Origin of the sequence: Xanthomonas hortorum (assembly GCF_011305375.1) — a bacterium.
In the GTDB taxonomy this organism is placed as follows: Bacteria; Pseudomonadota; Gammaproteobacteria; order Xanthomonadales; family Xanthomonadaceae; genus Xanthomonas; species Xanthomonas hortorum_E.
The window spans coordinates 139285-193903 of the sequence record NZ_VCME01000011.1 but is presented as its reverse complement, the minus strand read 5'-3'; the positions used below and the strand labels follow the sequence as shown (position 1 = coordinate 193903).

Annotated in this window: 59 protein-coding genes (1 of these 59 cut by a window edge); 33 read left to right on the top strand and 26 right to left on the bottom strand. The window is 65.0% G+C overall.

Annotated elements, in window-relative coordinates:
- From FFY45_RS12315 to recO, 8 genes are all read left to right on the top strand, one after another.
- On the top strand, positions 1-262 hold the 3' end of the coding sequence (locus tag FFY45_RS12315) for a sigma-E factor negative regulatory protein (RefSeq protein WP_176340644.1). Its footprint begins 620 nt before the window's first position; the window shows 262 of its 882 coding nt (coding positions 621-882); the start codon falls outside the window, past its left edge; its stop codon occupies positions 260-262.
- A gap of 109 nt (positions 263-371) precedes the next feature.
- Complete coding sequence (locus tag FFY45_RS12310) at positions 372-1958, top strand: DegQ family serine endoprotease (RefSeq protein WP_176340643.1); 1587 nt, start codon at positions 372-374, stop codon at positions 1956-1958.
- 187 nt (positions 1959-2145) lie between these two features.
- The gene (gene lepA / locus FFY45_RS12305; protein ID WP_176340702.1) at positions 2146-3936 is read left to right on the top strand and encodes a translation elongation factor 4; all 1791 of its coding nucleotides are present in this window, start codon (positions 2146-2148) and stop codon (positions 3934-3936) included.
- 104 nt (positions 3937-4040) lie between these two features.
- A complete protein-coding gene (gene lepB, locus FFY45_RS12300; protein WP_016903795.1) occupies positions 4041-4841 on the top strand; it encodes a signal peptidase I in 801 nt (266 codons plus the stop codon).
- Positions 4842-5249, top strand: a complete 408-nt coding sequence (locus FFY45_RS12295; protein WP_176340642.1) for a DUF4845 domain-containing protein — start codon at positions 4842-4844, stop codon at positions 5247-5249.
- Positions 5239-5919, top strand: coding sequence for a ribonuclease III (gene rnc, locus FFY45_RS12290; protein WP_023903249.1), 681 nt, complete (start codon positions 5239-5241; stop codon positions 5917-5919). Before FFY45_RS12295 ends, rnc begins: the two co-directional genes overlap by 11 nt.
- Positions 5916-6815 (top strand): GTPase Era, encoded by a 900-nt coding sequence (era, locus tag FFY45_RS12285; protein WP_023903250.1) that lies wholly within the window; start codon positions 5916-5918, stop codon positions 6813-6815. The genes rnc and era overlap by 4 nt, the downstream gene beginning before the upstream one ends.
- A gap of 27 nt (positions 6816-6842) precedes the next feature.
- Positions 6843-7565, top strand: coding sequence for a DNA repair protein RecO (recO, locus tag FFY45_RS12280; protein ID WP_006449887.1), 723 nt, complete (start codon positions 6843-6845; stop codon positions 7563-7565).
- A gap of 152 nt (positions 7566-7717) precedes the next feature.
- On the opposite strand, the gene FFY45_RS12275 is transcribed toward recO, so the two are convergent.
- Positions 7718-8440, bottom strand: coding sequence for a response regulator (locus FFY45_RS12275; protein WP_176340641.1), 723 nt, complete (start codon positions 8438-8440; stop codon positions 7718-7720).
- 157 nt (positions 8441-8597) lie between these two features.
- Between FFY45_RS12275 and rlmD the strand changes: the two genes are divergently transcribed.
- Positions 8598-9932 (top strand): 23S rRNA (uracil(1939)-C(5))-methyltransferase RlmD, encoded by a 1335-nt coding sequence (rlmD, locus tag FFY45_RS12270; RefSeq protein ID WP_176340640.1) that lies wholly within the window; start codon positions 8598-8600, stop codon positions 9930-9932.
- Positions 9933-10000: 68 nt separating this feature from the next.
- Here rlmD and FFY45_RS12265 read toward each other — a convergent pair whose 3' ends face one another.
- A complete protein-coding gene (locus FFY45_RS12265; RefSeq protein ID WP_255171947.1) occupies positions 10001-10504 on the bottom strand; it encodes a hypothetical protein in 504 nt (167 codons plus the stop codon).
- 239 nt (positions 10505-10743) lie between these two features.
- On the opposite strand from FFY45_RS12265, the gene FFY45_RS12260 reads away from it, so the two are divergent.
- From FFY45_RS12260 to FFY45_RS12220, 9 genes are all read left to right on the top strand, one after another.
- Positions 10744-11241, top strand: a complete 498-nt coding sequence (locus FFY45_RS12260) for a CYTH domain-containing protein (protein ID WP_176340638.1) — start codon at positions 10744-10746, stop codon at positions 11239-11241.
- A gap of 126 nt (positions 11242-11367) precedes the next feature.
- Positions 11368-12051: a DsbA family oxidoreductase gene (locus tag FFY45_RS12255; protein ID WP_176340637.1), complete on the top strand. Its 684-nt coding sequence runs from the start codon at positions 11368-11370 to the stop codon at positions 12049-12051.
- 15 nt (positions 12052-12066) lie between these two features.
- Positions 12067-13101, top strand: coding sequence for an NAD(P)/FAD-dependent oxidoreductase (locus FFY45_RS12250; protein ID WP_439333531.1), 1035 nt, complete (start codon positions 12067-12069; stop codon positions 13099-13101).
- A 4-nt stretch (positions 13102-13105) separates the two neighbouring features.
- Positions 13106-14671 carry a cryptochrome/photolyase family protein gene (locus FFY45_RS12245; protein ID WP_343204099.1) on the top strand — a complete coding sequence of 522 codons (1566 nt, stop codon included), beginning with the start codon at positions 13106-13108 and terminating at the stop codon, positions 14669-14671.
- A 152-nt stretch (positions 14672-14823) separates the two neighbouring features.
- Complete coding sequence (gene nagZ / locus FFY45_RS12240) at positions 14824-15828, top strand: beta-N-acetylhexosaminidase (RefSeq protein WP_176340634.1); 1005 nt, start codon at positions 14824-14826, stop codon at positions 15826-15828.
- Positions 15828-16382, top strand: coding sequence for a hypoxanthine-guanine phosphoribosyltransferase (locus FFY45_RS12235; RefSeq protein WP_176340633.1), 555 nt, complete (start codon positions 15828-15830; stop codon positions 16380-16382). The genes nagZ and FFY45_RS12235 overlap by 1 nt, the downstream gene beginning before the upstream one ends.
- An 86-nt stretch (positions 16383-16468) precedes the next feature.
- The gene (locus FFY45_RS12230; protein ID WP_055820018.1) at positions 16469-17221 is read left to right on the top strand and encodes an S-methyl-5'-thioinosine phosphorylase; all 753 of its coding nucleotides are present in this window, start codon (positions 16469-16471) and stop codon (positions 17219-17221) included.
- A gap of 87 nt (positions 17222-17308) precedes the next feature.
- Complete coding sequence (cspE, locus tag FFY45_RS12225; RefSeq protein ID WP_003488188.1) at positions 17309-17515, top strand: transcription antiterminator/RNA stability regulator CspE; 207 nt, start codon at positions 17309-17311, stop codon at positions 17513-17515.
- Between the two features lie 97 nt (positions 17516-17612).
- Positions 17613-18908, top strand: coding sequence for an FAD-dependent oxidoreductase (locus FFY45_RS12220; protein ID WP_255171946.1), 1296 nt, complete (start codon positions 17613-17615; stop codon positions 18906-18908).
- Positions 18909-18988: 80 nt separating this feature from the next.
- Here the strand turns inward: FFY45_RS12220 and pdeM are convergent, their stop codons facing one another.
- From pdeM to FFY45_RS12175, 9 genes are all read right to left on the bottom strand, one after another.
- Complete coding sequence (gene pdeM / locus FFY45_RS12215; RefSeq protein ID WP_176340632.1) at positions 18989-19633, bottom strand: ligase-associated DNA damage response endonuclease PdeM; 645 nt, start codon at positions 19631-19633, stop codon at positions 18989-18991.
- A complete protein-coding gene (locus FFY45_RS12210) occupies positions 19623-22118 on the bottom strand; it encodes a ligase-associated DNA damage response DEXH box helicase (protein ID WP_176340631.1) in 2496 nt (831 codons plus the stop codon). Before FFY45_RS12210 ends, pdeM begins: the two co-directional genes overlap by 11 nt.
- Positions 22115-23719 (bottom strand): ATP-dependent DNA ligase, encoded by a 1605-nt coding sequence (locus FFY45_RS12205; protein WP_176340630.1) that lies wholly within the window; start codon positions 23717-23719, stop codon positions 22115-22117. The genes FFY45_RS12210 and FFY45_RS12205 overlap by 4 nt, the downstream gene beginning before the upstream one ends.
- Positions 23716-23949 (bottom strand): hypothetical protein, encoded by a 234-nt coding sequence (locus FFY45_RS12200; RefSeq protein ID WP_176340629.1) that lies wholly within the window; start codon positions 23947-23949, stop codon positions 23716-23718. The genes FFY45_RS12205 and FFY45_RS12200 overlap by 4 nt, the downstream gene beginning before the upstream one ends.
- The gene (locus FFY45_RS12195) at positions 23946-24956 is read right to left on the bottom strand and encodes a ligase-associated DNA damage response exonuclease (RefSeq protein WP_176340628.1); all 1011 of its coding nucleotides are present in this window, start codon (positions 24954-24956) and stop codon (positions 23946-23948) included. Before FFY45_RS12195 ends, FFY45_RS12200 begins: the two co-directional genes overlap by 4 nt.
- Positions 24957-25310: 354 nt before the next feature.
- Positions 25311-25676 (bottom strand): hypothetical protein, encoded by a 366-nt coding sequence (locus FFY45_RS12190; protein ID WP_055820037.1) that lies wholly within the window; start codon positions 25674-25676, stop codon positions 25311-25313.
- Positions 25673-26248 (bottom strand): bactofilin family protein, encoded by a 576-nt coding sequence (locus FFY45_RS12185; RefSeq protein WP_176340627.1) that lies wholly within the window; start codon positions 26246-26248, stop codon positions 25673-25675. Before FFY45_RS12185 ends, FFY45_RS12190 begins: the two co-directional genes overlap by 4 nt.
- A gap of 96 nt (positions 26249-26344) precedes the next feature.
- A complete protein-coding gene (locus tag FFY45_RS12180; RefSeq protein WP_176340626.1) occupies positions 26345-28054 on the bottom strand; it encodes a diguanylate cyclase in 1710 nt (569 codons plus the stop codon).
- Positions 28055-28315: 261 nt separating this feature from the next.
- Positions 28316-28642 (bottom strand): XAC1346 family secretion chaperone, encoded by a 327-nt coding sequence (locus FFY45_RS12175; RefSeq protein WP_104549885.1) that lies wholly within the window; start codon positions 28640-28642, stop codon positions 28316-28318.
- On the opposite strand from FFY45_RS12175, the gene FFY45_RS12170 reads away from it, so the two are divergent.
- Complete coding sequence (locus FFY45_RS12170; RefSeq protein ID WP_217902559.1) at positions 28608-28838, top strand: hypothetical protein; 231 nt, start codon at positions 28608-28610, stop codon at positions 28836-28838. The genes FFY45_RS12175 and FFY45_RS12170 overlap by 35 nt on opposite strands.
- Here FFY45_RS12170 and FFY45_RS12165 read toward each other — a convergent pair whose 3' ends face one another.
- Positions 28839-29180: a hypothetical protein gene (locus tag FFY45_RS12165; protein ID WP_176340701.1), complete on the bottom strand. Its 342-nt coding sequence runs from the start codon at positions 29178-29180 to the stop codon at positions 28839-28841.
- A gap of 122 nt (positions 29181-29302) precedes the next feature.
- Entirely contained in the window at positions 29303-30478 is a 1176-nt protein-coding gene (locus FFY45_RS12160) for a thiolase family protein (protein WP_176340625.1), read from the bottom strand.
- Between the two features lie 172 nt (positions 30479-30650).
- Between FFY45_RS12160 and FFY45_RS12155 the strand changes: the two genes are divergently transcribed.
- Positions 30651-33500, top strand: coding sequence for an autotransporter serine protease (locus FFY45_RS12155; RefSeq protein ID WP_176340624.1), 2850 nt, complete (start codon positions 30651-30653; stop codon positions 33498-33500).
- Positions 33501-33543: 43 nt separating this feature from the next.
- Here FFY45_RS12155 and FFY45_RS12150 read toward each other — a convergent pair whose 3' ends face one another.
- The 3 genes from FFY45_RS12150 to FFY45_RS12140 form a co-directional block, all read right to left on the bottom strand.
- A complete protein-coding gene (locus tag FFY45_RS12150) occupies positions 33544-34644 on the bottom strand; it encodes a Glu/Leu/Phe/Val dehydrogenase dimerization domain-containing protein (protein ID WP_176340623.1) in 1101 nt (366 codons plus the stop codon).
- Positions 34645-34800: 156 nt separating this feature from the next.
- Positions 34801-36069 (bottom strand): 2OG-Fe(II) oxygenase, encoded by a 1269-nt coding sequence (locus tag FFY45_RS12145; protein ID WP_176340622.1) that lies wholly within the window; start codon positions 36067-36069, stop codon positions 34801-34803.
- Positions 36070-36104: 35 nt separating this feature from the next.
- Positions 36105-36632, bottom strand: a complete 528-nt coding sequence (locus FFY45_RS12140) for a M48 family metallopeptidase (RefSeq protein ID WP_176340621.1) — start codon at positions 36630-36632, stop codon at positions 36105-36107.
- 176 nt (positions 36633-36808) lie between these two features.
- Here FFY45_RS12140 and FFY45_RS12135 point away from each other — a divergent pair, with 176 nt between their 5' ends.
- Positions 36809-36982 (top strand): DUF1328 domain-containing protein, encoded by a 174-nt coding sequence (locus tag FFY45_RS12135; protein WP_006452844.1) that lies wholly within the window; start codon positions 36809-36811, stop codon positions 36980-36982.
- 195 nt (positions 36983-37177) lie between these two features.
- Here the strand turns inward: FFY45_RS12135 and FFY45_RS12130 are convergent, their stop codons facing one another.
- Positions 37178-37432, bottom strand: coding sequence for a DUF2789 domain-containing protein (locus FFY45_RS12130; RefSeq protein WP_006452845.1), 255 nt, complete (start codon positions 37430-37432; stop codon positions 37178-37180).
- Between the two features lie 131 nt (positions 37433-37563).
- Between FFY45_RS12130 and FFY45_RS12125 the strand changes: the two genes are divergently transcribed.
- Positions 37564-37830 carry a DksA/TraR family C4-type zinc finger protein gene (locus FFY45_RS12125; protein WP_115038393.1) on the top strand — a complete coding sequence of 89 codons (267 nt, stop codon included), beginning with the start codon at positions 37564-37566 and terminating at the stop codon, positions 37828-37830.
- Between the two features lie 16 nt (positions 37831-37846).
- Here the strand turns inward: FFY45_RS12125 and FFY45_RS12120 are convergent, their stop codons facing one another.
- Together FFY45_RS12120 and FFY45_RS12115 are read right to left on the bottom strand one after the other, a co-directional pair.
- The gene (locus FFY45_RS12120) at positions 37847-38440 is read right to left on the bottom strand and encodes a mechanosensitive ion channel family protein (protein WP_176340620.1); all 594 of its coding nucleotides are present in this window, start codon (positions 38438-38440) and stop codon (positions 37847-37849) included.
- Between the two features lie 73 nt (positions 38441-38513).
- Positions 38514-38762 (bottom strand): hypothetical protein, encoded by a 249-nt coding sequence (locus FFY45_RS12115; protein WP_255171943.1) that lies wholly within the window; start codon positions 38760-38762, stop codon positions 38514-38516.
- A gap of 187 nt (positions 38763-38949) precedes the next feature.
- Here FFY45_RS12115 and FFY45_RS12110 point away from each other — a divergent pair, with 187 nt between their 5' ends.
- From FFY45_RS12110 to FFY45_RS12100, 3 genes are read left to right on the top strand one after another with little or no spacing between them, the layout of a single operon-like run.
- Positions 38950-39537, top strand: coding sequence for an RNA polymerase sigma factor (locus FFY45_RS12110; protein ID WP_176340619.1), 588 nt, complete (start codon positions 38950-38952; stop codon positions 39535-39537).
- Entirely contained in the window at positions 39534-40070 is a 537-nt protein-coding gene (locus FFY45_RS12105; protein ID WP_176340618.1) for a hypothetical protein, read from the top strand. Before FFY45_RS12110 ends, FFY45_RS12105 begins: the two co-directional genes overlap by 4 nt.
- Positions 40071-40081: 11 nt before the next feature.
- On the top strand, positions 40082-40966 hold the full coding sequence (locus tag FFY45_RS12100) for a DUF4097 family beta strand repeat-containing protein (RefSeq protein ID WP_176340617.1): 885 nt from the start codon (positions 40082-40084) through the stop codon (positions 40964-40966).
- A gap of 74 nt (positions 40967-41040) precedes the next feature.
- Here FFY45_RS12100 and FFY45_RS12095 read toward each other — a convergent pair whose 3' ends face one another.
- The 4 genes from FFY45_RS12095 to FFY45_RS12080 form a co-directional block, all read right to left on the bottom strand.
- Complete coding sequence (locus tag FFY45_RS12095; RefSeq protein WP_010366034.1) at positions 41041-41226, bottom strand: hypothetical protein; 186 nt, start codon at positions 41224-41226, stop codon at positions 41041-41043.
- Positions 41227-41477: 251 nt separating this feature from the next.
- A complete protein-coding gene (locus tag FFY45_RS12090) occupies positions 41478-42833 on the bottom strand; it encodes an Hsp70 family protein (protein ID WP_176340616.1) in 1356 nt (451 codons plus the stop codon).
- A 124-nt stretch (positions 42834-42957) separates the two neighbouring features.
- Positions 42958-43431, bottom strand: coding sequence for an FKBP-type peptidyl-prolyl cis-trans isomerase (locus FFY45_RS12085; protein WP_176340615.1), 474 nt, complete (start codon positions 43429-43431; stop codon positions 42958-42960).
- 293 nt (positions 43432-43724) lie between these two features.
- Entirely contained in the window at positions 43725-44795 is a 1071-nt protein-coding gene (locus tag FFY45_RS12080) for a cation diffusion facilitator family transporter (protein WP_439333530.1), read from the bottom strand.
- Between the two features lie 115 nt (positions 44796-44910).
- Between FFY45_RS12080 and FFY45_RS12075 the strand changes: the two genes are divergently transcribed.
- Positions 44911-45246, top strand: coding sequence for a zinc ribbon domain-containing protein YjdM (locus FFY45_RS12075; RefSeq protein WP_176340613.1), 336 nt, complete (start codon positions 44911-44913; stop codon positions 45244-45246).
- Positions 45247-45363: 117 nt separating this feature from the next.
- Here FFY45_RS12075 and FFY45_RS12070 read toward each other — a convergent pair whose 3' ends face one another.
- From FFY45_RS12070 to FFY45_RS12060, 3 genes are all read right to left on the bottom strand, one after another.
- Positions 45364-46155, bottom strand: coding sequence for a hypothetical protein (locus FFY45_RS12070; RefSeq protein WP_255171941.1), 792 nt, complete (start codon positions 46153-46155; stop codon positions 45364-45366).
- A 229-nt stretch (positions 46156-46384) separates the two neighbouring features.
- The gene (locus FFY45_RS12065; protein WP_176340611.1) at positions 46385-47440 is read right to left on the bottom strand and encodes a L,D-transpeptidase; all 1056 of its coding nucleotides are present in this window, start codon (positions 47438-47440) and stop codon (positions 46385-46387) included.
- 271 nt (positions 47441-47711) lie between these two features.
- On the bottom strand, positions 47712-48830 hold the full coding sequence (locus FFY45_RS12060; protein ID WP_176340610.1) for an oxidoreductase: 1119 nt from the start codon (positions 48828-48830) through the stop codon (positions 47712-47714).
- A 223-nt stretch (positions 48831-49053) separates the two neighbouring features.
- Here FFY45_RS12060 and FFY45_RS12055 point away from each other — a divergent pair, with 223 nt between their 5' ends.
- The 7 genes from FFY45_RS12055 (at position 49054) to FFY45_RS12025 (ending at position 54462) form a co-directional block, all read left to right on the top strand.
- Positions 49054-50259: an MFS transporter gene (locus FFY45_RS12055; RefSeq protein ID WP_176340699.1), complete on the top strand. Its 1206-nt coding sequence runs from the start codon at positions 49054-49056 to the stop codon at positions 50257-50259.
- Between the two features lie 151 nt (positions 50260-50410).
- On the top strand, positions 50411-50581 hold the full coding sequence (locus FFY45_RS12050) for a hypothetical protein (RefSeq protein WP_176340609.1): 171 nt from the start codon (positions 50411-50413) through the stop codon (positions 50579-50581).
- Positions 50582-50808: 227 nt separating this feature from the next.
- On the top strand, positions 50809-51264 hold the full coding sequence (locus FFY45_RS12045) for a PA2169 family four-helix-bundle protein (RefSeq protein WP_176340608.1): 456 nt from the start codon (positions 50809-50811) through the stop codon (positions 51262-51264).
- 267 nt (positions 51265-51531) lie between these two features.
- Entirely contained in the window at positions 51532-52134 is a 603-nt protein-coding gene (gene thpR, locus FFY45_RS12040) for an RNA 2',3'-cyclic phosphodiesterase (protein WP_176340607.1), read from the top strand.
- A gap of 35 nt (positions 52135-52169) precedes the next feature.
- Positions 52170-52775 (top strand): HD domain-containing protein, encoded by a 606-nt coding sequence (locus tag FFY45_RS12035; RefSeq protein WP_176340606.1) that lies wholly within the window; start codon positions 52170-52172, stop codon positions 52773-52775.
- Positions 52776-52836: 61 nt separating this feature from the next.
- Positions 52837-53019: an oxidoreductase-like domain-containing protein gene (locus FFY45_RS12030; RefSeq protein ID WP_176340605.1), complete on the top strand. Its 183-nt coding sequence runs from the start codon at positions 52837-52839 to the stop codon at positions 53017-53019.
- A gap of 69 nt (positions 53020-53088) precedes the next feature.
- Positions 53089-54462, top strand: coding sequence for a virulence factor (locus FFY45_RS12025; RefSeq protein ID WP_176340604.1), 1374 nt, complete (start codon positions 53089-53091; stop codon positions 54460-54462).
- The last annotated feature ends 157 nt before the right edge of the window (positions 54463-54619 follow it).

Sequence of the window (54619 nt, the reverse complement as noted above, 5' to 3'; positions counted from 1 at the left end):
GGTGGCCGCTGCCACGCCGGCACCGGTTGCTCCAGCTGTGCGCCCGGCCGCGCCGTCGAACCCGTTCACGCATTCCGAGATGACCTTGCAGGCGCGGCCCTGGCCACGCGCGGCCTTGTCCGGCGCTGGCGACAGTCCGCTCAATGCCAGCTTCAGTCAAGGCCGCCCGGGCCCGGCGTTCTATCCGTTCGAGCCTGCGCCGCAAGCGATTGCCAGCCCATCAGCGAGCCGGCCGCTGCCGGTGCAGCCGCCGCAAGACTGATCCCGCCGCCGACCTTCATCGGTTCGGCGTCCTCCCTTCCGTTATCGTGCCGGACCCCTGCAAAGGCAGGGGCTTTGGCCCCTGTCGCCCTGCCATCGGAGGCAACCTGATGAACCATCGCATCCGCACCCAGATGTTCGGCCTGATCGCCATGACCCTGCCGTTGGCCGCCTGCGCGCAGCAGTCCGCGCCCGCCGCCAAGGACGCCGCACCGATTGCCGCCAACCGCAGCGCCACGCCGGCGCCGCAGCTGGTGGCGGGCTTGCCGGACTTCACCAATTTGGTCGAACAGGTCGGCCCGGGCGTGGTCAATATCGAAACCACCATCACCCGCAAGGACGCCATGGCGCGCCAGCGGCGCGGCGGGCCGGGTGGGCAGGACGGCGGCGCGATGCCGGGCGATGAGCAGATGCCGGAGTTCTTCCGCCGCTTCTTCGGGCCGGATTTCCAGATGCCGGGCGGGCCGCGTCAGGGGCCGGGTGGCCCAGGGCAGGGCGATGACGATGGCGGCATTGCCGGCAAGTCGATGGGCTCGGGCTTCATCATTTCGGCCGATGGCTATGTGCTGACCAATCATCATGTGGTCGATGGCGCCAGCGAGGTCACCGTCAAGCTGACCGACCGGCGCGAGTTCAAGGCCAAGGTGGTCGGCAGCGACGAGCAGTTCGATGTGGCGCTGCTGAAGATCGAGGCCAAGGGCCTGCCGACCGTGCGCCTGGGCGATTCCAACACGCTCAAGCCGGGCCAGTGGGTGGTGGCGATCGGCTCGCCGTTCGGTCTGGATCACTCGGTCACCGCCGGTATCGTCAGTGCCACCGGTCGCAGCAATCCATATGCCGACCAGCGCTACGTGCCCTTCATCCAGACCGACGTGGCGATCAATCAGGGCAACTCCGGCGGCCCGCTGCTCAACACCCGTGGCGAAGTGGTCGGCATCAATTCGCAGATCTTCTCCGCCTCGGGCGGCTACATGGGGATTAGTTTTGCGATCCCGATCGACCTGGCGTTCAGCGCCGCCGAACAGATCAAGGCCACCGGGCATGTGAGTCGCGGCATGCTGGGCGTCGCGGTCGGCCCGATCGATTCGCTCAAGGCGCAGGGCCTTGGCCTGCCGGACACGCGCGGCGCGCTGGTCAACGACATTCCCGCCGGCAGCCCGGCAGCAAAGGCCGGGATCGAAGTGGGCGATGTGATCACCGCCGTCAACGGCAAGCCGATCGAGGTAGCCAGCGATCTGCCGCCGATGATCGGCCTGATGGCGCCGGGCACCAAGGTCACGCTGGATGTCCTGCGCGACGGCAAGCCGCGCAAGGTGACGGTCACGCTGGCGACGCTGGACAACCCGGCCGGCAACGCTGCACCGCGCACCGCTGCCGACGACAGCAAGCCCAGCGCACCGGCCAGTGTGGAATTGCTCGGGCTGCAGCTCGCCGATCTGACCGCCGCCGAGCGCAGTCGCCTCGGCCTTGAAGCGGGCGAGGGCGTGCGCATCGCCTCGGTCACCGGCGCTGCGGCACGCAGCACCCAGCCGCCGTTGTCGCCGGGCCTGATCATCGCGCGTGTCGGTCGCGCCAAGGTCGGCAGCGTCGCCGATATCAATCGCGCGCTGGCCAGTGTCAAGAAGGGCGACGTGGTCATGCTGCTGGTCACCGACGGCAAGGCCACCAGCTATGTCGCTTTGAAGGCTGGCGGCTGACGGAGGGAATGGAGAATCGGGAATCGGGATTGGCAAGAGCGGCTCCGCGAGGCGATAGCTCGCCTGGCTTTTCCGATTCCCCACTCCCGATTCCCGATTCTCGGCCCTGCGGGGCCGTAGCGTGCGATAATGCTGCGTTACCCTGACGACGGCACCGCCGGCGCCCACCTCAATGTCCTCTGATTCAATGCGGAACATCCGCAACTTCTCCATCATTGCCCACGTCGACCACGGGAAATCCACCCTGGCCGACCGGATCATCCAGCTGTGCGGCGGTCTTCAAGCGCGCGAGATGGAAGCCCAGGTGCTCGACTCCAACCCGATCGAGCGCGAGCGTGGCATCACGATCAAGGCGCAGTCGGTGTCTTTGCCGTACACGGCGAAGGACGGGCAGGTCTACCAGCTGAACTTCATCGACACCCCCGGGCATGTCGACTTCTCCTATGAAGTCAGCCGCTCGCTGGCCGCGTGCGAAGGCGCGTTGCTGGTGGTGGATGCGGCCCAGGGCGTGGAAGCGCAGTCGGTCGCCAACTGCTACACCGCCGTCGAGCAGGGCCTGGAAGTGGTGCCGGTGCTCAACAAGATCGACTTGCCGACCGCCGACATCGAGCGCGCCAAGGCCGAGATCGAAGCGGTGATCGGCATCGACGCCGAAGACGCGGTGGCGGTCAGTGCCAAGACCGGCTTCAACGTCGATCTGGTGCTGGAAGCGATCGTGCAGCGCATTCCGCCGCCCAAGCCGCGTGACACCGACAAGCTGCAGGCGCTGATCATCGATTCCTGGTTCGACAACTACCTGGGCGTGGTCTCGCTGGTGCGCGTGATGCAGGGCGAGATCAAGCCGGGCAGCAAGATCCTGGTGATGTCCACCGGCCGCACCCATCTGGTCGACAAGGTCGGCGTGTTCACCCCCAAGCGCAAGGAATTGCCCGCGTTGGGCGCCGGCGAAGTGGGCTGGATCAACGCCTCGATCAAAGACGTGCACGGCGCGCCGGTCGGCGACACGCTGACCCTGGCGGCCGACCCGGCACCGCATGCGCTGCCCGGTTTCCAGGAAATGCAGCCGCGCGTGTTCGCCGGCCTGTTCCCGGTCGATGCCGAGGATTATCCGGACCTACGCGAAGCGCTGGACAAGCTGCGTCTGAACGATGCGGCGCTGCGCTTTGAGCCGGAAAGTTCCGAGGCGATGGGCTTCGGCTTCCGCTGCGGCTTCCTGGGCATGCTGCACATGGAAATCGTGCAGGAGCGGCTGGAGCGCGAGTACAACCTCAATCTGATCTCGACCGCGCCGACCGTGGTCTATGAAGTGCTCAAGACCGACGGCAGCATTATTCCGATGGACAATCCGTCCAAGCTGCCGCCGTTGAACCATGTGGAAGAGATCCGCGAGCCGATCATTCGCGCCAATATCCTCACCCCGCCGGATTACGTCGGCAACATCATCACCTTGTGCGAAGAAAAGCGCGGCAGCCAGATCGGCATCAACTACCTGGGCAGCCAGGTGCAGATCAGCTACGAGTTGCCGATGGCCGAAGTGGTGCTGGATTTCTTCGACAAGCTCAAGTCGGTCTCGCGCGGTTACGCCTCGCTGGATTATCACTTCCTGCGTTTCGATGCCGGCCCGTTCGTGCGTGTGGACACGCTGATCAACGGCGACAAGGTCGACGCGCTGAGCATCATCGTGCACCGCAGCTACGCCGATCGGCGCGGCCGCGAACTGTGCGAAAAGATGAAGGAATTGATCCCGCGGCAGATGTTCGACGTGGCAATTCAGGCCGCCGTTGGCGCGCAGATCATCTCGCGCTCCACGGTCAAGGCGATGCGCAAGAACGTGTTGGCCAAGTGCTATGGTGGCGACGTTTCGCGCAAGAAAAAGCTGCTGGAAAAGCAGAAAGAAGGCAAGAAGCGCATGAAGCAGGTCGGCCGCGTGGAGATTCCGCAAGAGGCCTTCCTGGCTGTCTTGCAGATGGATAAGTAGCCGGGATTCGGGGTTCGTGATTCGGGATTGGCAACGACTCGCCAGCCCTGAGCTTTTGCGAATCCCCAATCTCCAATCCCGAATCCTGTTCCGAAGGAACCCGAATGAAATGGTTTGAAATCGCCCTGGTCGTGCTGACGCTGGGCACCGGCTTCATCTGGCTGCTGGACAAGTTGTTTCTGGCCAAGCGCCGCGCCGCACGTGCCGGGCTGCTGGACAGCGAGCCGGCGATCATCGACTACTCGCGCGCGTTCTTTCCGGTGTTGGCGGTGGTGCTGATCCTGCGCAGCTTCGTGGCCGAGCCGTACAAGATTCCGTCCAGTTCGATGATGCCCAATCTGCTGATCGGCGACTTCATCCTGGTCAATAAGTTCGCTTACGGTTTCCGTCTGCCGATCACCAATACCAAGTTCATTCCGACCGGCGAGCCCAAGCGTGGCGACGTGGTGGTGTTCAAGCCGCCGCATGCGCCCGATCAGAACTGGATCAAGCGCGTGGTCGGCCTGCCCGGCGACAAGATCGGTTTCCACGGCGATACGCTGTACATCAACGACAAGCCGATGCGCTACACGGTCAAGGGCGAGTACATCGGCAAGGGCAAGGGCGCCGAGATGACCGGTACCACGTTGCTGGTCGAGGATTTGCCGGGCCGCACGCACACCGTGCTGGAATGGGTCGATCGCAACATGCCGGCCGGGCAGGGTGACTGGACCGTGCCGGCAGCCAGCTATTTCGTGATGGGGGATAATCGCGACAATAGTGAAGACAGCCGGTTCTGGACCCAGACACACTTTCTGCCGGAGGCCAATCTGCGCGGCAAGGCGTTCCTGATCTGGCTCAATTGCGAAGGGTGGTTCTGCAAGGGGAGTTTCGATCCGTCGCGGATCGGGACGGGAATCCAGTAAATGCACGCACAGCGTGCCAGGGGAAGCACAATGAAGCGCAAGCAGAGCGGTATGACGTTGACGTCGTTCGTGGTGGTGCTGGCGGTGGTGGGGTTTGGCCTGTATCTGGGAATGAAGCTGTTTCCGATGTATCAGGAATATTATTCCGTGCGCACAGCGATGAAGGGGCTGGCCAAAGAGCCCGGTGCCGGCGAGATGGATCCGTCCAAGTTGCAGGATCTGTTCTTCCGTCGGCTGTACATCAATTACTCGGAAAACGTCAAAAAAGAAGACGTCAAGTTCGAGCGCATCGAAGGCGGCTGGCGCATGAAGGTCAACTACGAAGTGCGTCGCGAAATGATCGGCAATCTCGATGTGGTCGGCAAATTCGATACATCGCAGGACATGACTGGACGTGGTGGGCAATAGAACTTTCCAGCGTGGCGATCCGATCGGGCACGCGTTTGCCGATCCGGGTCTGCTCGCCCAGGCGCTGCGGCATCGCAGCGCCGGGACCCCGCATAACGAACGGCTGGAATTCCTCGGCGACGGCATCGTCAATCTGCTGATCGCGGAGGCGCTGTATCAGCGCTGGCCCAAGGCCGACGAAGGCGCATTGACCCGTGCGCGCGCCGAACTCGTCCGCGAAGGGGCGCTGGCAGTCATCGGCCGCACGCTGAATCTGGGCGAGCGGCTGACGCTTGGTCCGGGCGAGCTGAAATCCGGTGGCCACCGGCGCGATTCGATCCTGGCCGATGCGGTCGAAGCGATCGTTGCGGCGATCTATCTGGACTGTGGCTTCGAGCGTTGCCGCGAGGTGGTGCTGCCCTGGTTCGAGCCCTCGTTGGCTGCGCTGCCGGTGGGCAAGGCTGAAAAAGACCCCAAGACCCGGCTGCAGGAATGGCTGCAGGCGCGGCAACTCCCGCTGCCCAATTACGCGCTGATCAGTGAAAGCGGCGACGAACATGCCAAGCAGTTCCATGTCGCCTGCATTCTGGAACAGCCCGTCGCCCGCGCCGAAGGCCAGGGCACCTCGCGTCGCCTCGCCGAGCAACAGGCGGCCACTCTTGTCATCGCACAACTGGATTCAAACACGTGAGCGAAACCTCTTCCCCCCACCGTAGCGGCAGCGTCGCCGTGATCGGCCGCCCCAATGTCGGCAAGTCCACCCTGACCAATGCGCTGGTCGGTGCGAAAGTCAGCATCGTGTCCAACCGGCCGCAGACCACGCGGCATCGCTTGTTGGGCATCGCGACCTTCCCCGAGGGGCAGCTGGCGCTGGTGGATACGCCTGGATTGCATCGCGAGCAGAAGCGCGCCATGAACCGGGTGATGAATCGCGCCGCGCGCGGCTCGCTTGAAGGCGTGGATGCCGCAGTGCTGGTGATCGAGGCCGGCCGTTGGGACGAAGAAGACACCTTGGCCTTCAAGGTCCTGAGCGACTCTAAAGTGCCGGTGGTGCTGGTGGTCAACAAGGTCGACCGGCTCAAGGACAAGACCGCGCTGTTCCCGTTCCTGGCCCAGGTCAGCGAAGGCCGCACATTCGCTGCAGTGCATCCGGTGTCGGCGCTCAAGCGCAAGGGCCTGGAAGCGCTGGTCGGCGATCTGCTCAAGCTGGTGCCCGAGGCCGAGGCGATGTTCGGCGAAGACGAGATCACCGATCGCAGCCAGCGCTTTCTGGCAGGTGAACTGGTGCGCGAGCAGTTGATGCGCCAGCTCGGCGAAGAACTGCCGTATGCCACCACCGTGGAGATCGAGCGCTTTGCCGAAGACGGCGCATTGCTGCGGATCGGTGCGGTGATCTGGGTCGAGCGCGAAGGCCAGAAGGCGATCGTGATCGGCAAGGGCGGCACCCGCCTGAAGGAAATCGGCGGCAAGGCGCGCCTGCAGATGGAACGGCTGTTCGGTGCGAAAGTGTTCCTGGAAACCTGGGTGCGCGTCCGAGAAGGCTGGTCGGACGACGAAGCGGCATTGAAGGCGTTCGGGTACGAGTAAGGCCGGGACCCGGTCCCGCCTGCCGCCATGTTGATCGACAACGAACGCGGTTTCGTCCTGCATGTGCGTCCCTGGCGCGAGACCAGTCTGCTGGTGGAAGTGCTCACCGAGCAGCAGGGGCGGGTGGGGTTGCTGGCGCGTGGTGTGCACGCGCCGCGCAAGCAGGCCTTGCGCGCTGCATTGCAGCCATTGCAGCTGATCCAGTTCACGGCGATGCAGCGTGGCGAACTTGCCCAGTTACGCCAGGCCGAAGCCTTGGACACTGCGCCGCGCCTGGCCGGCGAAACCATGCTGGCCGGTTTCTATATCAGCGAGTTGCTGCTGCGGCTGGCTCCACGCAACGACCCGGTGCCCGAGCTGTTCGATTGCTATGCGCGGGCGCGGGCGCATCTGGCCTCCAACCTGCCGTTGGCCTGGGGGCTGCGCCAGTTCGAGCGCGATGTACTCGATGGGCTCGGGTTTGCCTTCGATCTGCAACACGACAACGATGGCCAACCGATCGACCCGGCGGCACGTTACCGCCTCGATCCGCAGGAAGGCGCGTTACGCGTCTTGAGCGAGCGGTTGGCGCAGGACCGGCGTGAGACCGTGACCGGCGCTGCGCTATTGGCGCTGGGCGAAGACGTCATGCCGGCGGCCGACGACATGCCGGGATTGCGTCGCAGCATGCGCGGCGTGCTGCTGCATCACCTGGGCGGACGCGGCCTGAAATCTTGGGAAATGCTTGAGGATCTGGCGCGGCGGCGTTGAGAAGCGCAAGGCGGGTCAGCCAAACCTGGCGTGTACTAGCAAGATGCGCGTTGGGGACCATGCGCACTCCGCCGTGCATGCGTAGTGCTCAATTTCGCCTGTTTCGATCGCTGACACTGCGCCGAGTCTAGAGACATCGGTGCAGTCGTCCTTCAGTGCAGCAGCGCCTCCACCGCCGCATGAAACTGCGTCTGCGCCGTGCTGGATTGCGGGTCGCCGCGCAGCAGGCGGACCGCGCCGGCAAGTCGCGCTGCACCGACAAAGCCGCAGCTGGCCTGCAGCCGGTGTAGATGATTGCGCAGTGCCGGCTCGTCGCTGATCTGCAGGGCCGAATCCACCGCGTCGCGTGTGCCCGGCAGCTCGGCCAGGAACAATTCGCGTAGTGCGTTCAGATGGTGCTGCTGGCCGTTGAGCGCGCTGAGCGCGGCCGCTTCGTCCCAATCGCTGGCGGCGATGTCGACCACGCCGACCGGCGCCACGCTGTAACGGCCGCGCGCCAGTCCGCGACGCACCGCCTGCAGCAGACGTTCTGAGCTCAGCGGCTTGACCAGCATTTCCAGAAATCCATCGGACTGCAGGCTGCGTTGCATGGTCATGGTGCCGTCGGCGGTGTGGGCAAGTGCGGGGACGTCGGGATGCAACAGGCGCAGTGCGCGCAGCAGTTCGCTACCGGTGCCATCGGGAAGATTGACGTCGATCAGCCAAAGGTCGTGACGACGTTCGCGGGCGCGGTCAAGCGCCGAAGACAGCGAATCGGCGCAATCCACCCGGGCGGGGAGGTCTTCCAGGACGGCCTGGAGAAACCCGCGGCTGATCGGGTCGTCTTCCACCAGCAAGAGTCGTGGGTGGGGTTCCTGACGTGTCGCCATATTCATGCTGCCTCCTTGTCAGCGATGCCGCGTCGTGACCGCCGCGCGCAGCCGGAGTTTGCCTGTGTTTGCGGCGCACGACAATTGTCCCATCGCTGCAAGCGGCCTCCATCGATCGCATCTGCGACAATACGCACCCTTTTTGCCCGCAGCTCGTCGCCACGTGGCCAGAACCAGAAACCGTTTCGACCGTACCCCGTTCCAGACCGCCATCATCGACCTCAGTCACGACGGCCGCGGTGTTGCGCGCCGCGAGGGCGGAGGCGGCAAGGTCACCTTCATCAGCGGCGCCCTGCCCGGTGAGGTGGTGCATGCCGAACCCACCGCGCGCAGCCGGCATTTCGATGAGGCCAAGACGGTGGAGGTGCTGGAGGCATCGCCGCAACGGGTGAGCCCGCGCTGCCCGCACTTCGGCGTCTGTGCCGGCTGCGTGCTGCAACATCTGGACGAGTCGCAGCAGATCGTGGCCAAACAGCGCGTGCTGATGGATAACCTGGAGCGCATCGGCCACGTCACCCCGCAGGCGATCCTGCCGGCGTTGGTGGGCGACAACTGGGGCTACCGCCGCAAGGGTCGCTTCTCGGTGCGGCGGGTGGAAAAAAAGGACAAGACGCTGGTCGGTTTCCGCGAGCTCGACCCGCGCTTCGTGGCCGATCTGTCGGTCTGCTATACGGTGATCCCGCAGATCGGCGAGAAGATTCCGCAGCTGGCCGCGCTGGTCGAAGGCCTGGACGGCAAGCGCGACATCCCGCAGATCGAATTCATTGCCGGCGACGAGGCGGTGGTGCTGACCATCCGCCACATGCAGCCGCTCAGCGAGCGCGATCTGCAGGCGCTGACGGAATTTGCGCAGGCGCACGCGTTTGCCATCTTTCTGCAGCCGGGCGGCGTGGAGAGCGTGCATCCGTTGTGGCCGCAAGAAGTGCCGCTGTCGTTCCGCCTGCCGCAGTGGGACGTGGAGCTGGCGTTCCGCCCGCTGGACTTCATCCAGGTCAACGCCTCGCTCAATCAGAAAATGATTGCGCATGCACTGGCGTTACTCGACGCCAGGCCCGAGGACCGCGTGCTGGATCTGTTCTGTGGTCTGGGCAATTTCACCCTGCCGCTGGCACGCGGCGTGCGCGAAGTGGTCGGCGTGGAAGGCGATGCCGGGCTGGTGGCGCGTGCGCGCGAGAATGCGCAGCGCAATGGACTGGAGAATGCGCAGTTCTATGCGGCCGACCTGACCCAGGATCAGCGCCATACCGCGTGGATGCGGCAGGGCTTCGACAAGCTACTGCTGGATCCGCCACGGCCGGGTGCGTTGGAAGTGTTGCAGCAGCTGCCGTTGAAAAAGTTCGAGCGCATCGTCTATGTGAGCTGCCATCCGGGATCGCTGGCGCGCGACGCCGGCTATCTGGTCAACGAGCAGGGCTTTACGCTCAAGGCCGCCGGCGCGATGGACATGTTTCCGCATACTGCGCATGTGGAAAGCATCGCGGTGTTTGAGCGGCGCTAGGCCTTTTCTTCCGGGCGTCGGTTACCCGTCGCCCGCCTCGCGACTGCGCAGTAGTTTGTCAGCCGCTCTTAGTCTTTCTTTTCGACGGCGTTCTGCCACTGCCCGTCAACCAGCGCGAAGGCCATCGGCCGCGTGCCGCGTTTGCCTTCGGCTTCAACGATGACGTCGCACTCGACCACTGGCGCCTCCCTGCCCAGTTCGCAGTGCTCGACACTGGAGACTTGCGCCGTACGCGCGGCGTCTTGAATGCGCGTGCGCATCGCCGCGTCGTTCTCCTGCGCAAGCAACAGGCTGATGGCCTCGCGCAGGAGCACCTGCACGCGATCCTGCGGCGGTACCGGCGCGGCGACTTCCATGTCCTTCTCGCTGTGCTGCAACGCCCACGCGTTCCCTTTCGGGACAAACCGCAGCGTCATGTGTCTTTCGCTGAGCCCGGCCTGGCCGGTGACGATGCAATCGAGCGTCTCCGGTTTGGCGTCGACAGCCGGCAGGCAGCCGGTCAACGCGGTCAAGCGCGGATGAAAAATGGCGGACATGAGCTGGTCGCCCTGCTTTTGCGTGTTGGCTGCCATGTCATCGGCGATGGCCGCGTCCAGTGCCTGTTGCGCCTGGGCCAGCGAAACCGTGGCTGCGGCAGCGCCGGCTGTGGCAGTTGCGCACACCAATGCGGCAGTGAGCGCCGCAATGTGCAGGGTGGAATATCGGCGGCCTGTCATGGCGTTCTGTCCTTGAATGAGAGGGGGCGGAGTGTAGAGGTGGCGAGGCTGCGTCGGCCAGGCATTTTTCTGCAGGTCCCGCCATACTTGTGGACATGGGCATTGAAATCGAACGCAAGTTTCTCGTGACCGGCGACGGTTGGCGCACTGCTGCGTATGCGGTGATCCCGATGGCGCAGGGGTATATCAACGACCAGGCGGCGATGCGCAGTGGTGCGCAGAACGCGTCGGTGCGTGTGCGCATCCAGGGCGACAGTGCGTTTCTCAATTTGAAATCGCGTGAGGTGGGGCATACGCGGCAGGAGTTCGACTATCCGATTCCGGTGGCCGATGCGCGTGCGCTGCTGGCGCTATGTGTCGGCGGTTTAATCGACAAGCGCCGGCATCTGGTCCAGTACCAGGGCCACGTGTGGGAAGTGGATGAATTTCTCGGCGACAACGCCGCGCTGGTGGTGGCCGAGATCGAACTCGGGAGTGCCGACGAGGCATTTGCCAAGCCCGAGTGGATCGGCACGGAAGTCACCGACGATGTGCGCTATTACAACCTGGCGCTGGCCTCGCATCCGTTCAAGAACTGGAGCGGGGATTTGTGATTCGGGATTTGGGATTCGTAAAAGCTGGAGGTGAGCTGGTCGCCAGGCCACCGCTTGGCGACTTCTCAATCTCCAATCCGGTCTATGCTCTGCCAATCCCGAATCCCCACTGACGAATCCCCGCCCATGCGCATCGATATCTGGTCTGACGTTGTCTGTCCCTGGTGCTGGATCGGCAAGCGCCGTTTCGAGCAAGCGGTGGCCTCGCTTGGTGCGCAGGCACCTGCGCTGGACATCCATTACCACGCGTTTCAGCTGGATCCCGACGCCGGTCTGGAACCGACACCGTTGCGTGATGCGCTGGCGCAAAAGTTCGGCGGTGCTGCGCGCGTGGATCAGATGCTGGCGCAGACGCAGGCCACTGCACGCGCCGAAGGCCTGCCGTTCGATTTCGGACGCGGCCAGGTGCAGGTCAGCACGCTACGCGCACATCGGCTGATCTGGCTGGCGAGCCATGAGGGCGATGTCGAGGCAGTGATCGAAGCGCTGTTTCATGCGCATTTTGCCGAAGGCCACAACCTGGGCGCGACCGAAACGCTGGTGCATGCCGGTGCCGCTGGTGGTCTCGACGAAGCACGCGTGCGCGCACTGTTGGACTCCGATGAAGGCATCGTTGCGGTGGAGGCGCAATTGGCGCAGGCCACTGCGCTGGGAATCCGCGCGGTGCCCAGTTTCGTGATCGATGGACGCAGCCTGATCCAGGGCGCGCAGCCGCCTGAGAGCTTTGCGCAAGCGCTGTTGCAGCTGGCGGCCGAATCGGCGCCGATCGGTGGTCCCGATGCCTGCGGGCCGGACGGCTGTGCGGTGTGAACTGCCGGCGGCATCGTGCACCTCCCAACAGCTGAGCAGATGACACAGCCCGCCCGCCCGAAGACGGTTGCGGTGATCGGTGCCGGTTTGGCAGGGCTTGCCTGCGCGCAACGGCTGCAGACAGCAGGATGTGCGGTAACGCTGTTCGAGCAGGGCGATCTTCCCGGCGGCCGCATGCTTAGTTGCGCAGGCGATGGCTGGCAATGCGACCACGGCGCGCAGTATTTCACCGCACGCGATCGGGCGTTTGCAGCCGTGGTGGACGCGTGGATTGCGGCCGGCGTCGCGGCGGCCTGGCCTGCACGCGTCGCGAGTTGGGATGGCATCGAATTTCGTCCCTCGCAGAGCGTTTTGGCGCGCTTTGTCGGTGTGCCGGACATGGCCGCACCGGCGCGTGCGCTTGCGGCGGACCTGGATGTTCGATTGGGCACCGCTGTGCGATCTCTGCAGCGCGACGGCGACACATGGCGGCTGGCAGTGTCGGGAGACGAGACAAAACACGCCTTCGACACGGTAGTGCTGGCGGTGCCGGCGCCGGTTGCAGCTGAATTACTGCAGCACATTGCGCCCACGCTCGCGACGGTTGCCGCTGGCGCAAACATGCAGCCGACCTGGGCGGTGGTGCTGCATTTCGACACGCCTCTCGACCCTGGTTACGACGCCTTGTTCGTCAACGCCGGCCCATTGCGCTGGGTGGCGCGCAACACCAGCAAGCCTGGACGAACGGGCAGCGAAACCTGGCTGCTGCATGCAAATGCCGATTGGAGCCAGGCGCATTTCGACGCGACACCCGAGGCGGTGATTGCCACTGTATTGCCAACGTTGGCCGCACTTGGGTTGCCATTGCCGCAGTCCTGCGCTGCGTCTCGCTGGACTGTGGCCAGCACGGAGCCGCCCCTGCAGATCGGCTGCGCCTGGGATGCGCAATCGGGCATCGGCCTGTGTGGCGACTGGTTGGCCGGCGGCAAGGTGGAAGGCGCCTGGCAAAGCGGCGTGGCGCTGGCGGAGCGTGTGTGCGCCAGCGATGCCGTGTGCAGCGATCGCGATTAGCGCTGTGGCACGCGCAGCCGACCTCAACCCGCAGGTGCCCGCACACACGCTGCGCCTGATTCTGGGCGATCAGCTCAATCCGCAGCACAGCTGGTTCGATGCGACCGATGCGGGCGTGGTCTACGTGCTGATGGAGGTGCGCGAAGAAACCGACTACGTGCTGCATCACGCGCAGAAGATTCTGGCGATCTTCGCGGCGATGCGCGCGTTCGCTGCGCGCTTGCGGCAGGCCGGTCATCGGGTGCGTTACGTGGCCATCGACAACCCCAGCAATCGGCAGTCGATTCCAGCCAATCTTGACGCGCTGATGGCGCATTACCACGCCGCCCATTTCGACTATCAGGCGCCGGACGAATGGCGGCTGGATGAAGCGCTGCGAGACTGGTGCGCGCGCCAGCCCTTCGCCACATGCATGGTCGACAGCGAGCATTTTCTGACCGAACGCGATGACGTCGCCGCCTGTTTTCGCGCTGGCAGCCAATGGCGCATGGAGGTGTTCTATCGAAAGATGCGCCGTCGTCATCGGATCCTGCTCGATGCATCCGGCGAGCCGGAAGGCGGTCGCTGGAATTTCGACCACGACAACCGCGCGCCGTGGCCGGGCGACCCACCGGCACCGCAGGAGTGGCGCACAGCGCACGATCACCGCGCGCTGTGGAGCTGCATCGAAGCGGCCGGCGTGCGCAGCTTCGGCGCACCGAACGCCGATGCCTTGCCATGGCCGCTGGATCGTGACGAAGCGTTGCAGCACCTGGAGGCGTTCATTACGCACGCATTGCCGCACTTCGGCCGCTACGAAGATGCGATGAGCACGCGCAGCCCGCGCTTGTTCCATTCGCTGTTGTCGTTCGCGCTCAACGTCAAGCTGCTGCATCCACGCGAGGTGATCGCGCGCGCGGAGGCGGCCTTGCATGACGGACATGCGCCGCTGGCATCGGTGGAAGGTTTCATCCGGCAGATTCTGGGCTGGCGCGAATACGTGCGCGGGGTGTATTGGTCGCAGATGCCGGGCTATGCACAGTCCAATCAGCTGGCGCAGCATGCGCCGCTACCGCACTGGTTCTGGGACGGGCAGATCGGCATGCGCTGCCTGGCCGATGCCATTGGCAATTCGCTGGCCAATGCGCATGCGCACCATATCCAGCGGCTGATGGTGATCGGCAATTTCGCGCTGCTGGCAGGGCTGGAGCCGCAGGCGCTGCATCGCTGGTACCTGGGCGTCTACATCGACGCCTTCGAGTGGGTGGAGTTGCCCAATACGATCGGCATGAGCCAGTTTGCCGATGGCGGCCTGCTCGGCAGCAAGCCGTACATCAGCGGCGCGGCCTATATCGACCGCATGAGCGATTACTGCGGCGGCTGCAAGTACCAGCGCAAGGCGCGGGTCGGCGCGCAGGCCTGCCCGTACAACGCGTTGTACTGGGATTTCCTGGCGCGGCAGCGCACGCTGCTGCACGCCAACGAGCGGCTGACGATGCCGTACCGGCAGCTCGACGACATGACGCCGCAGGTGCTGGCCCAGGTCCAGGCGCAGGCAGCGCATTGGCGGGCGAATCTTGAGGTGCTCTGAGGGGAGGGCGGATCGCAGCACGCAGACTGCGTGGACCGGGCCGACGGGCAGAAACACGGCACCTGCCTGAATACGCGATCTGACGCTGCAACGCGCATCTGCGACAATGCCGCGCTGCGCCAACGTGGCGCGTGGCCCGGGAGTCCCCCAACATGCTTCTGATCGGCGTTGCCGGTACCGAACTCAGTGCACAGGAGCGCGACTGGCTGCAGCACGATGCGGTCGCCGGCGTGGTGCTGTTCAAGCGTAACTTCGCCTCGCGTACGCAAGTGGCCGAGCTGTCCGCGTCCATCCGCGCTGCGGCACCGCGTCCGGTGTTGATCTGCGTAGACCAGGAAGGCGGGCGCGTGCAGCGGTTTCGCGACGGTTACAGCGCCCTGGCGCCGCTGCAGAGCTTCGGCGCGCAGTATGCGCAGGATCCCGAGGCCGCCCTTGCCGCCGCGCGCGCGCATGCGCAGCTGATGGCCAGCGAAGTACGCGCCAGCGGCGTGGATCTGAGCTTTGCGCCGGTGGTGGATCTGGGCCGCGGCAACCGCGCCATCGGCGATCGCGCCTTCAGCGACGACCCGCAGATCGTGGCCAGCTTCACTCGTGCCTATGTGCAAGCGCTACACGGCGCCGGCATGGCCGCCACGCTCAAGCATTTCCCCGGCCACGGCACCGTGCTGGAAGACACCCATGTCGATCACGCCAGCGACCCGCGGCCGTTGGACGTGCTGCTGGCCGAGGACCTGGTGCCGTTCGTGGCCGGCATCGAAGCCGGTGCCGACGCGGTGATGATGGCGCACGTGGTCTACCCACAGATTGCGCCGGAACCGGCCGGTTATTCGCAGCGCTGGATCGAGCAGATCCTGCGCGGGCAACTGGGCTTCCGCGGCGTGGTGTTCTCCGACGACATCGGCATGGCGGCCTCGTTCAGTGCCGGCGGCGTAGCGGGCCGGGTGCATGCGCACCTGGATGCCGGCTGTGACGTGGTGCTGGTCTGCCACCCGGAACTGGTCGACGCATCGCTGCACGCCGTGCAAGGCCGCAGCCTCAATACCGCAGCATTGATCGGCCTGATCGGCCGCGGCGCGCTGGGCTGGGATGGCCTGCTTGCCGGCACCGACGCCTCATTCACCACTTCCCCTTCCGCCCCTTTCGGAACAACTGCCTGATGTCCACGCTCACCATTTCCCAGGCCCTGGCCCAAGCCGATCTGCTGGTCGACCGCCCCGCCATCGACGCGGCCGTCGGCAGCATTGCCGATGCGATCGCGCGCGACTATGCCGGCGAAGTGCCGGTGTATCTCACCATCATGCATGGCGCGCTGCCGTTCTCCGGCCAGCTGGCGCTGGAGCTGGGCGCACGCGGCCAGGACCTGCAGTTCGATTACCTGCATGCCACCCGTTATCGCGGCGAAACCACCGGCGGCGAGCTGGTGTGGAAGCACCGCCCGGCCACCGCGCTGTTCGGCCGCCGGGTGATTCTGGTCGACGACATTCTCGATGAGGGCTATACGCTGCAGGGCGTGCGCCAGTGGTGCCTGGAGCAGGGCGCTACCGACGTGCGTGTGGCGGTGTTGACCGTCAAGCGTCACGACCGCTGCGTGCCCGGCGTCGCTGCCGATTATGTGGGCGTGGAAGTGGCCGACCGCTACGTGTTCGGTTTCGGCATGGACGTCAACGAGCAGCTGCGCGGCATTCCCGCCATCTATGCGATGAAGCAGTAACTCCCGCAGTGTGCCCGCATCGCTGCGGGCAGCCCGGCGCGCATGCGTGCGCGCACCGTCATGTCTTTTTGTAGCAGAGGTCGGTTGTGTCCCCCAATTCCATCGCATTGGCCGTCATCGGCGGCACTGGTGTCTACAAGCTCGCGCAGCTGGACGAGGTGCAGACGCACCAGATCGAAACACCGTATGGCGCGCCCTCCGGACCGATTCGCGTCGGCATGTTGCTGGGTCATCGCGTGGCGTTTCTGGCGCGTCATGGTGAAGGCCATTCGCTGCCGCCGCACAAGGTGAATTACCGCGCAAACATCGCTGCGCTGCAGCAAATCGGCGCCTCGCGCGTGCTTGCACTCAATACCGTGGGCGGCATCACCGAACGGTTCGGCCCGCGCGTATTGGCGTGCCCGGATCAGTTGATCGATTACACCTGGGGCCGCGTGTCCACCTTCTGCGAAGAGCCGGGAAGCGAGGTGCAGCACGTGGATTTCGGTCATCCGTATTCGCCGATGTTTCGCAGCAAGGTCATTGCCGCGGCCAAGGTAACGGGTGTCACGCTGGTTGCCGATGGATGTTATGGAACCACGCAGGGACCACGGCTGGAAACGATTGCAGAGATCGCCCGCATGCGTCGCGACGGCTGCGATCTGGTCGGCATGACCGGCATGCCCGAAGCGGGTCTCGCACGCGAAAAAGGCCTGGAATATGCGTGTTTGGCGATCGTTGCGAACTGGGCGGCCGGCTGCGGCGACGCGCAGGAAATCACCATGGCCGAGGTGCTGAGTAACGTCGATGCGGCCTCGTCCGGATTGCCGGAGCTGATTGGCGAACTTGCACGCGGGTGATTGTCATTGGGGCATAAGCTTTGCATACTCGGCGCGTACGCTCCGCCGTACACCACCCATTAATTATTGCAAAGGTCTCGCATCACCATGCCGAACGGTACCGTCAAGTGGTTCAACGACGCCAAGGGATTTGGCTTCATCTCACCGGAGGACGGCAGCGCCGATGTCTTCGCGCACTTCTCCGCGATCAACTCCAAGGGCTTTCGCAGCCTGCAGGAAGGCCAGCGCGTCAGTTATGACGTGACCCAGGGCCCCAAGGGTGCCCAGGCTTCGAACATCACGCCGGTCGAGTGATGTGACTCGATTGTGCGGTTGAAGAACCCCGCCACGGCGGGGTTTTTTTTGCACCGGTCCATGCGGGATCGGTGAAGATCAGCAAAGAGCAGGGACGATGCAACGAGCATTACGGATTGCGGTAGTGGGCTATGGCACGGCCGGGCAGGCACTGGCGGTGCTGCTGGGTGCCGATGGGCATCGACTGGACGTGTTCGAGCGCGCCGCTGCGCCCGGGCCGGTGGGCGCAGGATTTCTGCTGCAGCCCAGCGGTCTGCAGGTGTTGTGGAAGATGGGATTGCTGCCGCAGGCGCTTGCGCATGGCGCGCCGGTGCGGCGGCTATATGGCGAGACGCCGTGCGGGCGCGCGGTGATGGACATGCAGTATCGCGATCTGGATACGCGGCTGATGGGCTTGGGCATGCAGCGCGGGGCCTTGTTTGCGCTGTTGCGCGATGCATGGCCGGAGCAGGCGCAGCTGCATGTGGATACGCAGATCACCGCGATCGATCACGACGGCGTGCGTGTGCAGGACCAGCGCGGGCACTGGCATGGTCCGTACGATCTGATCATCGCCGCCGATGGCTCCGCCTCTACGCTACGCGCGCAGGCGCAAGGCACGCGGCTGGATCGGGTGTATCCCTGGGGCGCGCTGTGGTGCCTGCTGCCACGCGAGGATTGGCCGTTCGTCGATGAGCTGCGTCAGCGTTACATCGGTGCGCGCAAGATGATCGGTTTACTGCCGGTGGGCACGCGGCCGGGCGACGACACGCCGCGGCTGAGTTTTTTCTGGAGCCTGCCGTGCAGCGATTTTGCCGCGTGGGAACAGCGCGGCATCACGGCATGGCGCGATGAAGTGGCGCAGATGTGGCCGGATGCACATGCGCGTCTGGAAACCGTGCAAGTGCATGGCGCACTGGCGCGTGCCAGTTACCGCGACGCGGTGGTGACGCGCTGGCATCGCGGCCGTTTCGTGCTGGCCGGCGATGCGGCGCATGCGATGAGTCCGCAGCTGGGGCAGGGCGTCAACATGGCGCTGCTGGATGCGTTGGCGATGCGCGATGCGTTGCGTGTCGGCACCGATCTGGATGCGGCCTTGCAGCACTATCAGCATGAGCGCCAGGCGCATGTGGCGATCTACCACCGCTGGAGCCGTTGGTTGACGCCGCTATTCCAGTCCGAACGCGATCTATGGGCACACGGACGCGACCTTCTGATGCGCCCGATGGGCCGCGTGCCTGGCGGGCGCGGACATATGCTGCGCGTGCTCAGCGGTACCCAGCAGGGTTGGTTCGGCAAGCTGGCATTGGCGCCGGAGTTTGTGGAGGCGTTGTCGCAACCAGTACCGCAACCGCAACTGTCGCCGCAGCTGCAAACACGTGCTGAGGCCGATGGCGTTAAAGCCGTGATGTAGCGCGTGTGGGTTGTTGCCGGCCAGACGCGTGACCAATCTGATGAGCGATGGGTGTGATCGCAGCCCGCACTGCAGGGTCGCTAACGCACCGGCAACGCCACCGCGTCGCCTTCCACACAGGCAACCAGACGCTCGCCTTCGATCAGCGTCGGGACGATGCCCGCGGTGAAATGCGAGAACGCCGGCAGGATGGTGACGCGCTCGCGCAACCAGAATGCCGGCCAGCGACGCGACATGCCGGGCAGTGCGGCCAGCGGATGCAGATGTCCGCACAGCACGTGCCCGGTCGGGTGCGGCAAGGGATCGTGGCGCAGCACGAACGGGCCATCTTCCACCTGCTCGCCGGCCGCTTCGATATGCAGATCCGCACCGGCCAACGCGCGGTCGTGGTTGCCGCGGATGGCGATCACGTGCAACGCGCAATGACGTTCGCGCCAGGCGCTCCAGCGGCGATGCCAGGCCGCGCGCGGGGCAGGCCCGTGCAGCAGATCGCCGAGGATCCATAGCGCATCCACGTCGCGTTGTTCCAGCAGCGCATCCAGCCGATCCAGATCGTGCGCGGTGCCGCCGGCCGGCATCCCGATGCCCGCCCGGCGGAACACATCGGCCTTGCCCAGATGCAGGTCGGCGATCAGCAAGGCGCGTTGCGCCGGCCGATACAACGCACGCTCGCCGAGCAATTCCACTGTTTCGCCGGCCAGCTGCAGTTGCACGCTATCGCCCATGTTTACGCTCCAGTTGTTCGGCAGCGCGCAGCACGCGGGCCTTCCAGTCTTCGGTACTCAGTTGGCCGCGCACGCGTTCTGCCCATAACGGAAACGACAGGGGAGTGAGACTGCGCGGTTTGCACAGGCGTAGTTTGCGGCGGGCGCAGTCTTTCAGTGCATGCGCAAGCCGCGCCAACTCGAGCTGGCCTTCGAACACTTCGCGCTCGGCTTGAGCCAGCAGCAGATGCTCGGGATCGAAGCGCTGCAAGACGTCGTAGAGCAAGCCGCTGGAGGCCTGCAGCTGGCGCAGGCTGCGCGGCGCACGGCCAGGCAGCGCTGGCGACAGCAACCCGGCAACGCGTGCGATCTCGCGGAATTGCCGGCGTGCCAACTCGCCCAGATTGAGGCTGTCGCGCAGATCGTCGAGCAATCCGTCCGGCGACAACAAGCTCTGCAGCACGCTCGCATCGAGTTCCACATCCTGCGCGGGCGAGAGCACAAAGCCATAATCATTGGCGGCAAAACTAAACGTATTGCGCTGACGCCGCCCCCAGCGCGCCGCAAGCAACGCAGCCAGCCCTTCGTTGACCTGGCGGCCGGCGAACGGATACACGAACACGTGTCGGCCATCGCGCGCCTTGATGCTTTCCACCAATAGATGGTCCGGGCCGGGCAGCGAGGACAGCGATGACTGCAGGCGCAGTAACGGCGCAAGCGCCTGCATTTCCGGCGCATCGCCGGGATCGGCGAATACCGCTTCCACCTCACGGCCCAATGCCGACGACAACGGCATGCGCCCACCCATCCATTTGGGCACCACGCCACTGCCGCCCTTGGCCACGCGCACATAAGCGGTCATGTCTTCCAGCCGCACCAGCTCCAGCAAACGCCCGGCGAACTGGAACCGGTCGCCACGGCGCAGACGGCCGACGAACTGTTCTTCCACCGCGCCCAGACGCCCGCCACGCAAAAATTGCACGCGCACGCTGCCGTCGCTGGTGATGGTGCCGATGGACAGGCGATGCCGCAGCGCGACGCGCCGATCGATGACGCGATACACGCCCTCTTCGTCGCGCACGACTTTATGGAAATCCGGGTAATGCGCCAGCGCGCTGCCGCCTTGCACGATGAAGTCGAGCACCGCTTGCCATGTGGCTTTATCCAGCGCGGCAAAGGCATCGGTGCCGCGCACTTGCTTAAACAATGCATCGGCGTGGAAACCGCCGCCGAGTGCGAGGGTGACGCAGTGCTGCGCCAGTACATCCAGCGACAAACGCGGCGGTGGGCGTGCCTCGATATGTCCGTGCACGATCGCGCGGCGCGCAGCGGCGTATTCCACCAGTTCCAGCGCATGCGAGGGCACGCACACCACATGCCCTGATTCGCCCGGGCGATGACGCGCGCGGCCGGCACGCTGCAGCAAGCGGGCAATGCCTTTCGGGCTGCCGACCTGCAGCACCTGATCCACCGCCGGAAAATCTACGCCCAGATCCAGGCTGGAGGTTGCCACCACGCAGCGCAGGCTGCCGTCGCGTAAGCCGAGTTCGGCCGCTGCGCGCAGCGAGGGGTCCAGCGAGCCGTGATGCAACGCGAGCGTGGCCGGATCGTCCGGCCACACCGCGTTCAAGGCCTGATGCCACAACTCGGCCTGCGCGCGCGTGTTGGTAAACACCAGGCTGGTACGTTGCTGCATGATCTTCTGCAGCACGCGCGCCAGCTGCGCCAGGCCCAGATGCCCGGCCCAGGGAAAGCGTTCGCCGCTCTCCGGCAGCAACGTCTCCAACGTCATCGCGCGCGGTTTGACGCCCGAGACCAGCGCAGCATCCGGGCGATGCGGCAACAGCACATCGCGTGCTTGGGATAAGTTGCACAACGTCGCCGACAAGCCCCAGAGGCGTAGTTCCGGCGCCCAGCCGCGCAAGCGCGCCAAGCACAGTTGCAGCAACACGCCGCGCTTGTTGCCGAGTAGCTCATGCCACTCGTCGACGATCACGCAGCGCAGCGCCGACAACTGCGGCGCGGTGTCGGGGTACGAGAGCAACAAGGCCAACGATTCTGGCGTGGTGACCAGTACATCGAGCTTGCCGCTGCGCGCCAGCCGCTTGTCGCGCGCGCTGGCATCGCCGGTACGCAAGCCCACCTGCCAATCCAGCCCCAGTGCTTCCACCGGTTCACGCAGGGCGCGTGCGGTATCGGCGGCGAGTGCGCGCAACGGGGTGATCCACAGTACTTGCAGTGTGCGTTGCTGCTGACGGCGCGCAGTCGTCGTGACAGATTTGATCGGCGTGCGGCGCCCGCGTGCAGCCAACGCTTCCAGCAGCGGCCCGCCGAAGGCCGCCAGCGTCTTGCCGCTGCCGGTTGGCGTATGCAGCAAGCCGGATTCGCCATCGAGATAGCGCTTCCACACATCGCGTTGAAACGGTAACGGCGCCCAGCCGCGCTGCGCGAACCAGGCACGCCATTGCTGCAACGGCGTGCCGCGTGTCTGCTGCGCGTCGCTCACCGTGCCAGCGCCTGCAAGCTGCTCAGGTGATCGGCCTCGGCCATCGGCTTGTCCTGGCGCCAGCGCAAAATCCGCGGAAAACGCACCGCAATGCCGGACTTGTGCCGCGCGCTGCGGTTGACCGCTTCGAATCCCAGCTCGAAAACATGATGCGCGGTGACCGCGCGCACCGGGCCGAAGCGCTCGGTGGTATTGGCGCGGATCCAGCGATCCAGTTGCAGAATTTCCTTGTCGTCCAGACCGGAGTAGGCCTTGGCGATCGGCACCAGCTGGCCCTCGTGCCACAGCCCGAACGTGTAGTCGGTGTACAGCGTGCTGCGCCGGCCATGACCGGCTTGCGCATACAGCAGCACCGCATCGATGGTGAGCGGATCGATCTTCCATTTCCACCAGTCGCCGCGTCGGCGACCGGACTGGTAGATCGAGTTGGCGCGCTTGAGCATCAGCCCTTCCACGCCGCGCTCGCGTGCATCCAGGCGCACTTGCGCGGCGGCCTGCCAATCGCTCACCTGCACCAATGGCGAGGCAACGATGCGTGGGTCGGCGAGTGTGGCCAGCACGCCTTCCAGCAGCGCGCGACGCTCCTGCAAGGGGCGCTCGCGTAAATCCTCGCCGTCGAGCTCAAGCAAATCGTAGGCGACCACGCGCGCCGGCGCCGCCGCCAAGGTTTTGGGTCCGGGCTTGAGCCGCTGGATGCGTGTCTGCAAGGCGGTGAACGGCATCGGTAATGGCTGCTCCGCTTGCCAGGCCAACAGCTCGCCATCGATGACGGTGCCCTCGGGCAACTGCATCGCAGCCTGTTCGATTTCCGGAAAACGACCATCCAGACGTTCTTCGCCGCGCGACCACAACGCCGCTTCGCCAGCGCGTCGAATCAGCTGCAGCCGAATGCCGTCCCACTTCCATTCCAGCAGCCAGGCATCGATCGCGCCCAGCGTTTCGACCTCGGCTTCCAGTGGCGAGGCGAGAAAGAACGAGTAGGGCTGCTGCCGATCGCCAGGCAATTCTTCGGCGGTCAGCAGGTTGGCCAGATAGGTCGGATGCGGCCGCCAGCTGCCGAGCATGCGCTGCGCGATGCGCGCGATCTCTATCCCGGACATCTCGGCCAAGGCCTGCTGCACCAGTCGCTGCGAGACGCCCACGCGCAAGGCGCCGGTTAGCAGCTTGTTGAACACCAGGCGCTCGTCGAAGGCCAGGCTGCGCCACGCCTGCACGATGCAGGCCTTGCGTACATCGACGTCTTGATTGGCGATCGGCAGCAGCCGCTGTTCGATCCATTCTGCAAGCGGTAAATCGGCCGCTTCGGTGGCCGGGTCATCCAGCAGCAAGGCCAGCGTTTCAGCCAGATCGCCGACGTGGTCGTAGCTATCTGCAACCAACCAATCGGCAATACCGGCGGTTTCGGTGATCCATTCGCGCAACTCGCCGCTGCTGGCGATGCGCATGCGTGTGCTGGCCACCTTGCCGCCGGCCAGTAAATACAACGCCCACGCCGCATCATGCGGCGGCGCGCTGCCGAAATAACGCACCAATGCTGCACGCTTGTCGAGCGTGCCGGTGCTGCGATCCAGGGTGCGGTACAACGCGGCAAATCGCTTCACGGCAGTGCCTGCGCAGTTGCGCATTTGTCTGCGGCGCGCAGTTTCATCGCGCGTTGCGTAAACGCACTCAAGCTGCGTACGCGACGCTGCGGCTGCGGCGGTCCGACAGTGGCCGCAGGCGCAGCGCGATGAATGCGAAACACCAGGGCGTGCCGACGAAATGCGAGCGCGCCGCTCAGGCGAATGCGAGGACGTGCGCGAACATAACGACGGGCGGGCAGCGGGTTCATTCCTCGGCTCCGAAATCGGTGCGGAAGGCCTCGGCAGCGACGCCGCGTTCCAGCAGATGCTGGATCAATGCATCGGTGTTGCCATGGGTGGCGATCACGCGCTGCGCGCCGGTCTCTTCGATGGTGCGCAACAGGTCCGGCCAATCGGCGTGATCGGACACCACAAAACCGCGGTCGTAATTACGTCGACGGCGATTGCCGCGAATGCGCATCCAGCCCGATGCAAACCCCTGTTGCGCATGCCGGAAGCGACGGATCCAGGCACTGCCGGCCGCCGAGGGCGGCGCCAGCACCAATTGGCCGGCATAGTCGGCGCCGCGCGCATGTTCGCTGACCGGTTGGGTGTCCAGCATCGCGATGCCGGCCTGGCGATACACCTCCACGCCCACCGCGATCGCACCATGCAACAATGCCGGCTGCGTGTCCCAGGCGCGCAATTCCGCCAACACCCGTTGCGCCTTGCCCAGCGCATAGCAATACAGAATTGCCGCTTCGCCACGCTCGGCGCATTCGTGGCGCCAGGCGACGATATCGGCTGCGACGTCTGAAGTATCCGGCCAGCGATATACCGGCAGCCCGAAGGTCGCTTCGGTGATGAAGGTGTCGCACGGCACCACTTCGAACGGTTTGCAGGTGGGGTCGTGCTGGCGTTTGTAATCGCCCGAGGCGACCCAGACCTCGCCATCGACTTCGATGCGCACCTGCGCCGAGCCGAGCACGTGGCCGGCCGGATGCAGCGACACCTGCGCGCGTCCCAGGCGAAACGCTTCACCATCGGCATGCGTGTGATAGACCTGCTCGCCGAGGCGCCACTGCAGGATCGGCAGGCTCTCGTGCGTGCAGTGGTATTCGCCCATGCCACTGCGCGCGTGGTCGCCATGCCCGTGGGTGATCACCGCACGCGGCACCGGCCGCCAGGGATCGATATGGAAGTCGCCCTGCGGGCAATACAGACCCTCGGGTCCAAGCACCACCAGATCGCCAGGTTTGTCGTTGCCGTTGCGCATGCGGCAACTCTGGCCAAGCCGGTGTGCAGATCCTGAGAATGGGAATAGCATGCATCGGCGTAACGCCTCGACACGTGCTTGCACGGCGAGGTTCGAGCGGGCGCGTGCGTGATTACGAGAAAGCGTCTAGCGCGACGCGGTCGAGCGTTTCGCGTGGCGAGACGTGCGCCTTCAACGTCGCTGGGACGCTGGGACGTTGCCTTTTGCTGCATCGAGAACGCAAATAAAACCTGACAAGCGAACATCAAAAGCGAGGAGTGATCGGCGTCGTCCGCGTTGATCCCGCTCCGATCCTGATCCCCGGCACGCCTGATCTCATGCAGGCCTTCCATCTGGGACTTGCCGTCCTATGCCTTAATGCCGCGTACGCCGCCCAGGCGAGCGCACCGCGGTCGCTTCCACGGCCAACGTAAATCCACGCTCTTCGCCGCCCTGCATGGCGCCGACATCCACGACCTGGCGCCGAATCTCTTCGCCCTTGCCGTTACGCACCGACACCACCACGGTGTATTCCCATGGATCGCCATCGGCGGGATGACGGATGGTGCCTTCGACCTTGAGCGGCACGATCGGGGCGGGTTGCGCATGCTGCACAGCTGCCGAGTCGAAGCGCAGGTGATGCTTGCACGCAGGGCAGACGCTGGCGCTTTCCAGAATCGTCGCCTTGCAGTGCGGGCAGCTGCGTGTGGCACCGGGCGTGCCCGGGCGGGGTGCACTCATGTGGCGTCGCTGTCTCCGCTCACGATTGCCTTGCTCGTGCCAACCGGTTTGCCGGTGTCTTCGCCCCAGCCGAAATCGGCCTGGCCGCGCATGCGGGCACCCGACGCCACGGTGAGGCTGCCGGCCTTGACGTCGCCAACCAGCACGCCGGAGGTCTGCAATTCCACTTGTGCAGCGGATTCGATATTGCCCTCCAGTTCGCCGGCGATGATCACCTTGTTGGCGCGCACGCCGCCGTTGAGCTTGGCGCCGCGTTCGATGGTGAGATCGCCCTTGACGTTGACGTCGCCCTTGAAGCGGCCGGCCAGACGCACGTGCCCGGCACCTTCGATCTTGCCTTCGATGCTGATGTCGGCGGCGATCAGCGATTCTTTTGCATCACTTTGGCGCTGCGGGGCCGCAGTGCTGGCTGCCGGCGTCACCGGCGCAACACTGGACGGGGCGGTGGCAGGCACCGGCGGAGCGGGGCTGGCCTCGGCGGTGAACAACCGGCCATCGGCGGCGGGGGGAACTTCGGGGGCGGCCGGAACGCCGTCTTTCTTGTTGGGACCTTGATCGCGCCACATCGACATCGGATTGCCTCGCTTGGGGGTCGAGGCCGACTATCGCCGCGTGGACCGATCTTTTGTGTGATGAATTCCACAATCCAACATCGACGGCGTGCGTGCTCAGTCCAATGGGGGTGCGACGGCCCCGTGTTGCTCGACCCGATTACGTCCGCGATGTTTTGCGATATACAAGGCCGCATCGGCTTTCTGGATCAGGCTCGAACCCAATTCGCCATCGACCGGGAAGCTGGCCACGCCGATCGAGGCGGTCACACGCGGCAACGCGCGTTGACCATCGCTGACCGCCAATGCGGCGATATAGCCGCGAATCTGCTCGGCCACGCGCATGGCTTCGGCACCATCGGTCTCGGGCAGGATAACGGTGAATTCTTCGCCGCCGTAGCGGCAGGCCACGTCTTCGGCACGCAGGCGGGTCAGCAGCAGCTCGCCCACCGCTGCCAGCAACAGATCGCCGCCGGCATGGCCCTGGCTGTCGTTGAACTGTTTGAAGTGGTCCACATCCAGCATCAACACCGACAACGGCAGGTCACGGCGTGCGCAACGCGCCAGTTCGTGACTGAGCGATTCTTCCAGATAGCGCCGGTTGTACAGCCCGGTCAGCGCATCGCGAATGGATTGCCGGCGTAGCGATTCGCGCAAACGCAGATTGCTCAATGCCAACGACAACTGTTCGGCAGCGGCCTCGGCGATTTCCAGGCGCGGCATCGGGCCAGGACCAGGCGAGGACAGAAACAGAAAGCCGAGCTGGGTGCCTTGCGCCGACATCGGCAGGCAGGCGGTGGTGATCGGCGCGGTGGTATCGGGCACGGCGATATGCGCACACAGCGCATCCCGGTGCAGGTCTTCGATGATGTGCGGCTGGCCCCGGCGCAGCGCCCAGCACTCTTCCGGCAGCAGATGCGGCGCGCTTTGCAGTAGCGGCTCGCCCCAATGGCTGATCGCTTCGGCGCGATCCTGCGACGCGCGCAGCAGATACACGCTTCCGGCCACGCCGGGCAGCAGGCTGGCCAAGGTGCGGCTGGTCACCACCAACGCCTCTTCGGCGCTGATGCAACTCTGCAGCAGGCCGGTGTAACGGCTGAGCAGATTGAGATCGGCGGTGCTGCGTTGCAATGCCCCGACACTGTCGCCCAGCTCGCGATTGGCCTGCGCCGCGAGCCGCTCGGCCTGCGCGCGATTGCGCAGTTCGCGCATCAACAAGCCGTAGACGGTGCCGACGACGACCAGCCCGAATGGAATGCCGGCCAGCGCCAGTACCAGCAGCAAGGTCGCACTTTGCCGGCTGCTTTCGGCGCGCTCCACCAATAGTTCCTGTTCGCGCTGCACCATGCTCAGCGACTGCTCGCGGATCGCACTGGTAGTGCGGAAGGCGCTTTGCCGGATGCTTGCGCGCGCTGGCTCCAGGCCACTTTGCGTATACAGATCGAGCACATGCTGGATCTGCTGCAGACGCGTCTCCACCAGTTGCTGCAACCGGTCCAGATGTTGTTCCTGGGTGGTGTTGTCGGTAATCAGCCTTCGCAGGTTGCCGAGCAGAATCGGCAGGCGCTCGACGCTGGTCTGATAGTCGAGCAAATATCCATCGTTGCCGGTGAGCAAAAAGCCGCGCTGCGCCGATTCGGCATCCAGCATGCGCGCCTGGATCTCGTCGATCCGGCCGATCACTTCATGCGTATGTGCCACCCACGCAGCATCGGCCAGCGAGCGGCGCGCACCGACGAAGATGCCGATGCCGATGGCGATGAAAATCAGCGCAGAAAAAGCCAGTGCAAGCTGATTGCTGCGGCGCGAAGTAAAAGAAGAAGGCATGCGCCGATGCTAGCCTGCCGTGCTCGACAACATGCGCTTTCTGCCGCCGACAAACGCACGCGCCGGCTCGATAAAGCCGGCGCGTGCGCAAAGTGCCAACGGGGTCACGCGGTGTTTCAGAGTGGCTGACAAACGCAGCGGGCGGCCGTTAGTGGGTAAGTACGCGGCGGCGGAGCCGGAAGGTACGCGTGGTACATGCCGATTCCGAGCACCGACCTTGCCCGCCTAGCGGTGAGCGCAGTCGTTGTGACAGCCGCGCTCTTAGTGCTCCGGATGCTCTGCGTCGTGCTTGTCGGCGTTCTGCTCGGCCTTGTTGGCCATCTCGCGGGTCTTGTCGGCGGTGGCGTCGGCGGCATTGGCGGTTGCGCGGCTGGCATCGGCTGCCAATTCGCGAGCGGCCACGCGTGCGTCGGCAGTGGCAGCCTTGGCCTGCACGGCAGCGCGATCGGCGGCCTGCTCGGTGGCAGCAGCAGCGTGCTTGGCGGCGGATGCGGCATCGCGGCGCGCCTGCTCTGCATCAGGGCCTTGGCAGGCGGCGAGCGAGAGGGCGGCAATGGCGCTCAACGACAGCATGCGGATCGTCTTCATGGGTGGTCCTGTTCCTGTTCCGGTGTTGGAAGGCGGAGCTTATGCAGGAGCCAATGCAGTGCGCGTCAATGCCGCAATGGCCATTCAGCCGCCGGGCGGGCACGCGGCTGTGCCATCCGCCGAACAAATCGCAGGCAAAGAAAAAGCCGCTGGAAACCAGCGGCTTTCTCCGAACTCGCTTGGAGCTAAGAAGTGATTACTTCTTGGCTTCTTCGGCGGTGTCCTTAGCAGCTTCGGCGGTGTTTTCAGCCGTCTTGGCAGCGTCGGCAGCCTGATCAGCAGCAGCGTCGGTCGCGGCGCCGGAAGCAGCCTGAGCAGCGTCAGCAGCGGTGTCAGCCGAAGAAGCAGCGGTGTTGGCAGCAGCCTGAGCGGCGTCAGCCGACTGCGAGCCCGAGGCAGCAGCCTGGTCAGCAGCGGTCTGAGCGTCGGCAGCAGCTTCGTTAGCCGAAGCAGCAGCGTCCTGAGCCTGTTCCGGCTTCGAGCAAGCGGTCAGGGCCAGGCCCAGAGCCATTGCGATCAGCAGCTTGTTAATGGTCATTGTTTCAATCCTCGTCGTTAGATTAGGCAACGCGCTATTGCGCGCCCCCGACATGATGACGGCCACAAGACTAGTGTCAAGCGTGCGCGCATTCAGTTTTGCAAAATCGCCGTTAAAAACAATCAAATCAATTCGATAGCGATGGCGGTCGCTTCGCCGCCGCCGATGCACAGCGTCGCGATTCCGCGCTTGCCGCCGCGCGTGCGCAACGCGTTCACCAATGTCACCACCAAGCGCGCACCGGATGCGCCGATCGGATGGCCGAGTGCGCAGGCGCCGCCATGCACGTTGACCTTGTCGTGCGCGATGCCCAGTTCCTTGATCGGCACCATCGGTACCACCGCGAACGCTTCGTTGATTTCGAACAGATCCACCTGGTCCAGGTGCCAGCCGATCTTGCCGACCAGGGTCTGGATCGCGGCCACCGGTGCGGTGGTGAACCACTCAGGTTCCTGCGAGTGGGTGACATGCCCGACGATGCGCGCCAACGGCGTGATGCCACGACGTTGCGCATCGTCTGCGCGCATCAGGATGGTGACTGCCGCGCCGTCGGAAATGCTCGACGAACTGGCGGCGGTGACGGTGCCGTCCTTCTTGAAGGCCGGCTTCAGGGTCGGAATCTTGGCCACATCGGATTTGCCGGGCTGCTCATCGCTGTCCACGACGACCTCGCCCTTGCGGGTTGCCACGGTGACCGGAACGATTTCATCGGCGAACGCGCCGCTGCGCTGCGCCGCCTGCGCACGCTCGACCGAGGCGATCGCGAAGGCATCCTGATCGGCGCGACTGAAATCGAACTTCTCCGCAGTGGCTTCGCCGAACACGCCCATCGCCTGGCCGTCGTACGGATTGGTCAGACCATCCCAGGCCATGTGGTCGACTGCCTGGAAGTTGCCGTAGCGGTTGCCGGTGCGCGAGTTGGGCAGCAGATGCGGCGCGTTGCTCATCGACTCCATGCCGCCGGCGACCACGATGCTGGCCGAGCCTGCCTTGATCAGATCGTGTGCGAACATGATCGCCTTCATGCCCGAGCCGCACACCTTGTTGATGGTGGTGGCGCCGGTGGAGGTGGGAATGCCTGCCGCAATCGCAGCCTGACGTGCAGGCGCCTGGCCGAGGTTGGCCGGCAGCACGCAGCCGACGATGACTTCTGAAATGTCGGCCGCTGCGATTCCGGCTTGCGCCAGCGCACCCTCGATGGCGGCGGCGGCGAGTCTGGGCGCCGGCACACCATTGAATTGGCCAAGGAACGAGCCGATGGCAGTGCGTTTGGCAGCAACGATGACGATGTCGGACATAGAGAGATACCGTTTAAAGTGAAACGATTATCTGCCTCATGCTCCGTTCGCGCCAGCCGCGACATTCGCTACTCAGTTAGCTGCGACAGTGGCGTGACGATGCGTTATAAAGACGTCGTTCGGGTCCGGATTGGGCCCTATCCATGGAATGGGTTCGGGGAGAACAACTCAGATGAAGAAGAGAGACGTCGCCAGGACTGTCCTGGCCTCGGCGCTGGCTGTGGCGTTGACCGCGTGTGGCGGCGGTGGAGGTGGTGGCGGCATTCGTCCGACCACACCGACTGCACCGCCACCGACCTCGCCACCGCCACCACCGCCGCCAACCTCACCGCCACCGCCGCCACCGCCAGTGGTGGCACCGCCGACGACACCGGAACCCGCATTCGACGCGCATCTGGCGCTGATCAATGCACGCGCTGCGCAGGCGTTGGGGTTCACCGGTGCGGGGTTTCGCATCGGCGTGATCGATACCGGCATCAATACCAATCATCCGGCCTTGCAGGGGCGGGTCAGCGACAGCTTCATCTATGTCGATCCGCGCACCAACAATGTCGCTGCGGGCGATGTGGTGGGCCACGGCACCGTGGTGGCGCAGCTGGCGGCCGGGCGTGCCGTGGGGCAGTGGCCGGGCGGCATCGCCAGCGGCGCAGGCCTGGTGTCCGCACGCATCATCAGCGATGAAGCGCCGGACGATGACGGTAGCGGCGAAGGCAACGAGGTCGATGGCCCGCTTGGACTGGCCGGCGTGCATGCCGACCTGATCAGCGCAGGCGTGCGCATCATGAATAATTCGTGGGGCGGGCTATATTGGAACGACCCTGCGGTGACCAATCAGATTGCGCAGGAATACCGGCCTTTCATCATCGGCAACGATGGGCTGGTGGTGTTTGCGTCGGGCAACGAATCGCGTGCGCAGCCCTCCGATACGGCGGCGCTGCCCAGCCAGCTGGGTCCGAACGGGACGCTGCCGGCCGCCGATCTGGAACGCGGCTGGTTGGTGGTCGCCGCACTGGATACCGCCAATCCCACGCAGCTGGCCTCGTACTCCAATGCTTGCGGCGTTGCGATGCGTTACTGCCTGGTGGCGCCGGGCACCTCGATGTTTCTCGACCCCGATGCCACCGCCAGCAACATCCGTTACTTCTATGGCAGCGGCACCTCGTTTGCCGCGCCGCTGGTGTCCGGTGCTGCCGCACTGGTGTGGGAGGCGTTTCCGTATTTCAACAATGATCTGGTGCGCCAGACGTTGCTGGGAACTGCCACCGATCTGGGCGCAGCGGGCGTCGATCCGACGTTCGGCTACGGCTTGCTCAATGTCGGCAAGGCGGTGCTGGGACCGGCACGTTTCGATTGGGGGACGGTGGATGTCACCGTCAATACCTTGCGTTCGACCTGGGCCAACGACATCAGCGGCAGCGGTGGCCTGACCAAGCGCGGGACCGGTACCTTGGTATTGAGTAGCGATGCCAACACCTTTGCCGGCGACACCCAGGTGCTCGGTGGCACCTTGCAGACCGCCAGTCTGCAGAGCGCGCGCGTGGGCATCGCCAATGGCGCCAGGCTGGTCGGTGCCGGCAGGATTGGTGGAACGGTGAACAACGCCGGCACGCTGCAGGTCAACAGTGCGGCGCTGTCTGTCACCGGCAATTACACCCAGGCGGGTGATGGCCGTCTGGCCTTGAACGTCGGCGATCGTTTGAACGTTGCGGGCACCGCGACGATCGCGGGCGATCTGCAAGTGCTCGGCCGGCGCGATTACGTGATCGACAACAACACCTACACCTTGCTGCAAGCCACCAACGGGCTGCAGGGTCGGTTCGATTCGCTCAGCAACGGGCCGGCAGTGACCTTCCTCGATGCCAATCTGAGCTACGACAGCAATAGCGCGTATCTGACGTTGCGGCGCATGGATGTCACTGCTGTTGCGGCAACGCTGGGCGTCATCGGCACTGCGTCGATGGATTCGGCAGTGCGTGTCGAGCAGGCGTTCCAGCAGGTGGATGCGCAACAACTGCAAGGCAGCGGCGCGATCAGTAACGGCTTCATTCGCGCCGCAGCGGCGTTGCAGCAATCGCCGAATGCGAAGGCTGCCGCCGATTCGTTGCGCAGTCTGTCCGGTCGTGCGCATGCGGCCTCGGCCGCGATGACCTTCGATACCATCGATCTGGGCCGGCGTGCGTTGGCGGCGCATTTCGATGGCTTGTCGCAGCAGCCGCGCATGCTCGGCGTCTGGCAACGTGCGCTCGGCGGGCCGGGCGAGGGCGGGGTGACCACTTCCGGATTCGCCACCTCCGGCTGGATGATGGGCAATGATCTGCGTCTGGCCTCCGGCGCGGTCGCAGGTTTTGCCTTCGGCGAAACGCGCTCCAACAGCCTGGGCGATCTGGACGGTGCGCGTGGGCGCGATCGTCAGGTGCAAGGTCAGCTGTACTGGGGCACCACGCTGGGCTCAGCCTACACGCTGGGTCAGCTGGGTTTCGGCAATGTCGATCGGCAGATCGAGCGCAGCCTGCAGTTCGGCGAAGACCGCAGCAGCGCCTTCAGCGACTACAGCGGCAGTTACCTCAGTGGCAACCTGGAAACCGGCTACCGCTGGGGCGGTGCACGCGCATCGCTGACGCCGTATATGGGTCTGGATTACGTGCGGCTGCGTAGCGAGGGCTTCCGCGAAAGTGGTGGCGACGGTTTCGGGTTGCGTGCCGATGCCAGCACCTCCTCGCGCACGCAGGTGCTGGCCGGTGTGCGTTCGGCATATCGCTGGCGTGGCATCCAGTTGGGCGGTTATGCCGAGTGGCAGCAGGCATTGAGCAGCGAAGGCCTGATGCTGGATGCCAGCTTCATCGGCGTGGATGCGTGGGCGCCGTTGCGCGGCATGCAGCCGGCGCGCTCGGGTGGTCTGTTCGGCATCGCGGCCTCGGCGCCGTTCGGCAACCGGAGCCAGCTGCGTTTCGGTTACGACCAGCGGGTGGGCGAGCGCGGCGACGATCGCGCGCTGAGCCTGCGTTACAGCGCCGATTTCTGATCGGCGTCCTGCATGCCCAGGCACTGCTGCCTGGGCATGCGGATCACTCGCCGCGCAGCTTGTGCAAAAAACGCGGTGCGGTGCGGCCCAGCGGCAATTTGAGCTTGCTGATGGCCTCGATACGCGTTTCGGCAATCTGATCGGCTGCCTGCTGCGGCGGTACGCCCAGCTGCGTGGACAGATCGAACACCTTTTCCAGATTGTGATAGATGCTGCGGATCAGCCGCATCGCACGTTCGCGGTTGTAGCCGTCGATCTCCAGCGACACATTCATCACGCCGCCAGCATTCACCACGTAATCGGGTGCGTACAGGATGCCGCGCTTGTGCAACTCTTGCCCGATGGCGGCGCTGGCGAGCTGGTTGTTGGCAGTGCCGCAAATGATCTTGGCCTTGAGCCGTGGCAGGGTCTGTTCGTTGATCGCGCCTTCCAGCGCGCACGGCGCGAACACATCGGCCGGCACTTCGTAGATCTCGTCCACACGCACGGCTTCGGCGCCGTATTCGGCCACTGCGCGGTCCATCAGCGCCGGGTTCAGATCGGTCACATAGAGTTTGGCGCCGCGTTCCTTGAGCAGCTTGACCAGCTCCATGCCGATATGGCCCAGGCCCTGGATCGCGATGCTGGACTTGCCGACTTCTTCATGGCCGAGCCTGCGATTGAGCGAGGCCATTAGCGCTTGCAGCGCGCCGTAGGCAGTGAACGGCGCCGGGTCGCCGGAGCCGCGATGCACCTGATGCACGCCGGTGACGTACTCGCTCTCCAGGTAGATCTTTTCCATGTCGTTGACGTCGGTGCCCACGTCTTCGGAGGTGATGTAGCGCCCGCCCAGGGTGTCGACAAAACGGCCGAACGCGCGGAACAGCGCTTCGCTCTTGTCGGTTTTGGGGTCGCCGATGATCACCGCCTTGCCGCCGCCGACATTCAGGCCGGCCAGCGCGTTCTTGTAGGTCATGGTGCGGCTGAGCCGCAGCGCGTCATCGAGTGCGGCTTCGCTAGTGGGGTAGGGGCGCATGCGCAAGCCGCCCAATGCCGGCCCGAGGCGGGTGCTGTGCAAGGCGATGATCGCTTTGAGGCCGGCGTCGCGGTTGTGACAGAAAATCACCTGCTCGTGGCCGGTGGTATCGAGGGTTTCGAAAAGCATCGAAGGCTCCGCGGGGCTGCGTGATGTGCCTTCCCTGAGGCCGGGTCTGGACCCGTGCAATGGGAAACAAAAAACGCGACGTCTGCAGACCCTGTCCGATCACGTCGCGCTGCAACATTTTAAACCACGTCGGTAGGGGCTTGTGTATGAATCTGTTCACCAATGCCGATAGCACTGCTGCCGGAACCACAAGGTTCCCAGCCATTTGCTGCCCGTGGTGACCGGCAGGCCGGCGTGCAGCGAATCGGGATCGGGGCGGCCATCGGCCTGCAGGTTGTCGAAGCACACCACTGACCCGGCACGCGGCTGTACCCGGATGCCAGCAACAGGGAACTCGGTTTCGCCGCCTGCGCCGACATCGTTGAGATACACGCACGCGGTGCGCAGACGGTTGCCGGCGGCAGGGCGGTCTGCGGCGATCGTGCCCGGCGGCAGATAGTCGCGATGGGCGCGGTAGTGCTCGCCCGGCGCGTAGCACAGCACCGACAGCGCTTCGGCGTGGGTCAACGGCAGCTGCGCGCAGGCCGCCACGCGCGCCTGCGCTGCACGCGCAGCGAAGTCTTCGAGGATCGGATCCAGCGTGGCGCCGCGGCTGGTGCGGATCGGCGCGCGGTGCGTGCTCGCATTGTTGGGGTCCACCACCTGCGAAGCACGCAGATGCGGCCGTGCCAGCAGCATCAGCAAGCGGCATTCGTCGGCAGACAGCACAGCGGAGATTTCCTCGATCATGGGCGCGTCGTGGCGCCGCGTCGTCACGTTTCTTTGGGGCGCGAAACTGATGTGATCCTCTTCGCCAATGGGGTCGCGACCGGAATCGGGTGGCGGGATCCGCAAATCGGGTAGTGCGGCGATGCCCAACGGTTGCAATTGCCGCAACAGCTGCGCCGCGGCCTCAGGCTGCGGCGGGACGCCTTCGCCGCGCAGCAGGCGCTCTGCCAGCAGTGCGGCCGCCAGCGCATCGCCGCCTGCGGCGGCGCGCTCCAGCAGGGCAACGCAGCGGCGTTGTTGTTGCGGGTCATCGATGCGGCCGTGCTGGACGGCCAGTGCGCGGAGTGCGAGTGGATAGTCGGCCGAGGCTGCTGCGTGCAGTTGCGCATATGCCTGAGGCGCCAGCGCCAACGGAGTGTCGGTGACTGCCAGCGTTGCCAGCAGATAACGCGCCGCTGCGGAGTCCTGGCGCTCGGCCTGCTGCCAGTGCGCCCGCGCCTGGGCAATGTCCACATCGCAACCGACACCGTAGGCCAGCATGCGCCCGGCTTCGATTAGAGCCGTGGTATCGCCTGCGGCCGCGCCGCGCGCGTACCAGACCAAGGCCTGCTCGGTCTGCCCGGCGCGCACCAGCGCCTGTGCCAAGGCATTCATTGCGGCGGGCTGTTGCCCATTGGCAGCTTGCGTCAGGTCGGCGAGTGAATGCGTCTGTTCCATCGCGGCATCCTAAGCCCTGCCCGGGCGATGCGCGATCAGCTGCTCGCCGACAGCGCCAGCTGGGTCAGATACAGGCGCAGATCGAACTCCAGTTGGTGGTAGTCGCGCGTCATGTGGTTGCACAGCTGGTAGAAGGCCTTGTTGTGATCGGCCTCCTTCAGGTGCGCCAGCTCGTGGGCCACGATCATCTGCAGAAATGGCTCTGGAGCATCGCGGAACAGCGAGGCGATGCGGATTTCGCGGCTGGCCTTGAGCCGGCTGCCGTGCACGCGCGAGATCGCGGTGTGTGTGCCCAATGCATGCTTCACCACTTGCAGATGGTTGTCGTACATCGCCTTGTGCAAGGTGGGTGATGAGCGCATGTAGCGCTCCTTCATCGCTTTGACGTACTCGTACAGATGGCGGTCGGTGCGGATCTCATGGCGGTCCGGGTAGCGCCGCGCCAGCACCGCTGCGAGTTTGTCCTGCGCGATCAGCTCGCGCACCTGATCCAGGACGGCGGGCGGGTAACCGGTGAGATAGCGGAGAGTGTCCATGCCGATCGAGTGCTGCGAAGTGCACATGATCGCCGATGCAGGTGCCGGTGGCGAATCTGCGCGCGCGAATGTGGCGGTGTGTGTCAGGCGTATTCACGAATGCGGCACACCCGGATGCGTAGCGTGCAGCGCATGTTTTGCGGTGTATTGCCGCAGGCACACGACTAAAAACACGGCACCGTGCCGGACGAGGAGACAACAACATGATCAAGTGGGCCATTATTTTCGCCATCATCGGACTGATCGCCGGTGCGCTCGGGTTTGGCGGCATGGCGGGCGCTGCGATGGGCATTGCCAAGTTCCTGTTCTGGGCCGGCATCATCATCGCCATCGTGCTGTTTGTGCTGGGTGTGACGATCGCCAAGAAAGTGACCTGACGTTCCAGTGCCTGGCGTCGGCGCGCGCTTCGCACGCCAGCCGCGTTACCCGGAATGCAGAAGAGCGGCCATTGGCCGCTCTTTTTGTTACTGCAATCTGATCAATCGAATCGGCCGGCGCAAGTATTCGGCCGGCGCAAGTAAGAGGCCGCAGGCGAGTTCTACCGCAACGCGTTCAACGCGCTCTTGCGCAGATCAGACGCCGGTGTCTTCGGCAGTGGTGTGCAAGGCGATGTTGAGTTGATCGATGGTTACGATCCAGTCGGCATCGTCGAGGCGTTCTTCACGCAACAACTGTGCCTGCGCCGGGGTCCAGAATGGCGCCTCTTCCAGACGCACATCGCCCGGCAACGGAGAGTGCTCATCGATAAAGTCGCGAATGCTGACTTCGTCCGATGGCAGGCCCAACTGGGCGAATAATTCGGAGAACGGGTGGACGGGTTGTTCCATTGCAGATTCCTCAACGAGTGCGAATACCCCGATGCTAGAGCACCCGATTTGAGCGCACTGTGCACGTCCGGCTTGGATTTGCCTTTGGGCATGCCCATATTCCACTCCTGAGCCAACAAGCCGAGGCGATCATGGCGACCGGATGGGCGGGTGATGGGGCGGTGCAGGACCAGATCGATGCAACCGTCGAGGATGCGATCAAGCGCGCGCGGAGCCAGCTGCATCAGGGCCCGAGCCTGACGCATTGCGAAGAGTGCGATGCAGCGATTCCCGAAGCGCGGCGCAAGGCCGTGCCAGGCGTGCACCTGTGCGTAAATTGCCAGGAAGCGCACGACCTCGAGCAGGCGGCGCAGGGCGGCTACAACCGCCGCGGCAGCAAGGACAGTCAACTGCGTTGACAGCTGGATGGGCGTCTTAGTGGGTGTTGAAGTGGCTGGTCTCGCGCCAGCGACGTGTGGTGCGCTGGAAGAACAGGCTGTTGGGAACCTGCAGCACGCTGCCTGCATGGTCGCCGGTTTCTTCCAGTGTCGTGTAAATCACGTTGATGTCGATCACGCGGCCTTTCAAGCCCGGCTTGTCGCCGCCTTCGAGCAATTCGATATGGTCGTGCAGGCGGAACGGGCGCGTGGTGATGATCAGGAACGTGCAGAAGATATTGGACAGCACGCTCCATGCCGCGAAGAACGCCACCGCACCGACCGCCGCGAACCCGGTGAACGCGGTCCACAAGGTGCCGCTGGAGACGCCAAGCACGTTCAGCACCGTCAGCACGGCAGTGACCGAGATGACGAAGCTGCCCACACGCCGGATACCGATCATCATTTCTGCCGGCAGGCTGTAGCGCGTGCACAAGCGCCGCAGCAGTTGCCGCAGCAACAGCCGTACCAGCGCGGCAACGGCGACGATCAACACGATTTGTACCGTTGGCACTGCGACAGCCAGCCACTGCGGATTCCAGTGCGGCAGCAGGCTACGGATCATGGTGGGCAACGCATCGGGCGTGGACATCACATCATGCAGGTTGGGTGGATGCCCATTGTAACGGGGCGCTCAAGGAAGACAGCACGCAGTTGCAGCTGGACTAGCGCGCAACACGCGCACCGGATGCAGAGAGTGCGACCAATCGCTGCCAGCGCTGTCCCAGGTGACGCACCAGCGTCCATTCCCGTGGTGTGCTCATCGCGACGCAAGACACCTGCTTGAGCGGTAAACGCAGCAGGCACAGCTCCAGGCGCGCCGGGGTCAGCGTGAGCTGCAGCGCATCCATCGGCAGCGGGGCCGGGCAGTGGGTGGAGCACAGGCTCAGGAGCAATCCAAGAACATGCGGCATGTGGGCTTCCGATCAGGATGCCTGCGCTTGGAGCGGCCGATGACCGTGCCCAGGCAAGCGATGCAGCGCAGGAGTGCGCTATCGAAAGGATTGGATGCGTCGGCAGGCGAAAAGGTTTACGCCGCGCTCGAAGAACAAGAGTTTGCCGGGTTTAAACCTTTGCGCTGTCTGTTGCATCGAACTGGATATGCTCGACACCGCCATGCCCATCGATGCCTCAGAGTGCGACAGCCCCGCCGACCGCGATGACGCCGGCTTGGCGCGTGCTGCTGCGCGCGGAGATCGCGCTGCCTACGAGACCATCTATCGCCGCCACTCGCCACGGTTGTATGCGGTGGTCTGGCGGCTGTGCGGTGGCAATGCGGCGCGCGCCGACGATGTGTTGCAGGAAACCTTCATCGCGGCATGGAAGGCCTTGCCGCAATTCCGTTTTCAGAGTGCGCTGGGCACCTGGCTGCATCGCCTGGCGGTCAATACCGCCTTGATGGAGTTGCGTGCGCGCTCGGCTGCGAGCGATCACCTGGTGGACGATGCCGACGGCGAGATCCTCGCGGCGATTCCCGGCGCAGCGCATTGCCAATCGACCCGGATGGATCTGGAGCGCGCGCTGGAAACATTGCCGCCGCGTGCACGCGCAGTGCTGGTACTGCACGACATCGAGGGCTGGAAACATCAGGAAATTGCCGACCAACTCCACATGGCGGTCGGCAGTTCCAAGGCGCAACTACATCGCGCGCGCGGCTTGCTGCGTGCGCGGCTGGGAGACACCGTATGAACCACGATCACCATGATTCGCATGACCCACGCGAGACCGATGACGCTGCGTTGTGCACGCGTTTGCGGGCATTGCCGCAACACCGCCAGCCACCGGCGCAGGTGTGGGAGCGCATTGCACCCGCATTGACGGCGCACTCCAACGTGGTCGCATTGACGCCACGCCGTCATCGCGCCTGGGCCTGGCCTGCACTGGGTGTGGCGCTCGCCGCTGCGCTGGCGTTGGTGGTTATCGTGCCCGGGCTCGATCGGCAGGCACGCACGCCCGTGCCCGTGCAGCCCGCGCTGGTGGCGCAGGCACAGGCGATGGCCGGGCAGTACCAGCAGGCGATTGCGGCATTTCCAGTCCAGCAGGTGCCGGCCGATCTACGTCCGGCGCTGGATGAGCTGGATCAAAGCGTACAGGCCATCCACGCCGCGATCGCGCAGAGCCCGCGCTCGGCGTTTTTGTTGTCGCAGCTGCAGCGCACCTATGCGAAGCGGCTGCAATTGACCCGTCTCGCCGCACAGGGCGAGGCATCTTTCCCTAGCTGAGGAGCATGCCCATGCGTTACGTCACTCTTTCCCTGTTGTTGCTGGCTGCGGTCTGCGCCGCGCCGGCAGCGGCGCAGACCACGCTGAAGCAGACCCATCCGCTGGCGCGCGGTGGGCGCGTGGAGGTGGAAAATATCGCCGGGCAGATTCGCGTGCGCGGTTGGGATCGTGACGAGGTGGCGCTGACCGGCACCCTGGGCGAGGGGCAGCGGCTGGATGTCGACGCAAGCCCGGACCTGCTGCAGCTCGAGGTGATCTACCCGCGCAACGGCCGCAACAGCAAGGGCGCTCAACTGGAGTTGCGGGTCCCGCGTGCGGCGTTGCTGGACGTGGAGGCGGTGAGTGCCTCGGTCGATGTCGATCAGGTCGATCTGGCGCGGTTGCAGCTCAAGTCGGTCAGCGGCGATGTAGTCGCCGGTGGACGCGCCAAGGAGGCGCGACTGGAAACTGTCAGCGGCTCGCTGCGTAGCACGGTGGCCAGCGGGCGGCTGACGCTGGGCACGGTGAGTGGGCAAATCGATGCGCCATCGGGCGGTATCGGAGTGGTGTCGGTCGAGTCCGTCTCCGGCCAGATCCGGGTTGGCGCGGGGCAGGTGTCGCAGCTGCGCGCCGAGAGCGTGTCCGGGGGAACGGCGCTGACGGTGACCGGGCTGGCGCCCGGCGGCAGTATCGCGGCGGAGAGTGTCAGCGGTTCGATCACCCTGGGCGTGCCGCGCAATGTCTCGGCAGCGCTGCAGGTGGAGGTGTTCAGTGGCGACATCCGCTCGGTGGCCGGGCAGGTGCAGCGGCCGGAATACGGCCCGGGCAAGAGCCTGAAAACCAGGCTGGGGGCGGGCAATGGTGACGTCAAACTGGAATCGCACTCGGGCTCGGTGCGCATCGATTACAACAACTGATGCCCGAAAGCTGATGCCTGAAACAAGCGTGCCACCTTGCGGTGGCACGTTGAGCAAACACTTCGGGGCAACGCTTAGGCGATCTTGTCGCCATCGTTGCGTGCTGGGCCGAAGTTGGTGGTGAGCACTTCAATCCTGCCGCCGGTCTTGCGGAACGCGGCGATGTCGGCAGCGATACGCTCACGACTGAGCGGCTGCGACTTGCCTTCGCTGCGAGCGATGCTGGGCTGGGATTTCTGCTTGGTCGCGGGACGTGCCATGTGGCCTCCTGTAGCGGGGAAGTGCAAGGACATCGCGTGCGGCTAGGGTGGCGCGCGCAGAAGCGATGTCGAGAGGTGCGATCGCGTTCGGTGCGCAATCGCGGCGGCACGGCGAGCGTGCCTTGCAGACAAGACGGCGGGGCGTCCGGCAGCAACCGTGCATTATATGGGAAGTCGCGCCGGATTGCGTTAACGCGTGCTGTGCAATGCGATGGGCCCTGTGCACAGCTCACCGACCACGTGGCTGCTGCTTACCGCGCGGCAGCCCAGGCCAGGCCCTGGACCACACCGAAGGACGGATCGCCTTGCACCAGGCGCGATTCCGGGAAGGCGGCCGCGACCGTGTCGCGGATATAGCCTGCGCGCGACATGCCGCCGGTGAGGAACAGCGTGGCCGGCGGCGCGGCCAGGTCGGCACGCACCTGCGCGAGCAGGCCTTCCAGTTCGCCCAGGTAGTTGGAAGCGGACGCCACCAGCGCGCTGGCCTGCACTTCCACGCCGAGCCCGCGTTCGATGAAGTCCAGCGCCGCCCGGTGGTGGTCGCGCTCGCTGAGCGCGATCTTGCAGGCCTCCACGCCGCGATACAGGCGCGCGGTGTTGCCGGTGTCCTGCAGCGCCTGCAGGCGCTTGTCGAACGGGGCGGGCACGTCCTGGTACTTGTGCAGGCGGAATTCGCGCTGACGGGTCATGTCCTGCACCATCGCCGCTTCCACGTAGTGGTGGGTGGGCACGCGGGTGATGCCGCGGCCGAACAGCGGCATGTAGGCGGCCAGGCTCAGTGCCAGATCGATATCGGTACCGCCGCGTGCGATGCCCCAGGCGCGGTGCACCTGCGGCGCGTCACTACCGCCGACGCTGGCATGCGCGATGTCGGTGGTGCCGCCGCCGATGTCCACCACCACGGTGTCGTGCCGGGTGTCGTGGCTGACGTGGTAGTGCATGGCGGCAGCGGCGGGTTCTTCGAGGAAATCCACCGTGTCGAAGCCCGCAGCGATGGCGGCGGTCTGCAGGATCTCCAGCGCCTGTGCATTGCCGGCCTCGCCGATCGAGCTGCGGAACTGCACCGGGCGACCCAGCGTGGCGCTGCGGATATTGATGTCGAACTGGCGCGAGGCGGTGAGCCGAATGTGTTCCAGCACATGCGTGGCGATGCCGGTAATGGTCTGGCGCGCGCGCGGATGCAGGTTGTAGCCGAGCATCGACTTGGGGCTCTGCACCAGGCTGCCTTCGCCTTCGAGGAAATACGCATCCAGCGCCTCGTCGCCATAGACCGCGTTCTGCAGCAGGGCGGCAGAGCTGCGCGGCTCGCGTACCTGTTCTTCCATCCATTGGCGTCGCACGATGCGGATCGCATCGCGGCGCAGGCTGTCGTTGGCGGGCGTGCGGCCGGCGGCAAGCGCGTCGCGGCGGCCCGAATCGATCAGCCGTTCCACCTCGTATTCCAGCGCCGGGGTGAGGCTGAAATCGTCCGGGTCGCGCATGGTCTCGGGGAAATACACCGTGGTGCGGAACTGCAGGTCCTGCCCGAACCGCACCGGCACCACCTGGCCATCGACGATCGCCGCAGCGGCGGAATTGCTGGTACCGAAGTCGATGCCGAGTTTCATGCAGGCGGGCCTATGAGCGGGCCGCGCACTTTACTACTTCTGCCGTTTGCGTCGTGGGCAAAGGACCGCGCGCAGGTCGCAGCAGCCGAAGCGCCGTGCACCCGCAGGCGCACGGCGCGATGGCTCATGCCGCAAGGTTGGCGACGTGGCCTTCGTTCAGTTCTTCGGTGGTGGCTTCGCGCACTTCGATGACTTCGACCGCGAAATGCAGGGACTTCCCAGCCAACGGGTGATTGCCGTCGACGGTGACATGCTCCGGGCCGACGTCGGTGACCGTCACCAGCACCGGCCCTTGCTGGGTGCGGGCCTCGAACTGCACGCCCGGCACCACTTCGATATCGGTGGGAAAGGCATCGCGCGGCACCTGCTGGATCAATTGCGCATGGCGCGGGCCATAGCCCTGTTCGGGCGCCACATCGGCGGTGAGCGTTTCGCCCAGGCGCTTGCCTTCCAGCGCCTGCTCCAGGCCCGGCACGATATTGCCGGCGCCGTGCAAATAGCTCAGCGGCGTGTCCGGCGTGGAGCGGTCCAGCACCTGGCCGGTGTCGTCGGAAAGTGTGTAGTGAATGGTCGCAACGCGACCCTGGGTGATTTCCATTGGAAACCTCCATGACGGTGATCGAGTGGAATGCATCGGCTGATTCACGATGCGAAGAGATGCTGCACGCCCACCGTAGGCAATCGACTTCGATCATGCAACCGCAGCCGATCCGGCGGTTAGGGCGAGGATCAGCTTGGTCGTGGTGATGTCAGCTTGGCCATGCCTGCAGCCGCAGGTCGATGCGTCGACTGTCTGGCTGCATTGGAACTGCGGCGCGGCGGATGTTTTGCATCGCACGTCAGCAGGTGTTTCGCATGTTTCAACGTGCACCCCAACGCACGCGCCGCGCGCTAGTCGGGTTGTGCGCCGCGTTCGATCTCGGTACGCCGTGCATGCCAGGTTTCAGGCGTTTGCGGCTTGATGAACAGTGCGGTGAGCTCGGGGTGCTGGCGTTTGGCGGCGGCCTCGATGCGCCCGACGCAGGCTTCGATCTGCGGCGTGGTGCGGCTGTCTTCGAACTCGGCGCTCAACGCAGCCACCACTTGGTTCGGGCCCATCTGCATGGTGAGGACGCCGTTGGCGGCGCGCACGTCCGGGTCGCTGGCGGCAATGCGCAGCAGCGATTCGGTGACGTGCGCATATGCGGGCTCGCCGATCAGCAAGCCCTTGGTTTCGCGCGCGAGCAGGAACGCAGTGACCGCCAGTACGCCGGCGATGCCGATCGAGGCGATGCCATCGAGTTCGGGCATGTCCAGCAGTTGTGCGCCGGCAAGGCCAAGCACGGCCATGAACAAACCGATCAATGCGGCGCTGTCTTCGAGCAGCACGGTGAACGTGCTGGGATCCTTGCTCTGCCGAAACGCCTGGAAATAGCCCATGCGGCCCTTCTTCGCGCGGAACTCGCGCAAGGCCACCACCCAGGAAATGCCTTCGAACACGATCGACACGCCGAGCACGATGTAGGCGATCAGATGGCTTTTGGCCGGCTCGGGATTGCGCAGATGCACGATGCCTTCGTACAGCGACACGCCCGCGCCCATCGCAAACACCAGTAGCGCGACGATGAAGCTCCAGAAATACAGCTCGCGTCCGTAGCCGAACGGATGGGTGGGCGTCGGCGCCTGCGCTGCGCGGCGCAGGCCGTAGAGCAGCAGTACTTCGTTGATGGTGTCCACCAGCGAATGCACGCCTTCGCTGAGCATCGCCGAGCTGCCGGAAATGCCGGCGGCGATGAACTTGGCGATTGCGATGGCCAGGTTGCCGGCCAGCGCCACGTAGACGACCAGGTGCGAGCCGGTCTTTTTTGCGGCACTGGCATTGGCATTTGCCGCGCCGGGTCCGGTGGCCCCAGGCTCGGCAGCGCGATGCTCTGCGGATTCGGGCGCGCCGCTGGGCGGATTGGGGACCGATTGATTGGACACGCGCGACCTGCAAGGCATTCGACAAGCGCCGCACTATCGCGCCGCCGCCGTGCCGGAGACGTGATCGCGTGGCCGGGGCGCTACAATCCACGCCCGTTTTGAGCTTAGGAATCGCATGTCTACCGTTCCCGCCTGTCCGCAATGCGGCCTGGACAACACCTATGCCGACGGCGCCTTGTCGATCTGCGCAGACTGCGGCTTCGAATGGAGTGCCGGCGAATCCGCCGCGACCGCGACGGTGGTACGCGACAGCAACGGCAATGTGCTGCAGGCCGGCGACACGGTGAGCGTGATCAAGGATCTGAAGGTCAAGGGCTCGTCGATTCCGCTCAAGCAGGGCACGCTGATCCGCAATATCCGCCTGGTCGAAGACGATGCCGAGCACATCGAAGGCAATTCTGAAAAGATCAAGGGCCTGGTGTTGAAGACCTGTTTTCTGCGCAAGGCGTGAGGCGATTGCGGCTGCGGCAATGCCGCACGTAGCGTGTGTAGGAGCGCGCTTGCGCGCGATGAGGCGTTATCGATAACGCTTCATCGCGCGCAAGCGCGCTCCTACGATGTGGCACTTTCAATCGCGTGGGTAGACCGCTGCAACCGTGCAGCTCTGTCGCATCCGCGCAGCCAGGCCACCGCGCGTGGCGCTCAGGTCGCCCTGTTGGCCGGACCCGGCAGCCGCGCCGGCGAGCGCCATCTCGTCGAGCACGTCGACCTTGTCGCCGGGATTGCCGCAGATCGCATTCAAGCCCATGCCGGACACGAAGCGGATCGGCGGTGAGCCGCTGAGTTCGCGGCAGCTGTCCATCAGCTCGACGCGATAATGGCGGTGCGTGCCGGGGTGACGTGGCGAGACTTCCACCACCAGACCTTGGCCATCTTCCGACCAGGAGCGCAGCATGCTGGGATTGAAGCAATAGCTGGATGAGCCGGCGAAGTTACGCCGGCGCGATTCGCGCACGCTGACGCCTTCCAGGGTCGGTACGCCACCATGGTCGCGTTGCCTGGCAACGCTGGCATAGTCGCGCGCGCTGAGCATGGCGACCTGGCTGATCGCGCAACGTTGCTGGGCGGTGCTGACGTACGCCTGCGCACCATTGCAGACCCAACCATGCGCCGCCAGCAGGCTCGCATCCGCTTGCGCGGCGAGCTGCGGGCAATCCTGCGCCAAGCTGAGGCGGAACAATCGTCCGCCGTGTTCGGCCACCGCCAGCGTGCGCGCATCGGCTTGATGCAATTCGGACACCTTGCGTGCATCCAGGCACTCGGCGCTTGGCGCGGCCGGGCGCACCGGCTCGGCCGATGCAGTGGATAACGCGCAACTGAAAAGCGTGCTGCCGAGCAGAACCGCAGTGAGTACACGCATCACGCACATCCTTGGCAATGAGGTATGGCTGCATCATCTGCCAAGCAGGCCACGCTGACAATCGCAACGCGCGACGCGTCGCGCGTTCAACAAAACCGGGCGGGCGGCCTGCGCTGGGCACCGCCAGCGCACATGAGCGCATTGCCGATGCTGATCAGCGACCATGTGCGCGCGCAACCTCACGCGCACCTTTCAGCTTGCTGCTGCGATAACGCTGCGCAGCTTGCGCTCAAGGTGCTTCGGGCGGATCCGAATCCAGCACCTGCACCTTGCCGCCGGTGGTCTCGGGAAGAATGCGCTGATCGGTGGCCACCAACACCACGCCAGGCGTCAGCAGCGGCAGCAGGCCGGCCAGAAATGCCGGCGGTACCTGCAGCCGCGCGATGGTGTCGGCGTCCAGCGCTTGTCCTGCTGCGGCACTGCTGCCGGGGATGCCGATGCGCATCCAGTTGGGCATGCGTTGACCGGGCAGGCCGGGCACTTCGCCCGGCAAAAACCCCTGGCCGACGATAAAGGCCTGCGTGCCCAGCGGTGCGGCGCCCGGCTGCGCGTGCAGCGCGACTTGCGCACGTCCGATTTCCGCACCATTGCGATACACCACCAACTGCTGGTCGCTGCTGCTGACCAGCATCGAGATCGGGCCGGTGGGGGCCAGCTCCGGTTGCCATGCAAATGCCTGGCCGTTGGGCAGCGGCAGCAATGCGCGCTGCGCGCCGGTGGTCGGGTCGATCGGGCTGAGCGCGCGCGGATGTACGACCGCGTCCGCATCCACGCCGGCCTGCGCGACCACCACCACCATGCCCATGTTGGAGTTGTCGAACAGCAGCCGCGCGAATTCCGATGGCAGATGCACGCAGCCATGCGATTCCGGATAACCGGGCAAGCCGCCGGCATGCAGGGCCACGCCATCCCAGGTCAGTCGTTGCTGGTACGGCATCGGCGCGGCGTTATAGATGTTTGAGCGGTGGTCCTTGTCCTTCTGCAGGATGGTGAACACACCGGTGGGCGTCTCGTGCCCGGGCTTGCCGGAACTGATGGTGGAGACACCGATCAGGATGCCGTTGCGATACGCATAGGCACGTTGCTCGGTAAGGCTGACGATCACCGCCATCGGGCCCCAGCCCTTGCTGACGCCGCCCCAGATCCATTCGCCCGGCTTGAGTTGGGCAGGCGTGGTTTCGGCGGGGCTGGATTGGCGCGCGCCCCAGAACGGCACGGCAATGGCTTGCCCGCAGATCAGCAGCGTGCAGAAAAGAACAGCAGTGAGCAGTGGACGCATCGGCATTCCAGAAAGCAGTGTCGGCACGATCCTAGCGGGGCAGGGCGTGCGCGTCATGTCGTTGCTGCTGGTATCGGTGCGCCTTGCGAAGACAGCCGATGCCGCGAGCGTCTTGAGCGCGTAGCTTGCCTGTGCTGCAAAGCGTGCATGCAAGACGCACTGCATGCAGTGCGCAGATGACTCTTTGAGCTGGGTGAGATGGATCGTGCAGTCGGCCATTGCAGATGCCGACAGCCGCCGCACTGCGACGGCCATCGGGCATCCGGCGTCTACTGCATCAGTTCGGCAATGCGGGGTAGTCGATATAGCCTTCGGCACCGCCGCCGTACATGGTGGCCTGGTCGAAGTCGGCCAGCGGGGCGTTTTCGCGCAGGCGACGCACCAGATCCGGGTTGGCGATGAAGGGGCGGCCGTAGGCGATCGCATCGGCATAGCCGCTGTCGATGGCCTTTTCGGACAGCGCCTTGTCGTAGCTGTTGTTGGCGATCCAGGCACCGTCGAACTTCGCACGCAGTGCGGCGTAGTCGAAGGCCACGTTGTCGCGCGGACCGCCGGTTGCGCCTTCGATCACGTGCACGAAGGCCAGCCCGCCGATCAGGTTGAGGCGCTCGACCGCACGCTCGAACAAGGGCTGCGGATCGGAGTCGTGCATGCCGTACACCGGCGTGACCGGCGACAGGCGCACGCCGGTGCGCTCGGCGCCGATCTCGTCGGCAATGGCCTGCACCACTTCGGCCAGCAGACGGGTGCGGTTTTCGATATCGCCGCCGTACGCGTCGGTGCGCTGGTTGGAGCCGTCGCGCAGGAACTGGTCGAGCAGGTAGCCGTTGGCCGCATGCACTTCCACGCCGTCGAAACCGGCATCGATGGCGTTGCGCGCGGCGATGCGGTAGTCCTCGATCAAAGCGGGGATTTCGTCCAGCGCCAGTGCGCGCGGCTCGGACACATCTTCAAAGCCGTTCTTGGTGAAGGTCTTGCCTTCGGCGCGGATGGCGCTGGGCGCAACCGGCGATTCGCCCGGCGGCAGCACGCTGGTGTGCGACACGCGGCCCACATGCCACAGCTGCAGCACGATCTTGCCGCCGCGGCGATGCACTTCATCGGTGACCGCACGCCAGCCTTCGATTTGTTCCTTGCTGTGGATGCCGGGCGTGTCGAGATAGCCCTGACCGAGCGGGCTGATCTGGGTGCCCTCGGCCACGATCAATCCGGCACTGGCGCGTTGGCCGTAGTACTCGGCGGCGAGCGGCGAGGGCACCTGGCCGGCAACGGCACGGTTGCGCGTCAGCGGCGCCATGATCACGCGGTTGGCAAGATCCAGCGCGCCCAGGCGCACCGGGGAGAACAACGGGGATTCAGTGGATTTGGACATCAGCAACCAGTTGAAGTTGATCACGCGCCAGGCGCGGCACCGCGCCGATCGCGAGTGCCCCCTAGCGATGGTGGCGGACCCAAGCGGATTCGAGCGATGCCGATAGGACACAGCGTCTTCCACTGCACCAGAATTGCCCCGAACTGTGATGTGCTGGGGGCTTGGCGCTGAATCGCTGCCAGCGGCGTCCTTTCGCTCGATGCTGCATTGCACAATAATGAGCCGCCCCGTCATTCTGGAGTCGGGCATGTCCGATATCGATCTCTCACCGCCGCCCGTCTCGCGGCGCGATTACGTGCTGATCCTGTTTGCGTTGGCGATGGGCGGCTTTGCGATCGGCATCAGCGAATTCTCGACCATGGGGTTGATGACACAGATCGCGCAGGGGCTGCAGATCAGCGAGCCGCAGGTTGGTCACATCATCAGTGCCTATGCGTTAGGTGTGGTGGTCGGGGCACCGTTGCTGGCGATTCTTGGCGCGCGCTGGCCACGGCGCACCTTGTTGCTGCTGTTGATGGTGTTCTACGCGTTGGGCAACCTGGCCAGTGCGTTGGCGCCGAGCTATCACACGATGTTGCTGTGCCGTTTTATTGCGGGTTTGCCGCATGGCGCGTACTTCGGCGTGGCCTCGTTGGTGGCCGCATCGATCAGCCCGCCCAATCAACGCGCCACTGCGGTGGGCCGCGTGTTGATGGGCCTGAGCATCGCCTTGCTGGTGGGCAATCCGCTGGCGACCTGGCTGGGCCAGATCGTGAGCTGGCGTTGGGCCTACGCGGCGGTGTCGGTGCTTGCGCTGTGCACGGTTGCCGCAGTGGCGTCACGTTTGCCGCCTGCGCCGGACGAGCCACGGCAGCAGCCGCTGCGCGAGTTGCGCGCGTTCAATCAGCCGCAGGTGTGGCTGGCATTGGCGATCGGTGCAGTGGGTTTTTCCGGCATGTTCTGCGTCTTCAGTTATCTGGCACCGACCTTGACTGCGGTCACCGGCGTGGAGCCGGCGCGGATTCCCTTGGCCATGGTGGCGTTCGGTGTCGGCGGCGTGCTCGGCAGCATCCTGGGCGGCTGGTTGTTCGATCGCATGCAGTTCCGCGCGGTGCCGGTGCTGTTGGTGTGGTCGGTGGTGGTGATGCTGACCTTTCCGTTGGCCGCGCAATCGGGCCTGTGGGTGTTCGTCTCCATCGTGGCCGTGGGCACCATGGGCGCATTGGCTCCCGCATTGCAGACGCGTTTGATGGATGTGGCAGCCGAAGCGCAGACCCTGGCGGCGGCCTCCAACCACGCGGCATTCAATACAGCCAATGCCTTGGGCCCGTGGCTGGGTGGCATGGCGATCACCGCAGGCTGGGGCTGGACGTCCACCGGGTATGTGGGCGCGGCAACCGCGCTGGGCGGTTTGTTGGTGTACGCGCTGGCGGTGTGGCAGGAGCGTCGGCAACGTGTGTTGGTGGCGAGCTGATCCGCATTGCCGCGTGCGGTATTTCGTTTTTCCGTGGCGCTTCAACGTCAATCGGTAACACGATGCAATACGCGCCCATGGCGTATCCACAGCCAACTCACGGTGCGGCACCGAGACTGCAGGCTTGAACACAAGCGGACCGAACAGTGCCATGACCGAGTTCACTCCACCGCCGTGGAAGCGCCCCAATCCCAAGCGTAAATCTGCCTCCACGCCACTAAGCGATGCGCAGAAAGCAGCGGCCAGACAACGTGCGGAAGAAGCAGGGCGGCCGTATCCCAATCTGATCGACAACATGTGGGCGAGCCGGCAACCCAAGTGAGTTTTGACTTTGCGTTGGCATCGATGAATCGCTATTCATTGCTTGCATGACCGCGTGAGGAAGCGGCCCACATAACTCACATGCGGATTATGCGCGCGCCACCACTATGGGGCCGTACACAACGTCAAGGTAGCGCAATCAACGCATCGATTGCCTCATCCCCAAAGCCGGCGCGACCGCATCTGTTAGACGACGCAGCGCTGGCCCACCGCAACAAGGAGCGACACATGAGCATTCAGAGCAAGACCGAGCATAGCCTCAACGATCTCATCGCCATTTCCCGCGACGGCAAGGACTTCTACGACGAAGCCGCAGCCAAGGTCGACGATGTGGAACTCGCGACGCTGTTCCGCCGCATCGCTGGCGTCAAGTCCGACATCGTCAGCAATCTGAGCAGTGTTGTTGCAGCGGCCGGCGGCGAGCCGAAGACCAGCGGCACCATGGTCGGCAGCATGCAGCAGTTCTACGGCAAGGTGCGTGCAACGCTGGGCGACACCAAGTATGGCTATGTGGCCGAGCTGGAAGAGTCCGAAGACCGTCTGTTGAAGGCGTTCGATGAGACCATCGCCGACCAAGATACTCCGGCCGCTGCACGTGACGCTGCACTGCGTCTGCTGCCGGAAGTGCGCGCATGTCACGACGTGATGCGCAACCGCAAGCACGCGATGAAAAGCGCCGCGTAAGTTGCGTGCGTGACCGCAGCGCATCCAGGTGATGCAGCTCGTGGAGTAAACCGATAAAGGCGGAAACGGGTAGCGCAAGCTGCCCGTTTCTTTTTGTGTCGCGCATGCAGGCGCACATGCAGATACGGCGCACGCGTTCTGTTCCACGCAACCATGCGCGTTCCACGTTGCCAGCCATGTTTTTGCATGTGTCGGACACCCGCCAGGTCTGCTAGTATCCGCCGCCCTTCCTCCGGCAGGCCCGCATGCGCGGTCGTGGACTTACCCATGAAACAGCAGTTCCTGTACCTGTCATCGGCCGAGGCGCAGTTGTCGCTGGGCCTGGGGGAAGAGAAGACCACCGAGCGTTTGTTTTTTGCGGTAATGGCCGATGCGCGCACTGCCGAGCATGCGGCAACCATCGCCGAAGGGTTGCTTGGTAGCGGTCAGGTCGATGGCAAGCCGCTTGCGCGCGAGCGGCTGCATGTGACCTTGCATCATCTGGGCGATTACGCCGGTGGTTTGCCGCCATCGTTGGTGAGCCGCGCCAGTCAGGCGGCCGAGCGCGTGATGCTGGATGCCTTCGATGTGGCGTTCGATCGGGTCGGCACCTTCGGTGGACGGCGTTCGCAGTTGCCGTGCGTGTTGCGCGGCGAAGAGCAAGTGCGCGGGTTGTACGAGTTGCAAGGTGCACTGGGTCGGCAACTGGCGCATGTGGGGATTGCCGGCGATGCGCAGTACACGCCGCATATGACGCTGCTGTATTGCAATCAGGCGTTGCCGCAACGGCGCTGCGATACGCTCGCCTGGACGGTGCGCGAGTTCGCGCTGGTGCGCAGCTTTCTCGGCCAATCGCGTTACCAGATCGAAGGCCGCTGGTCGCTGCGTTGATGTGCAGGCGGGCGCGCACGCGGTAGCCTGCGTGCATGGACGCCACCACACCACTGCCATTGCAGGCCGAGCACCTGGCCGCGCTCGAACAGGCCTATGCCACGCCACCGCGCGCCTACCATCACTTCGGCCATGTGCGCGCGCTGCTGCAGCATTACGCCGAGGTCGCCGCCGGGCCGGGCTGGCAGCAGCCGGCCGAGGTCTGGCTGGCGGTGTTGTTTCACGATGCGGTGTATCAGCCCGGACGCAGCGACAACGAGGCCGAATCTGCCAACTGGGCGGCGCAGTGCATTCCGCGCTGGTGGCCGCAGGCGCAGGTGGATCTGCAGCGTGTGCAGAGCCTGATTCTGCTGACTGCACGTCATGGGCAACTGCAGCCGCAGGACGTGGACGCCGAAGCGGCGTTGTTTCTGGATTGCGACATGGCGATTCTGGCCGCACCGGCAGCGGTGTTCGATGCGTACGACAGTGCCATTGCCGCCGAATACCGCGGACATGTGCCAAGCGTGCTGTTCCGGCTCAACCGCCGGCGTTTTCTGGCCGGCCTGCTCAAGCGCCCGCGCATCTTCTTGAGCGATGACTTCCATGCGCGCTGTGATGCGGCCGCGCGGGCCAATCTGCGCCGGCGGCTGGGTCGCTGATCCGCCTGGATGATCCTGGCGGTTCATCCAGGCGCAGCAACAGCGCACGCTACAATGGCGCATGCACGACAGCGCCGTTTCCACACCCGATCCACGTCCGCAACCCCCCGAGCCGCCTGCGCCCAATGCGTGCTGCGAAAGCGGTTGTCCGTTGTGCGTGCATGATCTGTACGCCGAGGAACTGGCGCGCTACAGGCAAGCACTGGCAGCCTGGGAAGCGCGTCAGCAAGCGAGTGCGCCGTAAGCGAAGCGTCGCGCTTCGCGCTGCAGCCTGGAACGATTATCTTTGAACCACTTTTTCCGATGGTGCGACATGCGACGACTTGAGATGTGGAGCGCGCTCTGCGGCGCGGCGGTGTTGGCGCTATCGGGCGCGGTCGCCGCACAGGCACCGCAACCGGTGAGCCATGGCCGTTTCGAACAGGTGCCGGTGCTGATGCCCAAGGGCGAGCCGCAGCGTGTGGTGATCTGGTTGAGCGGTGCCGGCAATGCCGCCAAGCGCCAGGCGCAGGCAGAAAGCTTGCGCGCCGATGGCGCGATGGTGGCGATGGTGGACACCGCGCATCTGTACGCGGTGCTGCGCAAGGCCGGTGGCAGCTGCGCGTTCTCGGTTGGCGATGTGGAGAACTTTTCCCGCTATCTGCAGGCCTTCTATCACATCCCCACCTACCGTCTGCCATTGCTGGTCGGCGACGGCGACGGAGCGGCACTGGCTTATGCGATCGGGGCGCAAGCCAAGCCGCATGTGCTGGCCGGCGTGCTCACCGATGGGCTGTGCCCGGCGGCGGTCTCCGACCAGGCGATCTGCCAGCCGGGGGTGCGTCCGGGCAGCAACGCGCTGCTCCCGGTGCCGCTGCAGATTCCCTGGGTGCTGGCCGGCAGCCAGGACAAGCGTTGCCCGGCCGCGACCGAGAACGCCTTCCTCAAGCAGGTGCCGCAGGCGCGCACGTTCACGCGTTCCGCGCAGGGCGATATTCTGCCGGGTCTGCGCGCTGCCGCTCGCTCGTTGGGCGAGCAGAAGGGCGTGGCCCTGCCGCCGCCGCCGGGCGGTCTGGCCGATCTGCCAGTGGTGGAAGTGCCGGCCAAACCCGACGGCGACAGCGACGACGACACCTTTGTGATCTTCGTCTCCGGTGATGGTGGCTGGGCGGGTCTGGACGAAGAAGTGGCCGACGCGCTGGCCGCGCAGGGCATTCCGGTGGTCGGCCTGGATTCGCTGCGTTACTTCTGGACAGAACGCACGCCGCAGGGCTTCGCGACCGATCTGGACCGCATCGCGCGCTTCTACGCGCAGCGTTGGCAGCGTCAGCGGGTGGTGCTGATCGGCTTTTCGCAAGGCGCGGACGTGTTGCCCGCAGCGATCAACAAGTTACCGGCGCAGACCAGGCAGAACATCCGCATGACGGCGCTGTTGTCGGTGGGCAAGCTGGCCGACTACGAGTTCCATGTCAGCAACTGGCTGGGTTCGGACGACGATGGCCTGCCGATCGCACCAGAAGTGCAGCGCCTGCCGGCCGGCACCACGGTGTGCATCTACGGCCAGGACGATGAGGACGCGCTTTGCCCGAGCCTGCCGGCGCAGGCGGCCAAGCGGGTTGCGCTGCCGGGCGATCATCACTTCAAGGGCGATTACGCCACCTTGGCCAAGGTGATCATGGAGCAGTTGCACGGGCTGTCGAAGCCGTGAGCGAGCGGTGCATCTTTCCATCCGCAGCTTTTCCTTCAGCCGCCGACAATATCCGAAGGTGCTTGCGCGCGTGCCGGCATGGGACCTTACGCGGCATGGATGCCGCGTAAGAGCCTACATGGACGTACTTGCGGCGTGTCCCATGCCGGTACGCGTG

Bases quoted from the DNA above. Each gene is read 5' to 3' on its own strand.
- FFY45_RS12105 (WP_176340618.1), top strand. From the start codon at position 39,534: ATGAACCACGATCACCATGATTCGCATGACCCACGCGAGACCGATGAC.
- FFY45_RS12110 (WP_176340619.1), top strand. From the start codon at position 38,950: ATGCTCGACACCGCCATGCCCATCGATGCCTCAGAGTGCGACAGCCCC.
- FFY45_RS12145 (WP_176340622.1), bottom strand. From the start codon at position 36,069: ATGGAACAGACGCATTCACTCGCCGACCTGACGCAAGCTGCCAATGGG.
- FFY45_RS12190 (WP_055820037.1), bottom strand. From the start codon at position 25,676: ATGAGTGCACCCCGCCCGGGCACGCCCGGTGCCACACGCAGCTGCCCG.
- FFY45_RS12070 (WP_255171941.1), bottom strand. From the start codon at position 46,155: ATGCGTGTACTCACTGCGGTTCTGCTCGGCAGCACGCTTTTCAGTTGC.
- FFY45_RS12295 (WP_176340642.1), top strand. From the start codon at position 4,842: ATGCACGCACAGCGTGCCAGGGGAAGCACAATGAAGCGCAAGCAGAGC.
- FFY45_RS12195 (WP_176340628.1), bottom strand. From the start codon at position 24,956: ATGCGCAACGGCAACGACAAACCTGGCGATCTGGTGGTGCTTGGACCC.
- FFY45_RS12095 (WP_010366034.1), bottom strand. From the start codon at position 41,226: ATGGCACGTCCCGCGACCAAGCAGAAATCCCAGCCCAGCATCGCTCGC.
- FFY45_RS12085 (WP_176340615.1), bottom strand. From the start codon at position 43,431: ATGGAAATCACCCAGGGTCGCGTTGCGACCATTCACTACACACTTTCC.
- FFY45_RS12310 (WP_176340643.1), top strand. From the start codon at position 372: ATGAACCATCGCATCCGCACCCAGATGTTCGGCCTGATCGCCATGACC.
- FFY45_RS12065 (WP_176340611.1), bottom strand. From the start codon at position 47,440: ATGCCGATGCGTCCACTGCTCACTGCTGTTCTTTTCTGCACGCTGCTG.
- FFY45_RS12090 (WP_176340616.1), bottom strand. From the start codon at position 42,833: ATGAAACTCGGCATCGACTTCGGTACCAGCAATTCCGCCGCTGCGGCG.
- lepB (WP_016903795.1), top strand. From the start codon at position 4,041: ATGAAATGGTTTGAAATCGCCCTGGTCGTGCTGACGCTGGGCACCGGC.
- nagZ (WP_176340634.1), top strand. From the start codon at position 14,824: ATGCTTCTGATCGGCGTTGCCGGTACCGAACTCAGTGCACAGGAGCGC.
- FFY45_RS12025 (WP_176340604.1), top strand. From the start codon at position 53,089: ATGCGACGACTTGAGATGTGGAGCGCGCTCTGCGGCGCGGCGGTGTTG.
- recO (WP_006449887.1), top strand. From the start codon at position 6,843: ATGTTGATCGACAACGAACGCGGTTTCGTCCTGCATGTGCGTCCCTGG.
- FFY45_RS12050 (WP_176340609.1), top strand. From the start codon at position 50,411: ATGACCGAGTTCACTCCACCGCCGTGGAAGCGCCCCAATCCCAAGCGT.
- FFY45_RS12055 (WP_176340699.1), top strand. From the start codon at position 49,054: ATGTCCGATATCGATCTCTCACCGCCGCCCGTCTCGCGGCGCGATTAC.
- FFY45_RS12035 (WP_176340606.1), top strand. From the start codon at position 52,170: ATGGACGCCACCACACCACTGCCATTGCAGGCCGAGCACCTGGCCGCG.
- pdeM (WP_176340632.1), bottom strand. From the start codon at position 19,633: ATGGGCGATAGCGTGCAACTGCAGCTGGCCGGCGAAACAGTGGAATTG.
- FFY45_RS12180 (WP_176340626.1), bottom strand. From the start codon at position 28,054: ATGCCTTCTTCTTTTACTTCGCGCCGCAGCAATCAGCTTGCACTGGCT.
- FFY45_RS12265 (WP_255171947.1), bottom strand. From the start codon at position 10,504: ATGGCAGCCAACACGCAAAAGCAGGGCGACCAGCTCATGTCCGCCATT.
- FFY45_RS12135 (WP_006452844.1), top strand. From the start codon at position 36,809: ATGATCAAGTGGGCCATTATTTTCGCCATCATCGGACTGATCGCCGGT.
- FFY45_RS12030 (WP_176340605.1), top strand. From the start codon at position 52,837: ATGCACGACAGCGCCGTTTCCACACCCGATCCACGTCCGCAACCCCCC.
- FFY45_RS12275 (WP_176340641.1), bottom strand. From the start codon at position 8,440: ATGAATATGGCGACACGTCAGGAACCCCACCCACGACTCTTGCTGGTG.
- FFY45_RS12120 (WP_176340620.1), bottom strand. From the start codon at position 38,440: ATGTCCACGCCCGATGCGTTGCCCACCATGATCCGTAGCCTGCTGCCG.
- FFY45_RS12255 (WP_176340637.1), top strand. From the start codon at position 11,368: ATGCGCATCGATATCTGGTCTGACGTTGTCTGTCCCTGGTGCTGGATC.
- FFY45_RS12130 (WP_006452845.1), bottom strand. From the start codon at position 37,432: ATGGAACAACCCGTCCACCCGTTCTCCGAATTATTCGCCCAGTTGGGC.
- FFY45_RS12200 (WP_176340629.1), bottom strand. From the start codon at position 23,949: ATGAACCCGCTGCCCGCCCGTCGTTATGTTCGCGCACGTCCTCGCATT.
- FFY45_RS12170 (WP_217902559.1), top strand. From the start codon at position 28,608: ATGGCGCTCAACGACAGCATGCGGATCGTCTTCATGGGTGGTCCTGTT.
- cspE (WP_003488188.1), top strand. From the start codon at position 17,309: ATGCCGAACGGTACCGTCAAGTGGTTCAACGACGCCAAGGGATTTGGC.
- FFY45_RS12175 (WP_104549885.1), bottom strand. From the start codon at position 28,642: ATGAAGACGATCCGCATGCTGTCGTTGAGCGCCATTGCCGCCCTCTCG.
- FFY45_RS12140 (WP_176340621.1), bottom strand. From the start codon at position 36,632: ATGTGCACTTCGCAGCACTCGATCGGCATGGACACTCTCCGCTATCTC.
- FFY45_RS12165 (WP_176340701.1), bottom strand. From the start codon at position 29,180: ATGACCATTAACAAGCTGCTGATCGCAATGGCTCTGGGCCTGGCCCTG.
- FFY45_RS12100 (WP_176340617.1), top strand. From the start codon at position 40,082: ATGCGTTACGTCACTCTTTCCCTGTTGTTGCTGGCTGCGGTCTGCGCC.
- FFY45_RS12150 (WP_176340623.1), bottom strand. From the start codon at position 34,644: ATGCTTTTCGAAACCCTCGATACCACCGGCCACGAGCAGGTGATTTTC.
- FFY45_RS12160 (WP_176340625.1), bottom strand. From the start codon at position 30,478: ATGTCCGACATCGTCATCGTTGCTGCCAAACGCACTGCCATCGGCTCG.
- FFY45_RS12260 (WP_176340638.1), top strand. From the start codon at position 10,744: ATGGGCATTGAAATCGAACGCAAGTTTCTCGTGACCGGCGACGGTTGG.
- thpR (WP_176340607.1), top strand. From the start codon at position 51,532: ATGAAACAGCAGTTCCTGTACCTGTCATCGGCCGAGGCGCAGTTGTCG.
- FFY45_RS12115 (WP_255171943.1), bottom strand. From the start codon at position 38,762: ATGCCGCATGTTCTTGGATTGCTCCTGAGCCTGTGCTCCACCCACTGC.
- FFY45_RS12075 (WP_176340613.1), top strand. From the start codon at position 44,911: ATGTCTACCGTTCCCGCCTGTCCGCAATGCGGCCTGGACAACACCTAT.
- lepA (WP_176340702.1), top strand. From the start codon at position 2,146: ATGCGGAACATCCGCAACTTCTCCATCATTGCCCACGTCGACCACGGG.
- FFY45_RS12220 (WP_255171946.1), top strand. From the start codon at position 17,613: ATGCAACGAGCATTACGGATTGCGGTAGTGGGCTATGGCACGGCCGGG.
- FFY45_RS12125 (WP_115038393.1), top strand. From the start codon at position 37,564: ATGGCGACCGGATGGGCGGGTGATGGGGCGGTGCAGGACCAGATCGAT.
- FFY45_RS12235 (WP_176340633.1), top strand. From the start codon at position 15,828: ATGTCCACGCTCACCATTTCCCAGGCCCTGGCCCAAGCCGATCTGCTG.
- FFY45_RS12185 (WP_176340627.1), bottom strand. From the start codon at position 26,248: ATGTCGATGTGGCGCGATCAAGGTCCCAACAAGAAAGACGGCGTTCCG.
- FFY45_RS12045 (WP_176340608.1), top strand. From the start codon at position 50,809: ATGAGCATTCAGAGCAAGACCGAGCATAGCCTCAACGATCTCATCGCC.
- FFY45_RS12155 (WP_176340624.1), top strand. From the start codon at position 30,651: ATGAAGAAGAGAGACGTCGCCAGGACTGTCCTGGCCTCGGCGCTGGCT.